At 62.0% G+C, this 44,219-nt stretch carries 42 protein-coding genes and 1 tRNA gene; 13 read left to right on the plus strand and 30 right to left on the minus strand.

Annotated elements, in window-relative coordinates; all coding sequences use genetic code 11:
- Positions 1-144: 144 nt before the first annotated feature.
- The 14 genes from ACQKI2_RS17065 to ACQKI2_RS17130 all read right to left on the minus strand — a co-directional run bounded on the left by ACQKI2_RS17065 (position 145) and on the right by ACQKI2_RS17130 (position 13,901).
- Entirely contained in the window at positions 145-918 is a 774-nt protein-coding gene (locus ACQKI2_RS17065; RefSeq protein WP_427380830.1) for a hypothetical protein, read from the minus strand.
- 10 nt (positions 919-928) lie between these two features.
- Positions 929-2,500: a hypothetical protein gene (locus tag ACQKI2_RS17070; RefSeq protein ID WP_427380831.1), complete on the minus strand. Its 1,572-nt coding sequence runs from the start codon at positions 2,498-2,500 to the stop codon at positions 929-931.
- 241 nt (positions 2,501-2,741) lie between these two features.
- Positions 2,742-3,677, minus strand: a complete 936-nt coding sequence (locus ACQKI2_RS17075) for an alpha/beta fold hydrolase (protein WP_427380832.1) — start codon at positions 3,675-3,677, stop codon at positions 2,742-2,744.
- A 178-nt stretch (positions 3,678-3,855) separates the two neighbouring features.
- Complete coding sequence (locus tag ACQKI2_RS17080) at positions 3,856-4,602, minus strand: DUF695 domain-containing protein (RefSeq protein WP_427380833.1); 747 nt, start codon at positions 4,600-4,602, stop codon at positions 3,856-3,858.
- Between the two features lie 65 nt (positions 4,603-4,667).
- On the minus strand, positions 4,668-6,740 hold the full coding sequence (locus ACQKI2_RS17085; RefSeq protein WP_427380834.1) for an amidohydrolase family protein: 2,073 nt from the start codon (positions 6,738-6,740) through the stop codon (positions 4,668-4,670).
- Positions 6,741-7,136: 396 nt separating this feature from the next.
- Complete coding sequence (locus ACQKI2_RS17090) at positions 7,137-8,669, minus strand: acyl-CoA carboxylase subunit beta (RefSeq protein WP_427380835.1); 1,533 nt, start codon at positions 8,667-8,669, stop codon at positions 7,137-7,139.
- 159 nt (positions 8,670-8,828) lie between these two features.
- Entirely contained in the window at positions 8,829-9,338 is a 510-nt protein-coding gene (locus tag ACQKI2_RS17095; protein ID WP_427380836.1) for a hypothetical protein, read from the minus strand.
- Between the two features lie 111 nt (positions 9,339-9,449).
- Positions 9,450-10,178, minus strand: coding sequence for an ATP12 family chaperone protein (locus tag ACQKI2_RS17100; protein ID WP_427380837.1), 729 nt, complete (start codon positions 10,176-10,178; stop codon positions 9,450-9,452).
- A 42-nt stretch (positions 10,179-10,220) separates the two neighbouring features.
- On the minus strand, positions 10,221-10,679 hold the full coding sequence (locus ACQKI2_RS17105; RefSeq protein WP_427380838.1) for a hypothetical protein: 459 nt from the start codon (positions 10,677-10,679) through the stop codon (positions 10,221-10,223).
- A gap of 258 nt (positions 10,680-10,937) precedes the next feature.
- On the minus strand, positions 10,938-11,618 hold the full coding sequence (locus ACQKI2_RS17110; RefSeq protein WP_427380839.1) for an HAD-IA family hydrolase: 681 nt from the start codon (positions 11,616-11,618) through the stop codon (positions 10,938-10,940).
- Positions 11,615-11,878: a hypothetical protein gene (locus ACQKI2_RS17115; RefSeq protein WP_427380840.1), complete on the minus strand. Its 264-nt coding sequence runs from the start codon at positions 11,876-11,878 to the stop codon at positions 11,615-11,617. The genes ACQKI2_RS17110 and ACQKI2_RS17115 overlap by 4 nt, the downstream gene beginning before the upstream one ends.
- A 1-nt stretch (position 11,879) precedes the next feature.
- Positions 11,880-12,929: an RluA family pseudouridine synthase gene (locus ACQKI2_RS17120; protein ID WP_427380841.1), complete on the minus strand. Its 1,050-nt coding sequence runs from the start codon at positions 12,927-12,929 to the stop codon at positions 11,880-11,882.
- Positions 12,926-13,309, minus strand: coding sequence for a fluoride efflux transporter CrcB (crcB, locus tag ACQKI2_RS17125; protein WP_427380842.1), 384 nt, complete (start codon positions 13,307-13,309; stop codon positions 12,926-12,928). The genes ACQKI2_RS17120 and crcB overlap by 4 nt, the downstream gene beginning before the upstream one ends.
- A gap of 142 nt (positions 13,310-13,451) precedes the next feature.
- Positions 13,452-13,901 (minus strand): RrF2 family transcriptional regulator, encoded by a 450-nt coding sequence (locus ACQKI2_RS17130; protein ID WP_427380871.1) that lies wholly within the window; start codon positions 13,899-13,901, stop codon positions 13,452-13,454.
- A gap of 163 nt (positions 13,902-14,064) precedes the next feature.
- Between ACQKI2_RS17130 and ACQKI2_RS17135 the strand changes: the two genes are divergently transcribed.
- Positions 14,065-16,419 carry a TonB-dependent receptor gene (locus ACQKI2_RS17135; protein ID WP_427380843.1) on the plus strand — a complete coding sequence of 785 codons (2,355 nt, stop codon included), beginning with the start codon at positions 14,065-14,067 and terminating at the stop codon, positions 16,417-16,419.
- 33 nt (positions 16,420-16,452) lie between these two features.
- Here the strand turns inward: ACQKI2_RS17135 and ACQKI2_RS17140 are convergent.
- A tRNA-Gly gene (locus ACQKI2_RS17140) sits at positions 16,453-16,526 on the minus strand.
- A 74-nt stretch (positions 16,527-16,600) separates the two neighbouring features.
- Positions 16,601-17,053 (minus strand): PaaI family thioesterase, encoded by a 453-nt coding sequence (locus tag ACQKI2_RS17145; protein ID WP_427380844.1) that lies wholly within the window; start codon positions 17,051-17,053, stop codon positions 16,601-16,603.
- A 200-nt stretch (positions 17,054-17,253) separates the two neighbouring features.
- Between ACQKI2_RS17145 and ACQKI2_RS17150 the strand changes: the two genes are divergently transcribed.
- The 4 genes from ACQKI2_RS17150 to ACQKI2_RS17165 are packed head-to-tail and all read left to right on the plus strand — an operon-like array spanning position 17,254 to position 19,258.
- Entirely contained in the window at positions 17,254-17,634 is a 381-nt protein-coding gene (locus ACQKI2_RS17150) for a YybH family protein (protein ID WP_427380845.1), read from the plus strand.
- A 22-nt stretch (positions 17,635-17,656) separates the two neighbouring features.
- Positions 17,657-17,947 (plus strand): DUF1330 domain-containing protein, encoded by a 291-nt coding sequence (locus tag ACQKI2_RS17155; RefSeq protein WP_427380846.1) that lies wholly within the window; start codon positions 17,657-17,659, stop codon positions 17,945-17,947.
- 7 nt (positions 17,948-17,954) lie between these two features.
- A complete protein-coding gene (locus ACQKI2_RS17160) occupies positions 17,955-18,563 on the plus strand; it encodes a 2-hydroxychromene-2-carboxylate isomerase (protein WP_427380847.1) in 609 nt (202 codons plus the stop codon).
- Between the two features lie 47 nt (positions 18,564-18,610).
- The gene (locus ACQKI2_RS17165; protein ID WP_427380848.1) at positions 18,611-19,258 is read left to right on the plus strand and encodes a LysE family translocator; all 648 of its coding nucleotides are present in this window, start codon (positions 18,611-18,613) and stop codon (positions 19,256-19,258) included.
- On the opposite strand, the gene ACQKI2_RS17170 is transcribed toward ACQKI2_RS17165, so the two are convergent.
- From ACQKI2_RS17170 to ACQKI2_RS17180, 3 genes are read right to left on the minus strand one after another with little or no spacing between them, the layout of a single operon-like run.
- Positions 19,255-20,166 carry a LysR substrate-binding domain-containing protein gene (locus tag ACQKI2_RS17170; protein ID WP_427380849.1) on the minus strand — a complete coding sequence of 304 codons (912 nt, stop codon included), beginning with the start codon at positions 20,164-20,166 and terminating at the stop codon, positions 19,255-19,257. The genes ACQKI2_RS17165 and ACQKI2_RS17170 overlap by 4 nt on opposite strands.
- Before the next feature lie 56 nt (positions 20,167-20,222).
- The gene (pdxY, locus tag ACQKI2_RS17175) at positions 20,223-21,071 is read right to left on the minus strand and encodes a pyridoxal kinase (protein WP_427380850.1); all 849 of its coding nucleotides are present in this window, start codon (positions 21,069-21,071) and stop codon (positions 20,223-20,225) included.
- Complete coding sequence (locus ACQKI2_RS17180; protein WP_427380851.1) at positions 21,068-21,838, minus strand: YggS family pyridoxal phosphate-dependent enzyme; 771 nt, start codon at positions 21,836-21,838, stop codon at positions 21,068-21,070. The genes pdxY and ACQKI2_RS17180 overlap by 4 nt, the downstream gene beginning before the upstream one ends.
- A 192-nt stretch (positions 21,839-22,030) precedes the next feature.
- On the opposite strand from ACQKI2_RS17180, the gene ACQKI2_RS17185 reads away from it, so the two are divergent.
- The 3 genes from ACQKI2_RS17185 to ACQKI2_RS17195 all read left to right on the plus strand — a co-directional run bounded on the left by ACQKI2_RS17185 (position 22,031) and on the right by ACQKI2_RS17195 (position 25,886).
- Positions 22,031-23,029, plus strand: a complete 999-nt coding sequence (locus tag ACQKI2_RS17185) for a haloalkane dehalogenase (protein ID WP_427380852.1) — start codon at positions 22,031-22,033, stop codon at positions 23,027-23,029.
- 103 nt (positions 23,030-23,132) lie between these two features.
- Positions 23,133-24,650: an acetyl-CoA acetyltransferase gene (locus ACQKI2_RS17190; RefSeq protein ID WP_427380853.1), complete on the plus strand. Its 1,518-nt coding sequence runs from the start codon at positions 23,133-23,135 to the stop codon at positions 24,648-24,650.
- A gap of 225 nt (positions 24,651-24,875) precedes the next feature.
- Positions 24,876-25,886: an NAD(P)H-dependent glycerol-3-phosphate dehydrogenase gene (locus tag ACQKI2_RS17195; RefSeq protein WP_427380854.1), complete on the plus strand. Its 1,011-nt coding sequence runs from the start codon at positions 24,876-24,878 to the stop codon at positions 25,884-25,886.
- 10 nt (positions 25,887-25,896) lie between these two features.
- Here ACQKI2_RS17195 and ACQKI2_RS17200 read toward each other — a convergent pair whose 3' ends face one another.
- The 7 genes from ACQKI2_RS17200 to ACQKI2_RS17230 form a co-directional block, all read right to left on the minus strand.
- Complete coding sequence (locus ACQKI2_RS17200; protein WP_427380855.1) at positions 25,897-27,294, minus strand: alanine/glycine:cation symporter family protein; 1,398 nt, start codon at positions 27,292-27,294, stop codon at positions 25,897-25,899.
- Between the two features lie 113 nt (positions 27,295-27,407).
- Positions 27,408-28,676 (minus strand): amidohydrolase family protein, encoded by a 1,269-nt coding sequence (locus tag ACQKI2_RS17205; RefSeq protein WP_427380856.1) that lies wholly within the window; start codon positions 28,674-28,676, stop codon positions 27,408-27,410.
- Positions 28,673-30,013 carry an amidohydrolase gene (locus tag ACQKI2_RS17210; protein ID WP_427380857.1) on the minus strand — a complete coding sequence of 447 codons (1,341 nt, stop codon included), beginning with the start codon at positions 30,011-30,013 and terminating at the stop codon, positions 28,673-28,675. Before ACQKI2_RS17210 ends, ACQKI2_RS17205 begins: the two co-directional genes overlap by 4 nt.
- Before the next feature lie 88 nt (positions 30,014-30,101).
- Positions 30,102-33,491 carry a TonB-dependent receptor gene (locus ACQKI2_RS17215; RefSeq protein ID WP_427380858.1) on the minus strand — a complete coding sequence of 1,130 codons (3,390 nt, stop codon included), beginning with the start codon at positions 33,489-33,491 and terminating at the stop codon, positions 30,102-30,104.
- Between the two features lie 227 nt (positions 33,492-33,718).
- Positions 33,719-34,807: a FecR family protein gene (locus ACQKI2_RS17220; protein WP_427380859.1), complete on the minus strand. Its 1,089-nt coding sequence runs from the start codon at positions 34,805-34,807 to the stop codon at positions 33,719-33,721.
- 37 nt (positions 34,808-34,844) lie between these two features.
- Positions 34,845-35,429, minus strand: a complete 585-nt coding sequence (locus tag ACQKI2_RS17225; protein ID WP_427380860.1) for an RNA polymerase sigma factor — start codon at positions 35,427-35,429, stop codon at positions 34,845-34,847.
- Between the two features lie 210 nt (positions 35,430-35,639).
- Positions 35,640-36,371: an aspartate/glutamate racemase family protein gene (locus ACQKI2_RS17230; protein WP_427380861.1), complete on the minus strand. Its 732-nt coding sequence runs from the start codon at positions 36,369-36,371 to the stop codon at positions 35,640-35,642.
- 168 nt (positions 36,372-36,539) lie between these two features.
- Here ACQKI2_RS17230 and ACQKI2_RS17235 point away from each other — a divergent pair, with 168 nt between their 5' ends.
- Entirely contained in the window at positions 36,540-37,001 is a 462-nt protein-coding gene (locus ACQKI2_RS17235; protein WP_427380862.1) for an Lrp/AsnC family transcriptional regulator, read from the plus strand.
- Between the two features lie 43 nt (positions 37,002-37,044).
- Here the strand turns inward: ACQKI2_RS17235 and ACQKI2_RS17240 are convergent, their stop codons facing one another.
- Complete coding sequence (locus tag ACQKI2_RS17240; RefSeq protein WP_427380863.1) at positions 37,045-37,443, minus strand: helix-turn-helix domain-containing protein; 399 nt, start codon at positions 37,441-37,443, stop codon at positions 37,045-37,047.
- A 935-nt stretch (positions 37,444-38,378) separates the two neighbouring features.
- Between ACQKI2_RS17240 and ACQKI2_RS17245 the strand changes: the two genes are divergently transcribed.
- A complete protein-coding gene (locus ACQKI2_RS17245) occupies positions 38,379-39,008 on the plus strand; it encodes a response regulator (RefSeq protein ID WP_427380864.1) in 630 nt (209 codons plus the stop codon).
- Between the two features lie 8 nt (positions 39,009-39,016).
- Here the strand turns inward: ACQKI2_RS17245 and ACQKI2_RS17250 are convergent, their stop codons facing one another.
- Genes ACQKI2_RS17250 through ACQKI2_RS17260 form a run of 3 tightly spaced genes read right to left on the minus strand, consistent with a single transcriptional unit; the run spans position 39,017 to position 41,479 of the window.
- The gene (locus ACQKI2_RS17250) at positions 39,017-40,084 is read right to left on the minus strand and encodes a hypothetical protein (protein ID WP_427380865.1); all 1,068 of its coding nucleotides are present in this window, start codon (positions 40,082-40,084) and stop codon (positions 39,017-39,019) included.
- Between the two features lie 38 nt (positions 40,085-40,122).
- Positions 40,123-40,572 (minus strand): hypothetical protein, encoded by a 450-nt coding sequence (locus ACQKI2_RS17255; RefSeq protein ID WP_427380866.1) that lies wholly within the window; start codon positions 40,570-40,572, stop codon positions 40,123-40,125.
- A 49-nt stretch (positions 40,573-40,621) separates the two neighbouring features.
- Positions 40,622-41,479, minus strand: a complete 858-nt coding sequence (locus ACQKI2_RS17260; protein ID WP_427380867.1) for a metallophosphoesterase family protein — start codon at positions 41,477-41,479, stop codon at positions 40,622-40,624.
- A 274-nt stretch (positions 41,480-41,753) separates the two neighbouring features.
- Here ACQKI2_RS17260 and nusG point away from each other — a divergent pair, with 274 nt between their 5' ends.
- From nusG to ACQKI2_RS17275, 3 genes are all read left to right on the plus strand, one after another.
- A complete protein-coding gene (gene nusG, locus ACQKI2_RS17265) occupies positions 41,754-42,290 on the plus strand; it encodes a transcription termination/antitermination protein NusG (protein ID WP_427380868.1) in 537 nt (178 codons plus the stop codon).
- On the plus strand, positions 42,287-43,642 hold the full coding sequence (locus ACQKI2_RS17270) for a sugar transferase (protein WP_427380869.1): 1,356 nt from the start codon (positions 42,287-42,289) through the stop codon (positions 43,640-43,642). The genes nusG and ACQKI2_RS17270 overlap by 4 nt, the downstream gene beginning before the upstream one ends.
- Positions 43,643-43,965: 323 nt before the next feature.
- Positions 43,966-44,219 (plus strand): 3-hydroxyacyl-CoA dehydrogenase NAD-binding domain-containing protein (locus ACQKI2_RS17275; protein WP_427380870.1); only part of this gene is annotated, 254 nt, incomplete at its 3' end.

Here is a 44,219-nt window from a genome sequence, read left to right on the forward strand (position 1 = left end):
GGGCGAGGTGCCCACACCGCAAACATCTTTTCTATCCGGGCGCCGCGGCGCCCGCCGCGCAGGCTCCACCTTGAGGGCCACCCGAACCACCCCAAACCCGGATGGCGCCGCCAGTCCGGATACAGACATATGGAAACATGTCCCTCACGTCACCGAGCCATATTCCGCCCCGGTATCCTGGAACCAGCGTTGCCAGAAGGCTTTCACTTCGCCGAGTGGCAGGGCGTATTCCTGGCGGGGCACCACGCGGGCGGCCACCGCCACGCCCTCAAGGCCAGGCCGCAGGTCCATCAGGGGCGAGCCTTCGAAGGCTTCCCAGGCGGTGCCGGCCTTGTACATCGAGAAATCCTTCGAATGCTGCATCAGGTCTGACACCAGGATCAGCCGCCGCGCAGGAACCGCGGCCTGGAAATCCGGACGGTCGCCAAGCGTGAACATCGCCTCCATCAACGGGGAGCTGGGCGCGACCGTATCCACCAGCACCTCATCGGCGCGCGCCATCAGCGGCTTGTGGAACTTCGCCTGCCAGGCCTGCTCGATCATGCGTGGGTTCTGGAAAATCGGATTGGCGCCCGCCGCGCTGCCCGGCGAGCAGCCGGACCAGACCGTGAGCGGATCATAAGGGGAGGCCGCATTGGGCACGCTCAGCGTCAGGCGGCCATATTTGGGCAATGCCCGCGCCTCGTCCTCCAGCAGGGCGCGCACCCAGGCAAGGTCGGTCGAGTTGAAGGGGTCAGACTGGTCCACCAGAACGATGGTGTGCGAGGGATCCTGCCGGTCCATCCGGCAATTGGTCTCACTGTCGGTCGCCGGGGCCTGGTTCATCGCCGCTGCTGCGAACAGTCCGAATACGGATGTCAGCATCAGCGCAATCGCGCCGCGCCAGAACCAGGGGCCTCTTTCCTTGCGTCTTGGCATGGCGGCCTCCTCAGCCGGCTTTCTTGGCGTCACCGCCCTTGGCGTCGCGCACCCTGGCAATCTCCTCGACCACCTTCTTCTCGACCGAAGACAGCCCCTGCTGCACATGCTGGATATGCGTCTCCAGCCATTCCCGCGTCAGGTTCAGCGCCATGATGTTCTGCTCGATCGTCTTGATGGCGGCGTTGGCCTGCGTGCGCTCCTTAGTCAGATCGAAGGGCGGCAGTTGCGGCGTCAGGATTTCGTCGAAATAGGCCGGACAGGCTGCCTGCTCGCCCAGCTTGTCGCGCAGCTGGTTTCGCTGGCGCCGGTGGGCCTGCCGGTAGGCAACCTTCAGGCCGCGCTCCTGATCGGCCGCCTTTGCGGCCACGGCCACGGCAATATCCCGCCGGGCCTCGATGACATTCATTGCCTTCTCGATCTCGCGCTTGGCCTGGGCATGGCGGGAAAGCTGGGTTTCAAACCACAATCGGCTGGCGGAAAAATAGTCGGAAAGATCACTTCGCAAATCCTCCCGCAGCTGCTGCCGGCGCTCATAAGCCTTGCGTTCCTTGCGCCAGACGCGGCCATAGCCGGGGTATTTGTCCGAGATCCGGTCATAGCCCTCATAAACGGCAATGGAGAAAACCGTCAGCCCAAGGATCAGCAGCGCCAGCGCCACGAAACTGTCGAGGCTGAAGATGTTCGGGAACATCTCCCGCATGACGGCGCCGGGCGGGATTTCAAACATGGAGAATTCCGCCAGCCGGCCAGCGGCCTCAGCCGCGGCCAGCGCGTGTTCCACCGCGTCCCGGTAATGCGCCACGAAGAAATTGAGGAAGATGCCGATCAGGATGCAGATGCCGGCAATTGTGCCCCCGGCGATCTTCGCCGGCAGGGCCGGATGGTTGAGATAGCGCAACCCGAAAAAGCCCGCCACAACGCCGAAAAGCACGTTCACGGCCGATACGCCAAACGCGATCATCAGCCCGCCGAGAAGCCCGGAAGACTGGGCATCCTTGAACAGCAGCGCATTGAACGCGCCCTCCACCAGCATCACGAACATCAGGATGGCGATGGCCTGTTCGACATTCTTCTTGATGTCGGGCGTGCGCTGGCCGATCTGCTCTCCATGGCGCTCGCGGAAGCTTTGCAGCTCAATGATCGCGGCAGAATGGCTGGACTTTGCGTCTTCCGTATCGTCCACCTCATAGTGGCGGAATTCATGCTCCTCTGCCTTGATTGCCTCGCGCAGCTGGTCGGGATGAATGTCCGAAGGCGTCTGATCCTGAATATAGTTGCGTACGCTGGCGGCGGTGGAGGACATCCATGTGGTCAAGCCCCGGCGCACCTCTTCGGCACGCTCGGCGATCAGCTGCTCGCGCTCGCTCCATTGATCCTGCGTGATCGCCTCGGAAACGGGAATGGCATCGGCCGCGTCGCGGCGCGCTTCCTTGCGGGTGATGCCCCGGCTCAAACCAAGATCGCCCTTCGACCGCTTTCCCCTCAATCCGTGAGCGGAAAGTTCATTGCGATCCTCGAAGGTTTTTACCTTCTTCTCGAAGCCCGTATCCGTGCCCCAGCGCACAGTTTTCCTGTTCATCGCGAACCTCTCGCCTGCGAAAGTTTCCATTATTCAGCCCGCGATGAGGGTCTGGCCGGAGGCTTAACAAGGTTCTAATCCTGCGCCCACCTCGCTAAAACGTAATGTTTGTTAACGGACAAATTTTTCAGGACTGACTTGCCATGTTCTCAAGGCCTTGGAGGCGTAAGCTCAAACAGCTGTGTCCGGAGCGCCACAGGGCGGCGCTAATATCCTGCTAACACTTGTGGCCAAATCGCCTTCAGGCGGCAACCTTCGCCTTGAGCAGCGTCAGAAGCTCCGTGCCCGACTGATACGGCACCAGGATGTCTCCGCTGGTCAGATACGAGACCGGAACACCCAGGCGCGCCGCCTCGCTTTCAAAGCCCCGCTTCCAGCTGTCGGTCGTTTCCATGCCGGAGATGGCCAATGCCGGCACGGAGGAAAACAGGCCATCCCGCAGGAAGGGGTCTCCCTTCAAGGAGGGCTGCAATTCCTGTTGCCAGGTTTCCGGGGTGATGGCGCTGGCAATTTCCCAGGCTTCGGCCATCTCCCGCGGATAGGTTTTCACATAGGCGACATCGCCGGGGCTTTTCTGGAAGCAGGTCTGATAGAACCACTGGCTGCCGAACTGTTTGCCCGCCTGCCGGATGGCGCCCAGCGAGATGCGGGCGCCCGCCCCGCTTTCGGTGGTCTGCGACAGGAGGCGGCCAAACCAGGCCGGCCGGAATTCGCCCATGACATCCCGGTTGAAGACGCAATTGGCGAACACGCTGAACGTTACCCGGCGGGATTTCAGCGCCAGGCGCGCGCCCACGGGATTGGCCGAGCCGACCGACACGAGAACGATGTTCTCAAGGCCAGCCTCTTCAAAGAAGGCCTCGATAATGGCCGCCTGCTGATCGATACTCGCGACAGGATTTGACGCGCCGAAGCCCGGACGGCGGATACTGAAGACCCCGAAACCGGAATTGGCCGCATCAATACAGAAGCCCCAGGGCGGGCTGGTGGGGTATTCGATCGAGGTGAGGAAGATCAGCGGACGCAGATGATCGCCGCCGAACTGCATGTATTCCAGGCGATCGTCTGAATTGCCGATCGCTGCCGTCTGCCAGAAACGCAGAACGCGCTTCTTGTCCCCGATCTGGTCGAGGAGGTTGCCCCGCGAAGGCTGTTTCTGATTCCGACCCAAATCCATCGTGCGGTTACATACCGGAAGCACGTTTGGGATGAAATGCTAGAGTTGTTTCTTGGGCGCAATATTTTCGCGAATAATTGTTAGCTTCTGCATTGATTGTAATCAGGCGCCACTATTCCGGGTACAAACATGCAGCAGCACCCGTTATGGGTGGAGAAGGGTGATCCTGTAGTATCTACTACACAGTGACCGGAGATTCCCATCCGTCATACTGGCCCCCGCCCTCCCGCGCGCGCCGGGCGATGGTCAAAGAATGACCAGATACGTCGTTGAGCTGCAATGTGCCGTGATGGGCCATCCGGACGAGCCAGAGCGGCCCGGCGTCCGGCGCGGGCGCAATCGAATCAACGCGGTAACCGGTGTCCCGGGCCCAGTGTGCGAATCCCTGTGCGGCGGCCTCTTCCCGGAAATAAATCCAGTGGCCGATTTCGCGCGGCTTGGCCGGGTCATCGCCCTGCTGCTGCAGCGCGCCCTGCACCTCCATGTCGACCATCACCTGGCGGTCGTCCTCGGTGGGGTAAAGATCCTGCCAGTAGACGGACTTCTCCGGGTCCGGCTCGACATGGATTTCCGGCGCGTAACCTGCCGCAGCGGCGACCGCATTCAGCGCCGCTTCCAGCTCGCGCGGGCCTGCCGGGATCAGCGCCAGAACCCAGCGCGCGCCATTATTGGTTACCCGTCCAAGATATTCCCCGCCATGCGCGGTGATGATCTTGTCGAAGGCTTCATCAAGTTGGTTGACGGGCCCGGATTCCTCGCGGGTCGTCATGCCGTCCCCGCGCGGCGATTTCAGCGGGATGCGGATTTTCATCGAATGCGTCAGCGGCAGATCGCCGAGGCGTTTGGCAATGCCGTCATTGAACACGATGGAGGCAGGCAGGCCGCCCATCTCCGCAAAATACATCCGCCATGCATCTTCGGCCATCGCCGCGCCTCCTCCCGCTTGCGGCCCCTCTTCAGGGTCCGCGATTTTCCATGATTGCCGCCAGCCTAATCGCGCGATGCGGGCGCCGTCACTGCAGGAATTTCAGTGAAAGGCCGGATGCCGAAATAGGGATAGATCTCGCTGGGGAAATAGACCGTGTCGCCCTTCGAAACGAGGCGGATGGTCTTGATGGCCTTCAGATCTTCCACCGGATTGCCCGGCACGAGGAAGAAGTCTGCCTGCTTGCCCGGCTCGATGGAGCCGAGCTCTGCGCTGAGCCCCATATAGTCAGCCGCTTCCAGCGTGGCGCGGGCGAGGATTTCCGCCGGGGTGAAGCCGACATTCTGGTAGAGTTCCAGCTCCCGGTGCAGCGTCAGCGCGCCGCCGAGGTCGGTGCCGAACACGATGAACACGCCGCGATCCTTCATCCGCTGGATGGTGCCGGTGATCTGGCCGAAGGCGCCGCGATAGGCCGCGTCTTCCTCCGGGCTGCCGATAGCAGACCAGGCCGCCCTTGCCGCGCGCTGCACGGCAATCGGCATATGGTCCACATAGTCCGCCATGCCGGCCTGCACCTCGCCATTGCGGGAGAGAAGCAGCGCCTCATGGATGGCATAGGTCGGATCGATGGCCACGCCGTTCTCGGCCATCAGGTCCAGCGTGCGGGAGGCGGCCGGGCCGTCGAGGTCCACCTTCGGCAGGCGCTGAAGCGCGGTGAGGCGCAGCAGGGTCCGGGTGTCTTCCTCCGGCGCGAGCACCCAGCCCAGCATCAGCTGGTTGATATGGGTCATCTCGTCATAGCCTGCTTCCAGCATCGCATCGGCATTGGTGAAGGCGGGCACATGGCCGCTGACGCGCAGGCCGCGTTCCTTGGCACGCGCGACGACGGCGGGCACCCAGGCGGGGTTCATCGAATTGTAGATCTTGATCTGCCAGAAATCGCCTGCATCGGCATACCAGTCGACGGCGGCGAGGGCTTCTTCCTCGCTGGTGACGAGGATGCCGTTATTGGAGTTGAACGGGCTCTTGCCCTCAATGAAACCGGAGCGGACGACGCGCGGCCCGGCGAGCGTGCCCGCCTCGATTTTGGCAATCAGCTCACTGAGCACCGGGTTGTCATTGCCCATGTCGCGCACCAGCGTGACGCCGGCGGCGATATTCTTCAGCGCGCCGTCCTGGCCCATATGGCCGTGCATTTCGGCAAGCCCCGGGATGAGCGAGCCGCCCTGCCCATCCACCACATAGGCGCCGGACGTAACGGCAGCCCCCACTGTGACCGATGCGATCACGCCATTTTCGACAAACACCGTGGACGGCGCAGACATCGCCTTGGTCCCAGGATCAAAGACGCGGACATTGGTGATCGCCAGCGGCGCATCGAATTTGTGAGCCGTCGCCGCCTGGGTGTCTTCCAGCCGCTCTGTCGAAAGGCGCGTGGCAAGCTCCTTGAGCTGATCATCGGCCTCTTCATAGCCCTGCCGCACGACCACAAATCGCGGCGAGATCATCGCGAACAGCCCGCCCTTTTCATCCGTGAGGAAATAGGTGGGGTCCACATCATCGCCGACGAGGGCATAGGCGGTGGCCGCCACAGGTCCGCCTTCGCCCTCGATCTGCAGCGTGTCCTGCGGGCTCATCGACAGGGTGCCCGCCGGCCAGGCCGGCAGTGTCCTGTCGTCATCGGCCAGAAGCGCCTTGGCATAGATGGCGAGGGTGTAGGGCGAAGCGTTCTGCGGAATGTAGATGGCCGGTTCTGTCTGCGCGGCGGAGGCAGACCCGGTCGTGTCGGTCCAGCTGGCAACGCCATCTGTCAGCGCGAAGGTTTCGTGGATTTCGTTGCCGAAGGTGGTTGCCCCGTCGATGGTCCAGCCGATGGGGAGGCCGTCTTCGCTGAGCGTGATCGTTTCGGCCAGCGTGGGGCCCCGGCCATTGTTGCGGTATTCGTAATCGACCTTGACGGTGTTGCCTTCGGTGATGGCGACGAGTTGGCCGAGGGTCTGGCCAAACAGGCGGACGGAGAAGGTCTCCGTCACCGGGACGGGCGCCGCCTCTGCGATGGCCGGGGCCTTTGCCTCATGCGCGCACGCGCCCACCACAAACAGCGCCGCCAGCGCCGTGCCCGCAAACCGGTTCATCATCTGAAACTTCCTCTCTGCCGCCGCTGCACCAGACGGGCGCGGCCTGTTTAGAGGCATTGGTGGCATATCGGGGCGGGGGTGGGAAGACGCGGGGGACAACCAGTAGGGTGGGTAGAGCGCAGCGAAACCCACCACTCATCGCTCTCAACAAAGCAGCCCCCCTCCGTCTGGCCGCTTCGCGTCCAGCCACCTCCCCCGCTTCGCAGGGGAGGATTGAGGGTTCGTCCAGGCGCTACATCATCCTCCCTTGCGAAGCGGGGGAGGTGTCCCGAAGGGACGGAGGGGGCTACCCGCTTGCGATCAGCCGCTTCGCAATCGGAAAAGTCTGGCCCCCGGACAAGCGCTTCGCACTTTCCGGGGTGACGGCAGACCGTAGAAGCTCAGACAAAGCCGCCCTTACAGCGGAATATTATCGTGCTTCTTCCACGGATTGCTGAGGGACTTGTTCTTCAGCGTGCGGAGGGAGTTGGCTACGCGCTTGCGGGTGTTGTGGGGCATGATGATGTCGTCGATATAGCCCCGCTTCGCGGCCACATAAGGGTTGGCGAAGTTGGTTTCGTATTCCTTGGTGCGCGCGGCGAGCTTTTCCGGGTCGCCGGCTTCCTTGCGGAAGATGATCTCCACCGCGCCCTTGGCGCCCATCACGGCGATTTCGGCCGTCGGCCAGGCATAGTTCACGTCGCCGCGCAGGTGTTTGGAGCTCATCACGTCATAAGCGCCGCCATAGGCTTTCCGTGTAATGACGGTGACCTTCGGCACGGTGGCTTCGGCATAGGCAAACAAGAGCTTGGCGCCGTGCTTGATGAGGCCGCCATATTCTTGCTTGGTGCCCGGCATGAAGCCCGGCACGTCCACGAACGTCACCAGCGGAATATTGAAACAGTCGCAGAAGCGCACAAAGCGGGCGGCCTTGCGGGAAGCGTCAATGTCCAGAACGCCGGCCAGCGTCATCGGCTGGTTGGCCACCACGCCGACGGTGGAGCCTTCGATGCGGCCAAAGCCGCAGATGATGTTGCCGCCAAACTGGGGCGAAATCTCGAAGAAGTCGCCCTCGTCCACCACCTTGGTGATCAGCTCTTTCATGTCATAGGGCGTGTTCGGATTGGGCGGCACGAGCGTATCAAGGCTCATTTCCTGCCGGTCGAAGCTGTCATGCACCGGGCGCACCGGCGGCTTGTCGCGGTTTGAGGCAGGCAGATAATCGATCAGGCGGCGGATCTGGACCAGCGCCTCGATGTCGTTCTCGAACGCGCCATCGACCACGCCGGATTTCTTGGCATGAACGGAGGCGCCGCCGAGGGTCTCGTGGGTGACTTCCTCATTGGTGACGGTCTTCACAACGTCCGGACCCGTCACATACATGTAGGAGGTGTCCTTCACCATGAAGATGAAGTCGGTCAGCGCGGGGGAATACACGTCGCCGCCGGCGCAGGGGCCCATGATGACGGAAATCTGCGGGATGACGCCGGAGGAGAGCACGTTCTCCATGAAGATGTCGGCATAGCCGGCCAGCGAATCAACGCCTTCCTGAATACGCGCGCCGCCCGCATCGAAGATGCCGATCACCGGCGCGCCATTCTTGACGCCCATCTGCTGCACCTTGACGATCTTCTCGGCATGGGCGCGGGAGAGCGAACCGCCGAACACGGTGAAGTCCTTGGAGAACACATAGACGAGGCGGCCATTGATCGTGCCATGGCCGGTGACGACGCCATCGCCGGGAATCTTCTGCTCTTCCATGCCGAAATCGGCGCAGCGATGCTCGACGAACATGTCGTATTCTTCAAAGCTGCCCTCATCGAGGAGGACGTGGATGCGCTCACGCGCGGTCAGCTTGCCCTTGGCATGCTGGCTGTCGATGCGGGCCTGGCCGCCACCGATGCGGGCATCTGCCCGTTTCTGCTCGAGAGCCTCGATGAGATCCTGCATGCCGCGCTGCTCCTTCAATCCGTCAGATTTTTGATGCTTCCGCGTGACTGAATAGCCACTCCGTGAGGCTTGGCAAGCTCGCGCAGGGTCAACAAAGCTATGCGCCCCAGGGCTCCAGGCCTGGGGCGCTTTCCGGTGATTAAGGGTTACGTTGCGTTATCAGCGGCGGCCGGGAGGCGGTCCCTTGCGGTAATCGCGGTTGTCGGGGATGCCCGAAACCGTGGTGACGCGGCCATTGCGCACCTCGCAATCAACCCGGGCCTCTATATCGCGCCGGCCGGTTTCAAACTCGACCTCCTGGAAAGTGACGAAGAAATTCCGGGGGCCGAGCTGGCGGGCCCACTGGTCCTTGTCGAAGTCCACCTCACGGAAACCGGCGCGGCGGCCTTCCGTACGGATCGCCGAGCGGCAGGCCTGAACGGCATCGCTGCGGAGGTCAGCCACCTGCCGGTCGGTCTGGCCCCATTCGTTGCGGCCATTATAGCGCGGGCTGCGGAAATCATCCCGGTGGCCGGCGCTTGCGCTGAGGGTCACCTGCGCGCCGAGCAGCGGCGTCTCGACCTTTGCAATCGTCCCGCGCGGGCCGTCTGCGGCTGCCGGGAGGGCGAAGAGCGCCGGCGCAGCAAGCGCAACGACGGCGGCTCCTAGAGTTCTGATGGGCTTCATCATGGGAACAGAAAACCACACCCCCGCCAAACCGGCCCTGAAGCGCGCGTTCATTCCCGGTTTCACCCCGGTTCATCTGGCTGTCAGGAAATGGCCCGCTTTCGCCAGGGCCGATCAGTCCTGCAGGCTCTCCAGCCAGCGGCCGAGGGCGTCGGATTCGATTTCCTTGGCGTCGGCGGCGGCGCGGGCTTCTTCGTCCTCGCCCCAGCGCTGCATCTGCCATTCTTCATCGATGCGCGAGAGATGGAAGGCGGACTCGGCGGTGAGCGCGCCCTCTGTCAGCGCCATCGCCAGCAGCGCCGAGCCATAGAGGCCGCAGCCATAGACCAGCGCCGTCAGCCGGAAATCATCGAGGCTGAGGGCATAGTCCCGCGCTGCCTGCAGCGAGGCGCCGGGCTGGGGCGCGGCTATGATGCCCTCGGTGGTGATCAGGATGACACCGAGATTTTCCGCTGCCCAGTCTCGCACCGGCGACCAGCGGGCTTCCTGCAGCGCGGCGAGTTCGAAGGGCTCCTCAGCCATGTGGCAGAGCAGATCGGTCTCGCAATAGCGCGCCACCTCTTCGGCCATTTCCTCGCGCAGCTCCGGCACGCGGTCGAGGGCGACATTGGCCAGCCGGGTGAGGTGCATGTGCAGCAGGTCGATATAGGTCTTCTGCTCGGCCCATTCCTCGGCGAGTTCCTCGGCCAGCGCTTCGGTGGGCAGGCGCAGCAGGGCGCGGGCCGGCGTCTTGATGCTGCGGCCATCCAGCAGGATCTGCCAACCGCCGCCCTCGGCGGGCTCGACGGTGACGTCCTTGTAAAAGCGTTTGGGGCGATCAGGGGAAGAAGGTGTGCCGGTCATGCCTGCCCTTACGACGAACAGCGCCCGCTTCCAAGCCCGGCGCTAGGGCGCGGTAGGGTAGACCGCAGCGGGGCGGGCCTTTTCGAAGGTGGGCGCGGAGAGGGCCATCACATCCTGCACATGCCGGGTGGCCGGATCGACCAACGCCAGCGACCGGCCAAAGCGGATGGTGCGCAGGCTTTCCGCTTTCAGCTCGGTCACCACGATCACGCGGAATTCGGCCCCCACCATCGGCACTTCCGGCGGCAGGGTCATGCCCGGCGCCAGAATATCCTCGACCGGGGAACGCCCGAAACAGAGCCGGTCGCGCCTCAGGCCCACCTTGCAGGTGGCCCCGTCCAGCTCGAAGTTGCGATCGAACGCGGCGAAATCGGACTTGGTAAACTGTGTCAGCGTCGACGCCTGGACGGCTTCGGCGGCCTGCGGCCGGGTTGCCACGAACGCGCCGAGAGCGAACAGCGCCGCCCCGGCAATTCCCAGCTCTATCATAAGGGTTTTCATGGTTCTATCGATTGCGCTTGGCCCAGCACGGCACACTCTTGGGAGAACATTTCCCGTTTAACGCGCCGATTGCGCCAGATGTTCCTAACAATCTGTAAAAATCCTGCCGGGCGCGCCCAGATGAAGTTGCGGCTGCAAGGGCGGATCTGACGTTCCCGCAGCAGGTGGGCCAGGAGCCGGTGATCGGGCCGGGAACCGCGTCATCGGGCACGGTGGGAGTGCCCGCAGCCCTGCCAGGCCTGACTGATTCTCGCCGCCTCAGGCGAAAGCGAACATTCTGAGGCTTTCCGTCAGCGTGGTGAACTCGTGATGGACCTCGTCAGCCCCGGCGGCGGTGAGTTCCTCCGCCTTGCCGAAGCCCCAGCTGACCCCCAGAGCGCGCACGCCGGCGGCCTTGCCCATGGCCATGTCGTGGATGGCGTCGCCGATCATCAGGCTTTCCTGCGGGGCGCAGCCCAGCGCGGCCATGGCCTGCTCCACCATGAAGGGATGCGGCTTGCCGGGGCCGTCATCGGCGCACCAGACTGTATCGAAGAAATGGCGCAGCTTGTGCTTTTCAAACAGAGCCTCCACCCCGCGATGGGATTTGCCCGTGGCCACTGCCATCAGCCAGCCTTCGGATTTCAACTGGTCCAGCAGCTCCAGCGCGCCGGCATAGAGCGGCTCATGATGGCCGGGCGCGGTACGGTGGAGGACGAAGGATTGTTTGTAGGCTTCTACCAGCGCCGCCAGCCGGTCTGCGCCGATATCGGGCGGGGCGAGCGTTGAGAGGGCTTCGGTGAGGCTAAGGCCAACAATGCGGCGGGTGGCGTCATAGTCCGGCGGCGGAAGACTTGCGCCGCGGAAGGCGGTTTCCATACAGGCCTGGATCACGTCGCGGCTGTCCACCAGTGTTCCATCCACGTCCCATATGGCGAGGCGCAGCTCTGTCAGTTTCACGTCTTCGTCTCCCTGCCTTTTCGCCCTGCCACCCGCATGCCCACAATGGCACCGACGCAGAGCGCAATGGGAAGGAAAAACAGCGCCGATTCCCAATTCAGCAGAAAAGCCTGCCAGCGGCTTTCCAGCGTGCAGGCCGAGGCAAATTCCAGCGCCGCCCGGCACATGCCGCGCGAGAAGAACATGTAGATCACGAACACCGAGCCGCTGAGCCCGGCGCCGATAGCCACATTGATCCAGAAACGCAGTGTCAGGAGCATATCAGATGAAGGGGGCGAGCGGGTCCTTGCCGGCTTCCTGTTCCAGGAAGCCGAGTGTTTCGAAGGTCTCTTTCATGTGTGGGGGCAGCGGCGCGATGATCTTGATCGGCTTGCCATGCTCACGTGGGATGATCAGCGCGCGGGCATGCAGGTGCAGCCCCTCGGCGAGGCCCTGGGGCACTTCGCGGCGCGACTTGTATTTATGGTCACCCAGAATGGACGTGTTCATTTCCAGCATGTGGAAACGCAGCTGGTGCATCCGGCCTGTTTCCGGGCGCAGCGCCACCCAGGCGGCCTTGGGGCCTGCTGTGGAAACGACGGCATAATCGGTAATCGAATGCTTGGCGCCCTCAACGCCCTGCGCGGAGCGGATCATCCGTTCACGGTCACCATCACGGCGGCGCGTGGCGTAAGGGTCCACCGGGCGATAGCCCGACGGCTCGTTGATGTCGGGCACGCCTTTGACCATCCAGCAGCGGATCTGCCCGGCCTGGGGGCTGGGCACGCCAACGGTCACGGCCCAATAGACCTTGTCCATCTCCCGCCCACGGAAGAGTTCGGTGAGCCGCGCGGCAGCGGCGGGATGTTTGGCCAGCAGCAGGACGCCGGAGGTATCCTTGTCCAGCCGGTGGACCAGCACGGGCCGGTGGCCGTCTTCTTCCATACCCGCCAGCAGACCGTCAACATGGCGCCCCTGGCCCGAGCCGCCCTGAACAGCAAGCCCGGCCGGCTTGTTGATGGCCAGCATGTCATCATCCTCATAGATGATGATGGAGCGGAGGAATTCGCGGTCTTCTTCGGAAATCCTGCGCGCAGTCGCCGCCTTGCGGGCGCCGGCATCTTCCGAAGCAAAGATCGGGAAGCGGACTTCGTCAGCCGTCTCAAGGCGGGTATTGGCCTTCGCCCGGCCGCCATTGACGCGGATCTGCCCGGTACGGAGCAGTTTCTCCACCTGGCCCTGGGTGACGTTCATGCGGCGCTTCAGCCAGCGGTCAAGCCGCGCGCCGGTTTCCTTTTCCGACACGGTTTCAGTAATGATCTGTCCGCTCATGCGAATATCCTGCGGGCCATCCAGAGGCCGATTAAGAGAGCCGACACACCGAGCGAAACGGAAAGCAGGACATAAAGCCCCGCCTTGAGCGTTTCGCCTGAGCGCAGCATGTTGGCGATCTCGAGTGAGAATGCGGAAAACGTGGTGAAGCCGCCGAGCAGGCCCGTGGCGAGGAAGAGGCGGGTTTCCTGCCCAACGCCTTCCGCCTTCAGGGCCAGCCAGCCGGCCAGCAGGCCCATCGCCAGGCTGCCGAGGATGTTCACAAATGCCGTGCCCCATGGCCAGCCGAGCGGCAGATGGCGCACAGCCATCATTCCCACGCCGTGGCGCAGGCTCGCGCCGAGGGCGCCGCCGAGGGCAACAAGAAGAAATCCGTTCATGGCGCGCCTTTTACGCTGAGGCAGCAGATTAAGCCAGCCTGCACCCCAGAGCGGGCGCACACGACCAAATCCAGCCCTGCGCAGAGCGCAAAACACACGGAAAAGTCTTTTTATAACAGGGATATAATCTCAGATTGAGCGCTCATCCGGCGATGGACTGGCGCACCTGGCCTGTCTTGTCCGAAGCGATGGCGTCGGCGATCGTGGTGCTGTCGAGCACCTTCCGGGTTGCTTCGGCCACATCCGCGAACACGCGCCGGATGCGGCAAGCCTTCTCATCGGTACAGTCATCGCAGCGCCGGTAGGCCATCTTGGAAAGACAGGGCAAGGGCGCCAGGGGCCCTTCCACGATGCGCAACACTTCTCCGAACGTGATCGCTTCGGGCCGGCGCAGCAGCAGATAGCCGCCCATCTTGCCCCGGCGGCTTACCACGATGCCGCTATGCTTCAATTCCAGCAGAATCTGCTCCAGGAACTTGCGCGGAATTGCCTGGCTTTCGGCAATGTCAGCGATGAAAACCGGGGCGCCTTCTTCGGCTTCCGCCAATGCGAGCAGCGCCCGGAGCGCGTATTTGGCCTTTTGAGAAATCATCATCCGCCGTCCTGTCCGGGCCTCTTTAGGCGTGCTGAGGACGGGAGGCAATGTTTAGGCTACCTGATTAGTCTATTAATTTGGTAGGGTTGATAGTGTAATGACTGTTCGCTCAGATGACCGGTGACGCCTGCGCCCTTTTCCACACGACTGGAGACCGAACATGGCCCTGAAATCCCGCTTCATCCTCGCCGTTGCTGTGGCAGCGCTTGCCCCTACGGCCTTCGCGCAGGAAACCACCCCTGCCGAAACCGGGCCCGCAGACCCCGAGCTTCGCCGCGAAACCATCACCGTTACGGCCCGGCGCGTCAGCGAAGACCTTCAGGATGTGCCGATTCCCGTCTCGGTACTGACTGAAGATTTCATTGCCGAGAGCGGTGCCTTCAATGTGGGCCGCCTGCGGGAAATCGTGCCGACGCTGCAATTCTATTCGACCAATCCGCGCAACACCTCGATCAATATCCGCGGCCTCGGGGCGCCCTATGGCCTGACAAATGACGGGCTTGATGCCGGCGTCGGCATGTATGTGGACGGTGTTTTCTACGCGCGGCCCGCCTCCACGACGCTGGACTTCATCGACGTGTCCCAGATCGAAGTGCTGCGCGGCCCGCAGGGCACCCTTTTCGGGAAGAACACCACCGCCGGCGCCATCAACATCACCACGAAGAAGCCCTCCTTCACACCGGAAACGGAAGTGGAGCTGACTTACGGAAATCTTGGTTATACACAGGCCAAGGGCGCAATATCCGGTCCGATCACGGACAAGATCGCCGGGCGGATTTCCTTCTCGGGAACACAGCGTGACGGCACGCTCTATAATGTGCGCGAGAATGACTATATCAACGATCTGAATAATCTGGGCGTACGCGGCCAGTTGCTGTTCAATGTTACCGACAGCCTCGAAATCATCCTGGCGGGCGACCATACCCGCCAGCGCCCCAATGGCTATGCGCTGGTTCCGGTGGGCGTTGCGCCGACGTTGCGCCCGGCCAATCGCCAATATCAGGCGCTGGCGGACTATTTCGGCTACGCCCCGCCGAGCTTCAATGCGTTTGACCGGCTGACGGATGCCGACACCTATCACCAGTCCAACCAGGATATTGGTGGGGTCTCGATGACCGCGAACTGGGATATCGGCCCGGGCACGCTGACCTCGATCACGGCGTGGCGTCTCTGGAACTGGGGGCCTTCGAATGACAGGGATTTCCTCGGCCTGCCGATCACCACCGTTTCGGCCAACCCCTCAGAGCAGACGCAATGGACACAGGAGTTGCGCTATGCCGGCGACCTGAATGAGCGGCTGGGATTTGTCGTCGGGGCGTTCTACTTTGCCCAAGAGATCGACTCCACAGGAAACCAGGAGCAGGGCAGCGCGGCGGCGCGCTGGCTGCTCAACCCGTCTTCCGCAGGGTGGGACACGCCCGGCCTGCTCGACGGATATGGTCAGAGCTCGGACATTCAGTCGAAGAATACCAGCGCGGCGCTGTTTGGCCAGTTGGAATGGCGGGTGACCGACAGGCTTCGCCTGCTGCCCGGCCTTCGCCTCAACTATGACGAAAAGAGTGTCGACTATGACGCGCAGGTCTATGGCGGTCTCCAGACGACCAATCCGGCGCTGATTGCCCTGCAACGCTCCGTTCTGGCGCCGCTGACCTATTCGGCGGACGCTGACGATACCAATGTCTCGGGCCAGATCACAGCCGCATATGAAGTCAGCCCGGCGCTCAACCTTTATGCGACCTATGCGACTGCGTTCAAACCTGTTGGCCTCAACCTCAGCGGCATTCCCAATGATGCGGCCGGTAATCCGGCCATCGAACTGGCGACGGTGAAACCCGAAGATGTGCGCCATATCGAAGTGGGCCTGAAATCCGAACCCAGGGATGGCTTTACCGCAAACCTCACCGCCTATGAAACCGAGATCCGGGATTATCAGGTCGGCGTTGTCAACGCCCAGATCGGGGTTCTGCGGGGGTATCTCGCCAATGCCGAAAAGGTCCGGGTGCGGGGCGTTGAATTTGATGGCCGCACGCAGTGGACGGACAATTTCGTCACCTATGCTGCGCTGGCCTGGACGGACGGCAAATATGTGTCCTTCCCGGACGCGCCTCCTGCGCTGGAGGATACCGGCGGCCCGCAGGTCGTGGATATCTCCGGCACACGTCTGCCCGGCATTTCTGAATGGTCTGGATCACTCGGCGGCGAATACACCTTCGGCAACAGCGCGCTGCTGGGGCGTGAGGGAAATTACTTCGCCGCGCTCGACGCCTTCTTCCGCTCGGACTTCTCCTCCAGCCCGACCGAGTCTCGCTACCTCACCGTCGATGGCTATACCACGCTCGCCGGGCGGATCGGCTTCCGGGCGGCCAATGGCTGGGATGTCTATCTCTGGGGCCGCAACCTGCTGGACGAAGACTATTTCGAACTGCTGGCGGCTCAGCCAGGCAATTCCGGCCTCTATGTCGGCCAGCCGGCTGACCCGCGCACTTATGGCATCACGCTGCGGGCGAGGTTCTGAGGCGGGGAAGGCCAGGTTTCCGGTGTAAGCGTCTGGAGCGGGTGAAGGGAATCGAACCCTCGTCGTCAGCTTGGGAAGCTGCTGCTCTACCATTGAGCTACACCCGCGCGCGAGGCGTATTTGATCCGGAACCGGTTCCAGATCAAGCCCTCGCTTCAGTGGCGCGTGGGGCAAGGGTGGCTCAGCGGTCCGGTTTCCCCTCCAGGCAGATCAGGGTCTGCTGGCCGATAGCGACGAGCTTGCGGGCCTCCCCTTTGCAGGCGAAGACTTCCAGCGTGCACACGGTCAGCGTCCGCCCGGATTTGACGACGGTGCCCACCGCTTCCAGCCGGTCGCCCTCCGCCGGGGCGATGAGGTTGATCTTGAACTCCACGGTCAGCACGGAGCTGCCCTCAGGGAAGAGGGTGAAGCCGGCATAGCCGCCCGCAGAATCGGCGATCGCCGAAGTGCCCCCGGCATGGAAAAAGCCGTGCTGCTGGGTGAGTTCCTCGCGGAAGGGCAGCACGATCACCACCCGCCCGCGCGACACCTGTGTCATCTCTGCGCCCAAATGCGCCATCAGCCCCTGCCGGGCAAAGCTCTCGCGCACACGCCGCTCGGCGGCGGCAGGAAGCGGAAGGGTATCGTCGGTCATGGGTCTTGCGCCTTGGGGCTGGAAGCGGATGGTCCCTGCCTCTCCCGGTTGCCTGCCCGTGAAAACTGAAAAATCCTGCATCGCGCGTGAGCTGAGCTTTGCTGCCCCTTGCTCTCAACAAGGCTTGAGATTTCTTCACTCGCCAGCATCTGCGGCGGCGGGCGAATGTCTGCGCACCAGCAGACAGGAATTGCGTTTCCATGACGACACTCTCCCGCGCCGATCTCATCGCCCATGCCGAAGCCTGGATCAGGGACTGGAACGCGCATGATGTGGACGCCGTGATTGCGCCGTGGGCGGAGGATGGTGTGTTCATCAGCCCGGTCGCCGCCGCTGTCACCGGCAACCCGGTCATCCAGGGCAAAGCGGCGCTGAAGGCCTATTGGCAGGGCGCACTCAAACGAGCCGGAGCCCTGCACTTCACGCCGCTATCGCTGCAGGTAGACCTGGAAACCCAGAGCCTGCTCGTTCATTACCACTCCCGCACCAGCGCCCGGCAGGTGCGGGCGGCCGAACTCATGGTATTCGAGAAGGGGAAACAGGTGCGCGGCGAAGCCTTCTATGGCGCCGAAATGCCGTAGCGCCAGAGGAAGGAGCCACGCCATGCCCGTCTATGTGATCGCCCAGTTGAAGATTGAGGATCGCGCCCGCTATCAGCGCTATGTGGAAGCGTTCATGCCGGTGCTCACCGCCCATGGCGGCCACCTCCTCGCCGCGGACGAAGCCCCCGCACGGGAAGAAGGCGAGTGGCCTTATGACAAGGTGATCCTTCTTTCCTTTGCCGATGAAGCAAGGTTCCGCGCCTGGGCAGACTCGCCGGAATATAAGCAGATTGCGCAGGACAGGCTGGCGGGCGCCGCCGGCCCGGTCATCCTGGCCCATGGTCTTGGATGACCCTCAGATGACAGACAAATCCCCCATCGAATTCTGGTTCGATTTTTCCTCTGGCTACGCCTATTTCGCCGCGCTGGAGATTGACGCCCTCGGCGCCCGCCTGGGCCGGACCATTCTCTGGCGGCCCTATATGCTGGGCACGGCCTTCAAGGTCACCGGTATGCGCGGGCTTTCCTCCACGCCGGTGAAAGGCGATTATGCCCGGCATGACTGGGCCCGCGCTGCCCGCCGCCTGGGCGTGCCTTTCGCTCCGCCGCCGGATCACCCAAAGATCGCCCTGCCCGCCACCCGCGCCTTCTACTGGATCGAGGCAAACCATCCCGGCCAGGAAGCCTCCTTCGCCCGCGACGTGTTTCGCCGTTACTATTCCGGCACGCTCGACACCAGCGATCCGGAGGCCGTCGCGGGCCTTGCCCTGGCCCTCGGCCTTGACCCTGCTGCCCTGCGGGCGGGCCTGGAAGCCCCCGCCATCAAGGAGCGCGCCCGCGCCCTGGGAGACGCCGCCGTTGCGCGCGGCATCTTTGGCTCGCCCTTCTTCATGATCGATGACGAACCCTTCTGGGGGTGGGACCGCCTGCCCATGCTGGAAGACTGGGCGCGCAGCGGCGGCTGGTAATTCCGCCCGCACCCGACTAAAGCCAGCCATCCTCTCCGGGGCGCCGCATGGATCCGATCACCGCCATCCTCTCCTTCTCGGTCGCCGCGCTGCTGGTGACGCTGACGCCTGGCCTTGATACCGCGCTCGTCCTGCGCACCGCGATGGTGGAAGGCCCGCGCCGGGGCATGATCGCGGGCGCGGGCATCACGCTCGGCGTTTTCATCTGGGGCATTGCGGCGGCCGCCGGGGTTGGGTCGCTGGCCGCCATCTCACCGCTTACCTATCAGGCATTGCGGATCGCGGGGGCACTCTATGTGCTCTGGCTGGGCGGGCAGATGCTCTGGTCTGCGGCGCAGATATGGCGGAAGCAACCGGCCGCGCCCAAGGTCAGCGCCGAGGCCGTGCGCAAGCCCAACTGGTTCATCAGGGGGCTGACGACCAATCTGCTCAATCCAAAAGCGGGCCTCTTCTATGCCGGCCTCATGCCGCAATTCCTGCCGCGCGATCATTTCGGCCCCGCCGGGCTGATCGCCTTCGGGGCGGGCCTTGCGCTGATCCACTGCGTCTTCGGCCTGATCTTCTTTGGCCTGATCGCCAGCGCCGCCGGCCGGGCCAGCGCGCTCCTGGCCCGCCCCGGCGTGCGCGCCAGCATTGAAGGGGTAACCGGTCTCGTCCTCTGCCTTGCCGCCGCCGCGTTGCTATTCCAGCACTAGCGGCCCGGCGCCTCCAACTGGTCCAGTAGCCAGCTGCGCAAATTGCGCACGCGCCGGTCGGTCGCCAGCGCCTCTGGATACACCAGCCAGTAAGCCCCGCCCGCCTCGATCCGGTGATCGAATACCGGTGCCAAGCGCCCGGCCTTCACATCTGCCTCGGCAATCTCCCAGCCCGCCAGCGTCAGGCCCGCCCCGTCGGCGGCTGCGCGCAGGGCAAGGCTGGTGGAGTCCACCATCGTCACCGCGCCGGGAGATACAGGCCCGCCCGGCAGGCCGGCATTCCAGTCTGCCCAGTTGCGTGGCCGGTATTGTGACAGGAACAGGTTTGAGGCCGCCACCACCTCACGCGGGGCCCGCCCGCGCAGCAGTGACGGCGCCGCCAGCAACGTTACCGTTTCCGGGAACAGACGATCCGCCCTCAGACCATGCCATTTGCCCGCGCCATGACGCACCGCCACATCGGCCGCGCCTGCAGACAGGTCCACCACCTCCTGGCTGGTGGAGATCAAGAGCTCAAACCCCGCTTTCTCGAACGGATACTGCGCCAGCCGGGGCGAAAGCCAATGCACGGCAAAGGTCGGCAGCATGGTGAGCCGCAGCGGCCCCTTGCGCCGCTCCTCTGTTACATCGGCCACGGCCGCGCCGATCCGGGCAAAGCCTTCGGTCAGTGGCGGGGCCAGCCGCGCCCCAGCGGGCGTCAGCTCCAGCCGCGATCCCACCCGGCGCATCAGATCCACGCCGAGCGCCTCTTCCAGCGCTTTGAGCTGGTGGGAGACCGCCGATGGCGTCACATTCAGCTCGCTCGCCGCGTCCTTGATCGATAAAAGCCGCGCCGCCGCTTCAAACGCCCGGAGGGCATTCAGCGGCACATTCAGGCGCGGCAGGGAGGCAAAACTCTGGTCAGGCATGGCAAAATCCTAGCGCCCGGCGGCGCGGAGCGGAAGCCGCCTTCAGGCGCGGCCCGTCAGAGCAGCTCTGCCTTAAAGGGACGCCCCTGCCAGCGCAGCGCCGCCACTTCAGCCGCCAGCGGCATTTCTGCCGGCACTCCGGGCGCCATGGCCGAGAGGACCGCAAACACGGTTCCCACCGCCTGCTCGGCGGCCTCTACCAGGGTCATCCCCCCATCCAGCGCCGCTGTCAGCGCGCCGGTGAAGAGGTCGCCGGTGCCATTGGGGCGCACATCCACCTTCGGTGTGCGGATGCGCCAGACGGCACCCCCGTCACCAATCATCGTATCGATGAAGCCGGGCGCTGCCTCCGGGATCGCCCCGGTCACGGCCAGCCGCCGCGGCAGGCCCGGTGGCAGGCCCTGTTTCAGCGCAGCCGCCACCGCTTCCGTGCCATGGTCTGCCAGCCCGGCCAGCAGGCCAAACTCGAACGCGTTCGGCGTCAGGATGTCGGCCAGCGGCGCCAGCTCCGCCCGGAAGAATTCCGGCAGGCCGGCGGCCACGAATACACCAAGGTCACTATCCCCGATCACCGGGTCACAAATGTAGGTCAGCTGAGGGTTGGCCGCCTTCGCGCGCTTCACAAAATCGCGCACCACCTCACCATTGCCCACAGAGCCGAGATAGCCCGTCACCATGAGGCGCGAGGCCGCCACCAGTCCGCGCTCCTCGATGCCGGTCAGCAGGCCGGCCACAAAATCCGGCGCCAGGATTTTCCCGCGCAGGGTCGGATAATGCGGCGTGTTGGAGAGCAGCGTGGTGGGCACAGCATAGACGTCCACGCCGTTCGCCATCATCGGATGGATCGCCGCGCTGTTGCCCACATGGCCGAATACCACCTGGCTCTGGATCGAAATGACGCTCATGGCGTCTCCTTTTCACGTTTGCCGCCCAGGCCCGGCCAGTAATGTTCATCCGGCAAGGGGCGCGGCCCGAAGATCGCCTGGCCGACGCGCACCAGCGTTGCACCTTCTTCAATGGCCCATTCGAAATCGCCCGACATACCCATCGACAACTCGTCCACCTGCGCGTCTGGCACGCCATCCCGTATCTCTGCCTGCACTGCGCGCAGCCGCCGGAAACAGGCGCGCACGGCAGCCTCCTCCGCCGAGAAGATCGCCAGCGTCATCAGCCCACGGACCTTCAGCCGCTCGAAGGGTGCCAGCGCCCGCGCAAAGGCTGGCGCCGCAGATGGCTCCAGTCCGAATTTGCTTTCCTCGCCCGATGTGTTCACCTGAATGAACACGTCCAGCGTCCGCCCCTCAACCTCCAGCCGCCGCTCCAGCGCCTCGGCCAGTTTCAGGCTGTCGAGCGCATGGAAGGCATCGGCAAAGCGCGCCACATATTTTGCCTTGTTGGTCTGCAAGTGCCCGATCACGGACCAGCTCAGCCCTAGATCCGCCAGCGCCTCGGCTTTCTCCCTGGCTTCCTGCACCTTGTTCTCGCCGCACCGGCGCAGGCCCCCCGCCGCATAGGCCGCCCGCAGCCGTTCTGCCGGTACGGTTTTCGTTACCGGCAGCAGCGTCACGCTCTCCGGCGCCCGGCCCACCCGCGCGCAGGCCGCCGCCATCCGCTGCTTCACGGTTTCAATATTGGCGGCAATCAGCGCGCCGTCCGCAGAAAGGTCGCTCATGGTCAAACCCCGCGCAGGCCTGCGTGAGGCCGCCCGGCTGGCCTATGAACCGGCTTGGCCAGCGTCAAATGAAAATTCCTCGCTCGCCCTGAGACATCTTTGCAGGACTTTTCAAATTGCTATTGCGAAGCGCAAAAAGTAATGGCACGAGTCATGCCAATATATGCTTTGACCAGCCTGGGAGGGAACAGAATGAAAGTCTTGCGCACACCGGATGCCCGGTTTGAGAACCTCGCCGGCTATGCCTTCGCGCCGCATTATCTGGAGGTGAAGGCCGCTGATGGCACGCCGCTGCGGATGCATTACCTTGATGAAGGCCCAAAGGAGGGCGCGATCATCCTCTGCCTGCATGGCCAGCCTTCCTGGAGCTATCTCTACCGCAAGATGATCCCCCTGCTGACGGCTGCGGGATACCGCGTGCTGGCGCCGGATCTGATCGGCTTCGGCAAGTCCGACAAGCCGGGCGCGATCGAAGACTATTCCTATTCCGGCCATGTCGGCTGGCTGGAGCAGTGGATGCTAGCGCTGGACCTGAAAGACATGACGCTGGTGTGCCAGGATTGGGGCGGCCTGCTCGGCCTGCGGCTTACGGGCATGCATCCAGACCGGTTCGCCCGCCTTGTCGTTGCCAATACCGGCCTGCCGGATTCCAGACAGGTCGCCCCGCAATTCTCCGAGATGCTGGGGATGCTCTATCCGCAGGTGCCCGTACCCAGCGCGAAGGATGTGGGCGACGCTTTCCGCTCCGGCGCGCCCGGCGCTTTCCTCTTCTGGGTAAAATATGCCGCCGAGGCACCCGACTTCTCCATCCGCGATGTCTTCGGCCTTCTCTCGGACATTTCCGATGACGAGATTCTTGACGGCTACGAAGCTCCGTTCCCGGATGAGACCTACATCGCCGGGGCCCGCCGTTTTCCCTCGCTTGTGCCGCTCCTCCCCGGCGCCGCCGAGGAGCGCGCAAAGAATGACGCCGCCTGGGCTGTGCTGGAGAAATTCGAGAAGCCCGTCCTCACTGCTTTTGCCGATAACGATCCCGTCACCAAGGGCGGCGAGGCTGCTTTCCAGACGCGCGTTCCCGGCGCGAAGGGGCAGAAACATGTCACCATCAGTGGCGGCGGCCATTTCCTCCAGGAACACCGCCCGGAAGCCTTCAGCGAGGCGATCATCACCTTCATGCGCGCCAATCCCTGACGTTCACCGCATTTTTGCCCTTCCCCTGCGTCGGGGCTCCCAAGACCGCTTACCGCGCGTTAAACGGGGCGCCAGACCTGTTTGAATATGAGGAGCGCGGGCTATGGCAAAAGGTGATTTTCCGGTCCTGATCGGTGTGGGCCAGGCAATGAGCCAGTGGGATGGCAAGCAGGGCGCAGAGGGCGCCCCTTCGCCGCTCTCCCTGATGGCCGACGCCTCCAACGCCGCCATCGTCGACACCGGCGTCTCCGGCATGGCCGCCGCCATTGATGCCCTCGCCGTCGTGCGTATCTTCGAAGACTCCGTCCCCGGCGACCGCCACCCCCACGGCCACAACACAAACCTGCCCGGCACCCTCGCCCGCGAAACCGGCACCAATCCCGGCTACCTCCTTTACGAAACCGTTGGCGGCCAGAGCCCCCAGGCCCTCGTCAACGAGTTCGCCCGCCGCATCCATGAGGGCGAGTTCGAAGCCGTCCTCATCTCCGGCTCCGAGGCCAACCGCGCCTCCAAGGGCGCCCGCAAGCATGGCGTCGAGATCAACTGGGCGGACCGCGACGCGCGCGACTATGAAGACCGGGGCCTCGGCCCGATGATGCTCTCACGCGGCGAGATCAAGCACGGCCTCGTTACGCCCGCTTACTTCTACGGCATGTTCGAAAACGCCATCGCCGCCCGCGAAGGCCGCAGCCGTTCCGGTCAACGCAAGGCCATGGCGGAACTCTTCCAGCCCTTCTCCGCCGTCGCCGCGAAAAACCCCTGGTCGCAATTCCCGCAGGAACATTCGGTGGAATTCCTCTCCACCCCCTCGCGCGAAAACTATGAGTATGCCGACCCCTTCCTGAAATGGTTCATCGCTCAGGACGCCGTCAACCAGGGCGCCGCAGCAATCATCGTCTCCTCCTCGAAGGCGGATGAACTCGGCGTGCCGGAAGCCAAACGGGTTTACCTGCATGGCGGCGGCGAGGCGGGCGATGATCACATCTCCGTCCGCCCGGCGCTGGACCGGTCCTGGGCCATGGACACTGCCGTATCCCGCGCGCTCGCGCAGGCCGGCAAGACGGCTGCGGACATCCATCACCTCGACCTCTACTCCTGCTTCCCCTGCGCCGTCTTCTCCGGCGCGGCCGCTCTGGGGATCGACTGGAAGACCGACAAGCGCCCGCTGACGCTGACCGGCGGCCTGCCCTTCTTCGGCGGACCGGGGAACAACTACTCCCTGCACGGAATAGCCGAGATGGTTCAGCTTCTCCGCAAGAACCCCGGCAATACCGGTCTCGTCCTCGCCAATGGCGGCTGGATGACCAAGGAAGCCGCCGGCGTCTATTCCACCACCAAACCAGCGAAATTCACCCCCGCCGAAAAAGGCGCCAAGCCATCTGAGCAGGTGGAGATCGCGACCGAAAGCTGCGAAGCCACGCTGGAAACCTTCACTGTCACCCATGGCAAGGACGGCCCCGAGCGCGGCATCATCTTCGCCCGCCTCGCCGACGGCCGCCGCGCCCTCGCCAACAATGCCGACGCGGCAACGCTGGCCGTGCTGCGCGAGGACGCCAGCCCCGTCGGCCGCAAGGTGTCCATCACCACAGACGGCGAAAAAGGAACGTTCGTCTTCGTCTGATAGCGTCGCCCCTCACCTCCCATTGCTGCGCAATGGGCCCCTCCTCTCCCGGAGGGAGAGGGGTTAGGACCTGGCCGCAAGCACAACGCCGAACCCCTCTCCCTCTGGGAGAGGAGGGGCCCGCGCTCGAAGAGCGTGGGAGGTGAGGGCTCGGCCGCTGGCCGCAAGAAAACCCAACCGCCCTCCCCGCTTGCCCCCCGCCCCGGCTTCGGCCAAAACCGGCCCATGACACAGCATTTCAAGACATTCGGGGTCATCGGCGCAGGCGCCTGGGGCACGGCCATTGCGCAGATGCTGGCCCGCGAAGGCCAGACGGTCCATCTCTGGGCGCTGGAGCCTGAGGTCGCCGCCGCCATCAACACCGCGCGCGAAAACACCCTCTTCCTCAAGGGCGTGCCCCTGAAACCGGAAATCCGCGCCACCAACAAGCTGGAAGACCTCGGCCCCGCCGACGCCATTTTCGCCGTCGCCCCGGCCCAGCATACCCGAACAACGCTCCGCGCCCTCCGCGCCAGCCTGCGCCCCGGCACGCCCGTCGTCCTCTGCTCCAAGGGCATCGAACTCGCCACCGGCGAATTCATGACGCAGGTTCTCAAAGATGAACTGCCCGAGGCTGTTCCCGCCGTGATGTCCGGCCCCAGCTTTGCCATCGATGTTGCGCGCGGCCTGCCCACCGCCGTCACTCTCGCCATGGAAGACGCGGCGCTGGGCACAGAGCTGATCCAGGCCATCTCCACACCCACCTTCCGCCCCTATCTGGGGACAGATCTTCTCGGGGCGGAGATTGGCGGCGCGGTGAAAAACGTCCTGGCCATCGCTTGCGGCATTGCCCTTGGCAAAGGCCTCGGCCGCTCGGCCCATGCCGCCCTCATTGCGCGCGGCTATGCGGAGATGACACGCCTTGCCCTCGCCCTGGGCGCCGAGGCTGAAACCCTTACCGGCCTCTCCGGGCTCGGCGATCTCGTGCTCACCTGCTCGTCGGAAACCAGCCGCAACATGTCCCTCGGCCTGGCGCTGGGCAAGGGCGAGGCGCTGGGGGATATCCTCGCCGCCCGCAACGCCGTCACTGAAGGCGTCGCCACCGCCCCGGTCCTGCGCCGCCTTGCCCGCGCGCGCGGCATCGAGATGCCGATCAGCGAAGCCGTCGCCGCCGTTATCGAAGGCGAAATCAGCGTGGACGAAGCCATCACCGCCCTTCTCATGCGCCCGGTGAAGGCCGAAGCGGTGAAAACCTAGAACGCCGCCCTTAGTGGACCGATTTTGTCAGTCCACGCTCATATTGCGCCAGATCCCGCTTCAGTTCCGGAAGGAGGATGAAGACGGCCAGCAGGTTGGGGATCGCCATGGCAAAAAGCGTGGCGTCGATGAAGTCCACGATATGGACCAGTTGCACCAGCGCGCCGGTGGAAAGCACAGCGCATAAGGCAAGCTTGTAGATCACGTCCGCCCGGGCACTGTCATTGAAAAGATACCCCACCGCCTTCGAACCATAATAGGCCCAGCTCACCGCCGTGGAAAAGGCAAACAAAATTACGGACGCGCACAGGATGTAGGCAAACCAGGGGAAAACGGATTCAAAGGCATAGGATGTCATCCCGATACCCATGGGGATGTCCGACTGCCAGGCGCCGGTGACAAGGATGATGAGCCCGGTCGTCAGGCAAACCACAATCGTGTCGATGAACGGCTCGACAAGCGCCACATATCCCTCCGTTAGCGGATTATTTGTCCGCACAGCCGAATGGGCGATAGCCGACGATCCGGTGCCTGCCTCGCTGGAATAGGTGGCGCGCTTCAGCCCGTTTATCAGCGCGCCCACGGCGCCGCCGGCGGCCGCGTCCAGCCCGAAGGCGCCTTCGAAAATCTGCTGCAACACCATCGGGATATGCCCGGCATTGACCGCGAGGATGACAAAGCCCGCCCCGAGATAGAGCGCGCACATGGCCGGGACCAGCCGCGAGGTAACCCGGGCGATAGACCGGATGCCGCCCAGCACGATTAGGGCGATCAGAACGGCCAGAACCCCGCCAAAGAGGAACGGGGCCTTGATGCTGCTTACCCGCTCGAATTGCACATATGCCTGATTGATCTGGAAGATGCTGACCGATGCGCCAACCGCCATGAGCGCGAACGTCACGGCCAGCACCTTGCCGAGCTTCGGCCGCCGCAGCCGGGCAAAGGCCTCCTCGATGTAATACATTGGCCCGCCGGAAACCCGGCCATCGGCGGAGATCTTTCTGTATTTTACCGCCAGAGCGCATTCGGCAAACTTGGTGGACATGGCAAAGAAGCCCGCCACCAGCATCCAGAAGATGGCGCCCGGCCCGCCAAGCACGATGGCAATGGGAACGCTGGCAATGTTGCCGAGGCCGATCGTGCCGGACAGGGCGGCGGAAAGGGCCTCGAAATGGGAAATCTCGCCCCGGGTATTATGATCCTTCGGAGCGCCCTTGATCAGGATCTTCCAGGCATGGGCAAAGCCTCTAATGTTCAGGAAGCGGAGCGCAAGCGTGATCGCAACCGACCCGCACCCCAGCCACAGAACGACCAGAGGGACTTCCACATTCCCTGCCTTCAGGGAGTAGAAAATGATGCCGTTGAAGAAAGACGCAACCGGCGCGAACACCTCATCAAGAGAGACCATGTTTCCTCCGGTCAGAATGCAACGAGGGCCGGACGCCTTGTCCGATCCGTACAGTGCCGAAAATTGAAAGGCGGGGAGCCGGCTTTCACAGAAGGCCTGCTCCCCGGCGGCTCCTAATCTCCGCCCGTGCTGGCAGCCGATCGCCGCGCAGCCGGGATGTAGCGGACTTCCAGAGCCTCCTGGCGGGAGAGGAGCGATTGCGCCTGACCGCCGATATAAAGCTCCCGGAGCTCGGTTGCCGGCTCGAACGGATCGCCCGCCCAGACAGCGACATCCGCGCGCTTGCCAGCGGCGATGGACCCGAGGTCGGACGCGCCCCAGACCATCGCCGGCGTTGCCGTAATTGCTTTCAGCGCCTCTTCCACCGGAACGCCCCGCGCGGCCGCCATTCCCGCAAAGAAACGCACCTTGCCTGCGTCATGCGCCGCAGCTCCGCCCCGGATGATCAGCGGCACGCCCGCCGCATGAAGCTTCGCAGCATTGTCGGACGTCGCGCCGATCTCATCGAAATCGCCAGGCAGATTGTCGCTGGGGTCAATGGCCACCGGAATACCGGCGCGGGCGATCTGCGTGGCAACCACCCATCCTTCGGCCGCGCCAACGAGCACCAGCTTGATCTTTTCGGCCGCTGCGATGTCGATGAGCGCAAGAATGTCCGACGCGCGGTCCACACGCACGGCAAGCGGCTTTTCGCCCCTGACGACCGGGACAAGGGCATCAAGGTCGGGCTGCGACCATTGACGCGAAACAATCTCGCCCTTGGTAAAGGTCTTTGGATCTTTCGCATAGCGGCGCACATCGGCAAGGTCTGCGCGGAACTGGACGAAAGTTGCTCCCCGGCCATAGGCGCCCGTGCGCATATCCCAAACCACGCCGGCATGCGGAATGATCTCGGGCGGCCGGCCTTCCTGCAGGCTGAGGATTGCGGCCTGGCCGGAGAAGGTCGCATTGTCCGCTCCCGGATTTGGCATGACAATCGCGCGCGCGACGCCGCCCTTGCGGGCAACCGGGATCGTCGTAGACAGCGGGTTGATCGTGTACTGCACGTCATAGCCCGCACTGATACGGCCGGAACGGCTTGATGTTTCGGCGGCATCCGCTCCGCCTGAAATCTCGACCATTCCGATCACGGAGTCCGTCGCGATGAAGCCCGGCGTGATCGTCATGCCGGTCACGTCAACCACGCTGGCGCCCGCCGGAATCCGGACATCTGCACCGACGGAAACGATCCGCCCCTGATCCATCAGAACCGTACCGTTCTCGATCGTTCCGGCCTTGTCCGCCGTCATGATCCTCGCGCCGCGCAGCGCCACCGGTTCTGCCATGGCTGAAGCCGCGAGGCTCGCAATACCCACAACAAGCACTATCGCCCGATCAATCATTGTGCTGCCTCCAAAACCGGCTGCCCCAAGAGGAAATCGGAATCCGGCTGCGCGGCAGGTTCGTCCCTGTCCACAACCTTGACGCCATCGATGAACACCTTCTCCGCCACAGCATAGACGCTGAACGGATCGGCAGACCACAAAACGAGATCGGCCATCTTTCCGGGCGCGAGGCTCCCCGTTCTGTCGGCAATCCCGAGCGTGACCGCGGGATTGAGCGTGATCCATGAAATCGCCACTTCGGGGCTGATCTCTTCGCCCACGCGGCGGGCCGAGGCCATCGCCATTGCGGCCTCAAGATTGAGCCGCTGCACGAGAACAGCGCTGTCGGAATGCAGCATCGTGTGCACCCCTGCCCATTCCAGCGCGGCTACGTTCAGGGGTACGGCATCATAGGCTTCCAGCTTGAAGCCCCAGCGATCGGCCCAGGTGGCCACGGCAATGCCTTCTTCGGCCAGCGTATCGGCAATCTTGTAAGCTTCTGTCGCGTGGTGAAACGCACCGATCTTGAAACCGAACTCCTTTGAGAGGTCGATCATCTGCATCATTTCATCGGCGCGGTAGCAGTGGATATGCGTTGTAATATCTCCAGCCAGAACACCGGCCAGGGTCTCAAGACGCAGATCCGTTTTCTGGTTTTCGCCTTTTCTTTTCTTCTCGAGATAGGCCTGCGCATCGATGAAGGCCGAGCGGAATCCGGCCATGTTGCCCATGCGGGTGAACGGATCATTTCCCCGGGCGGCGTAGACAATCGGGTTCTCGCCACAGGCCATCTTAGCGCCATAGGGCGCGCCGGGAAATTTCATGCCCTGAACGCTGACCGAGGAAACGTTCTTGACCGTTACCGAGCGCCCCCCAAAAAGATTTGCCGAACCGGGAAGGATTGCCAGTGTGGTGACCCCGCCCCGGCGCGCCATTTCAAAGCCCGGATCCTGGGGCCAGATCGAATGCTCCGCCCAGACTTCTGCTGTGTTCTTGCCGGTCTTTTCATTGCCATTGCGCATCGAGGGCACGCCGGGGGAGGAAAAGACGCCCAGGTGGGAATGGATATCGATGATGCCCGGGGTCACCCACTTGCCTGCGCCCTCAATCACCTGAACGTCCGATGGCAGATCAAGATCCTTACCGATGGCGGCGATCTTTCCATCCCGGAACAGAATGGTTGCCCCCTGTATCGCGGGCCCTTCCGCTGTCAGAACCGTAGCGCCTACAATCGCGGTGGGCGGCGCAGGATCGGGAACATAGGTGGATGGGTAAGGACCTTCCGGCTGCGCCGCGGCGGGCAGCCACGCGCCAATCAGCAGTGAAGCCCCCAGCAGGCAGGCACGAACATTCATCGTCTCAGGATCCTGTTTTTCTGTAGGTTTGCGCAAAAAATACGAGTGCCCGGCGCTGTCCTCCAGCGCCGGGCATCCCGCCTTGAGATCAGAATTCCTTCTGGACGCTCACATAGAGATATCTGGGGGTTGGCGAATAGAGCGAGCCCATATACCCGTAGGTTTCATCCGCAAGCGGTGGATCATTGTCGAACAGGTTACGCGCGCCGATCCTAAGGCGGGTATTGCTGAAGGGGCCTTCCCCGTCGAAGCTGTACTGGCCGTAAAGATTGACCAGCGTGTGGTCATCGACCCGCATGAAGTTGCCGTCCCCATCGCGAATTGAGGTGTCATCCACACCGCCGACATAGGTGGTGTTCATGCCGACGCGGAACTGGTTGTAGCTCCAGGTAAGAGACGACGACAGGCGCCACTTCGGGTTGCCATTCTGCTCGATCAGGCTCTCGGTTTCTGGCAGTTCGGTAAGTTCATTGATCAGTCCGGCTTCGCGTGCCTCGAATAGCGCTGCAACGGCGGGCGAAACACCCCGCTCATAGGTGAGCAGGCGCGACGCATTCAAGCTGAAATCGAAATCCCCGATACGTGTGCCAGACAGGTTCCAGAGGAAGCCGAGATCAACGCCTTCGACTTTCTGCGGTTGAAGGTTCTGATAGATGTCATCGACATACAGAACCTGACCGACAGGATCGAGCCCCGTGCCTGCAAAGCGGGCAATATCATCTGCTGTCGGATCAAGCCGGATTACGTTCGGGTTGCTGCTGCCCTGGACCCGATTAAGATAGTCAACGATCAACGCATTGCCTTCTCCGAACACGCCGACGATGCCCGTCTGCTCGATCGACCAGTAATCCGCCGTGAACGTCATTCGTCCCAGGAAATCCGGCAGGGATTGCGGCTGGATAACAAATCCTGTCGTCCAGTTCGTCGATTCTTCAGGTTGGAGATCCGGGTTGCCGGCCCGGCGGCCGGTTGCAACCACGCTGGCATTGCACTCATTGAAGGACGAAATCCGGCCCGCCCGAAGGTCTGCCTCACACATCACATAGTCGACCCTGGTGTTACCGCGTGTGACCAGGGTTGCGTTCACCTGTTCGAGGTTGGGCGCGCGGAAGCCTTCCGAATAGGCGCCGCGGATGCGAAGCCCGTCTATGACATCCCAGGCCAACGCCAGCTTGGGTTTGGCGACACTCCCGAAATCACTGTAGTCTTCGTAGCGCCCAGCCAGCTGCAACCGTAGAGACTGCATCAGCGGGATATTCATCTCCGGAGAAACGAGCGGCACGGCAAATTCGACATAGGCAGAGGCCACATTGCGCGAGCCTTTATTGTCCGGGGTCGGACTTACGCCGAATAGATTGCTTTCCTGTGTAACGCCCAGAACCGTATCGTACCAGGTCACAGTGCCGTCGACGTTTTCGTCGCGGTCGTCGAGCTGGGTTTCGCGGCGGTATTCCACACCTGCCGCCACACCGACATCCCCTGCCCAGATGGAGAAGAGATCAGACCGCGAAATATTGGCATCCCACTGGAAGAGGGTCGTCTTGCTGACGCGGTTTGCCTCGATCATGATGGCGTCGATCGCTGCCTGGGAACTGAAGGTGTTGTCCTGCCCCGGATTGAGGGGATCCCCGCCATTGAAGGGATTGAAGGCGTCCGGCGTGGAAAGGGCAAGATTTGCCTGCAGGGCAGAAGCGCTCACGCCTTCTTGCCGGTCGTCCACTGTCGCTTCGCTGTAGAGGAGCGCGGTTTCCCAGTCCCACTCGGCAAAATCACCGCGCAGGCCCGTAAGGGCGCGATACTGCTCCGCCTTCACACGCACCGTCGTCGGCCCGAGATCCGAGAACCGCAGGCCGGTGAGAACGATCGGAAGACCTTCCGCAGGCGCATCAATTCCCGGCAGCCGATTGGGGTTAACGCTGCCATCCGCAAAGGTTACCGGACCAAAGGGGTTCCAGTAGTTGGACGCCGGGATCGTCATCCGTATGGAGCCGATTGTGAATACCGAATCCTGAACGCTTTCGGTCTCGGCCAGATAGTATCCCGCCTCTCCGAACAGTTCCATTCCATTCTCGAGCTCATACTTGCCCATCGAGAAGAGGTTCAGGCGCTGAAGCGAGGGATTGAGGGAGATGGGAAAGCTGTTTCGCGGTTCCCAGCGCAGATTGGCGTCCGCCCCGGTAGCGCCGGTGGCGGGTGCGGCATCGTCAATACAGATACCGTCAGACAAGGCAGCAAGACAGCCGGCATTGGTCGATGGCTGAACGTGAAAGGCGCCCGCCGCACTTGTCAGCGAGGTGCCGTTCTGGCGCACACGGACGCTGCCCACCGTCTGGAAAGAACCCCAGGGGATGGTCGTGCTGTCGTTGAGCAGGGAAGCGTTGCCTTCAAATGCGGTGCCAGCAAACAATGGCCGCAGGTCGCCGGCGGCACTGAATTCCTGATCCGTAGCAAGCAGATCCGTGCGATCCGTATAATTGGCGAAGAGAGTGATATTACCGCGGCCTTCGGCAAAGTTCTTGCCGAACAGTCCGTTTACGTTCCACTCTTCAAGGTTTGTACCGGGAGCGCCGCCATATTGGGCATCAACCCGTGCCCCATCATAATCATCCTGCAGCACCATATTGACGACGCCGGCCACAGCATCCGAGCCGTAAATGGCGCCCGCGCCATCGCGCAGGACTTCGACGCGCCGGACGCCGTTCACCGGAACGGTGTTGGAGTTGAATGTGAGGACTGGCGCAAGCGTGCCGCTTGCCTGACTGCTCGGATAGTTCACGCCGCGCCGGCCGTTGATCAGCACCAGCGTGCTGCCTACACCCAGATTGCGCAGATCAACCGACCCGACATCGCCCCGCGCGAAGTTACTGCTGACCTGACCGGACGTCTGGTTGAAACTCACATCGCCAAACTGCGGAATGGACCTGAAGAGATCTTCACCGGAAACGGCCGCAATTGCCTCGATTTCCTGCGTTCCAACGACGGTCACCGGAAGCGCGCCGCCCACATCGGCGCCGGCAATCCGGCTACCGACGACTACGATGACCTGCTCTCGTTTTGTCTCATCAGCGGCATCCACCGCCTGCGCCTGAGCACCCGCGGCGCCGAACACAATGGCCGACACTGTCGCCATAAGGGTACGCTTAGAAATTGAATTGGTCACATCGCTCTCCAGACCATATCGGTTTCGACCTACGGCCGGCGAGATCGTAATGATCCCGCTGTCCGTGAGACCGCCTGAGAGAGTCGTCCCTTCGAAAAGCGCATTCATGGCTTCCCGAAGGGTCATCTGCCCCTTGATCGCGTTGGTGGTAACAGCACCGACATCTTCTGTCTGAAAGAGAACCGAATGCCCCGTCTGAAAGGAAAGGGAACGGATCGCATCGGCAGCCGAAACTGCCGGAATATTGATCTCGTACTCTTCCTGCGCAAAGGCGGGGCCCGCGGCAACAACCGCGAGCGTCGCGAGACCGAACGCCAAGCGAACAGCCTCATTTGGCATCGAATGGTTCCCTTTCCTCCTGATTACCCCGAACGTCGAACGCCCCTGTTGGCCGTCTCAAGGGTAAGACGGCGGAGCTTTGAAAAACCCCCATGAAGTTTTGTTCTTTTATGATGTTTTTTGTCATGGCGTAACGGGATGTTGAATCTGGATCACTCTTTGCAAGTCCCGGATACCGCCGATCCTGCGCAAAAGGATCCAGATCATCAGTCTGCGGATCTCAGGATCAGCTTGTTGTCTTCGGCCTGCTCGACATCCACCCCGAAGGACAGCTCAAGCGCCTCAAAGAAAGCTTCCGTCTGCCCGATACGGAACACCCCGCCGAAACGGAGTTCGGCGAGTTCCTCGTCATCGATCACAATCTCCTGCGATGTGTATCGCTGCATCTCGCTCACCACCTCTCGCAGCGGCGCATCCTGAAAGTCAAGGAAGCCGGATCGCCAGGCGAGTTCACGCGACAGGACGTTTTCGGGAAGGCGCTCTATCAGCTCGGCGCGGCTGAGCGGAGAAACCTCCAGCCGCTGACCGGCGCCCAGCATCTTCCGGGCCGCAGGCTGCGACGGGGCCGCTGCGGGGAGTGTCTCCACAACCCCCGGCGCAGAAGGCTTCGCTGCCCGTACGGGAGCCTCGCCATAGGCCACCCTGCCTTCAGAGACCGTGACGACAAGCTCCTCATCCGTCCAGCGTACGGAAAATGCGGTGCCGACCGCCGTGACAGAGCGGTCTCCGGCATAAACCGTGAAAGGCCGCGCCGTGTCATGCGCAACTTCGAAGAAGGCCTCTCCCTTCTCGAGATAAACGTTGCGCCGCCCTTTCGCGAACGCCACCTCAACACGGCTATCTGTATTCAACTTGACCTTTGAGCCGTCTTCCAGCGCGACCTCGCGGGTTTCCCCCACAGGCGTCACCAGATAAACCGGTTCAGGCTCTACAGGCTGGGAACCCGGCGTTCCGGTAAATATGGCGAAGGCCAGCGCGCATGTGGCAACCATCCCAAGCGCGCCCCAGCCCAGCATGGGAGCGGCGCGGCGCGAAGGGGTAGCCCGGCGGACAATCCGTTGGCGTTTGGCTGCCTCCCGCAGGGGGGCTGCCATACCGGCCAGCACGTTGACCTCGCGGGAGAGTTCGGCGAGCCGGCGGATTTCCACATAATGCCGCGGGCTGCGCTGGACCCATTCCCGGAACGCGGCCAGATCTTCCTTTGAGAGCTTCCCAGTCTCAAGCTGCGCCAGCCAGGCCGTCGCTTCCGACACCAGGTCCGGCGCATCGGGCGAGAGCACATCTTTTTTTGTCATCTCACACCGTTTCTATCGCTGCCATTTTCAGGCCGGCTTAATCTCCCGTACCGGCCCACCAGCGCCGCGCTTCACCCGGACCGCTTTCTTCAAGCCGGCGATCCAGGAAATCGCAGCAACGTCTCAAACCCGCCGCCACATGCTTCTCGGTGGTGCTGACCGAGATTCCCAGCTTCCTGGAAATTTCCGCATGAGAATAGCCGTAGACCTTCTTTAACACAAACACCTGCTGGCATTGTTCCGGCAACGTCGCCACTGCCTCCCAGAACAACAGCATGCGTTGGCGTCCCTCAACCTGATCCTCGATCAGAGGCTCATGGGATGAGACGGACTCCGGGGCAAAATCCTCAATGAAATCTATCACGGAGCGTGATTTTTTTTCGAGAGCATCGCGCACCACATTGCGGGCGATGGTGTAAAGATAGGCTTTGGGTTGCAGGATATCGCGCTCCCGCTCGGCCTGCAGCGCCCTCAGAATGGTCTCCTGGGCAATATCGTCGATGTCCGAGTTGGAAGGAGAGATACGGCGCACGAAGCGGCGTATGGCCGCTTCCTGTTCGCGAAATACCGAAAAAATGCCACCCTGGGCATCCCTTCTCGGGTGGTTCGCATCTGACACCATTCAAACCGTTCCAATCTTCAGATTTGACCACCGCAATCGGCAAGGGATCCCTCCCTTCATTGCCGCCGCCAAATTCAACACTCCCTGCCCTGCCACCCGCCGGCTGCGCGCCCCTGGAGGCGCAAACCGGCCAGCTTTGTGCGGGGTCTGCGTAGTTCTTGAGCAGTTCCCGCAAGTAACGCCCGGCGCAGCGGCTTACAATCAGCCCCGCTAAACACTTTCTGAAGCGGCCCGGCCGGACGCGGCCTGCCCGCCGGAAAGCGCAAAGCGCACGGCGGCGGCGGCATGAATGGCGGTAGAGTCGTATCCCGGCAGCGCAAGCCCGCCGGCATCAATCAGCAGCTGGATCTCGGTACATCCGAGAATGACCGAATCTGCGCCCCGTTTCGCTGCGGCCGCGATAATCTCGTGCAGCAGGCGGCGGGACTGCTCCTGGATGATGCCCTGACAAAGTTCATCGAAAATGATCCCATGAACCTTGGCCCGGTCCTCTGCCTCGGGAATGATGACCTCGATGCCATGGGCTGCCATCCGCTGGGTGTAGAAGCCCTGCTCCATCGTATAGCGCGTCGCCAGCAGCAGCGGCCGGCTCCGGCCATCAGTCTTCAGAGCGGCAGCTGTTTCATCAATGATATCTATCAGAGGCACCCCCGACATGCGCGCCACCTTATCGGCAACCAGATGCATCGTATTGGTGCAGATCAGGACACAGTCGGCCCCGGCCCGCGCCAGCCCGGCGCCCGCCCTCCCAAGCAACGCGCCGGCCTCATCCCAGCGATCTGCCGTCTGAAGGGCCACCACATTTGAAAAGTCGAGCGAGTTGAGGATGACATCCGCAGATGCGAGGCCGCCCCGCTGATCGCGAACCGCTTCATTGATGTAGCGATAGTAAGTCGCCGTGGACTCCCAGCTCATGCCGCCAATCAGTCCAATCGTTTTCATTCTGTCTGCTCCGGTTATACGACCACTCCATATGCATACCCCACCCCGCCGAGATCCCGCGCGCAATTCCGGAGCCATTTATCTATGAATGCGCAAGTTTGAAGCGCTGTTTTGGATCTATACGCATTTGGATTGCGCGCATCATGCGTATAGCGCTATGTGTTCTTCATGCTGGATGATCGCGACCGCAAACTTCTCGCCCTGCTTCAGGAAAACGCTGAGACGCATGTGGCCGATTTGGCCGAAGCCCTTTCGCTTTCCCCATCGGCCTGCTCACGCCGGATCGCCCGGCTGCGCGCCGAAGGCTACATCACCGGCGCGATGGCAATGCTCGACCGGAAGAAGATCAACCTGCCGACCACGATCTTTCTGCTGGTGCGTACCGGGCGGCACTCCAAGGACTGGCTCGACCAATTCCACAACGCTGTAAATGCGATCCCGGAAATCGTCGAGGTTCACCGCCTTACCGGGAATTTCGACTACATCCTGAAGCTCGTGCTGCCCAACGTCGAATATTACGACACGGTCTACAAACAGCTCCTGAAGCGGATGGAGATGTACGACATGTCCGCCTATATCTCGATGGAGACGGTAAAGCTCTCGCCGGGCCTGCCCACCCGGCATATCTGATCCCCCCGGACATCCGTTTCAGCGCATTGCGCGACATGCCCCCTCAGCATTTCCCGGAAAGCGCGCGCAAGACATCAACCATCAGCTTCAGAGACTCCTCTGTATGCATACGTTCAATGAGAAAAGCAGCCTCTCTCCGCAAGGCATCCATCCTTCCGGGGTGCTGGCTTGCGCGCCCCTCAAGCTTGGTTTCCGGTTTCTGGAACAGCACCGCCACCGGCACGCCGAATATATCGGACAAACGCGCAATCACCCCAGCGCTCAAGCGATTGGAGCCGGTTTCGTATTTCTGGAGCTGCTGATGACTGATGCCGAGCTCAACGGACAGCCCGGTCAGGGATTTCCCCCTCTGCGTTCGCAGGCGGCGCACATTGTCTCCGACAAGGCGGTCAACATCTGTTGGTAAGCGCGAGCCTGAGCCGTGCTTTCTCGGCGCCTTCATAGGGCTCTCTCCTGAGTTCGGCACACCCCCGCAAGGAAAGGATCCTTGGGGACTGAGCCTTGGCAATTTTTCCCCATCCCAATTTGCGCACGCCGGACTTTGTCCTCCGCGCGCCAGCTCTTGTCTCGTCAGACGCAGGAAGGCGTGAAACCTCCCCCTTCTGCCCCAAGCCGGCTCTGCGCCAGCCTTTCCCTTCTCTATCAAGCCGTTAAGCAGCGGCGCTCGATGCGTCCATTTACCCGAATGGATAGTGCGCTCCCGCTGCGGGAATCGAATATTCTGCCCAAGGAACAGTTTGATTTTTCACAGAATTACTTCTGGTGAGATCGCGGCTCCCTCTCGCCCTCCCACAACAAACAAGTCATAAGGGGTACCCGTTTGGATAGGTTGAGCAGGGGTCTGCGATCTGACTATGGATAGTTGCAGAGATCTGTGTGCCCCTTTCACATGCGTCTCTTACTGTTCAGGCTGCAGCTTGAGTGGTAGGCGACCGCTTCCAAGTCCCCCACCCACCGAAGTGGTCGCCGGCCGGGCAATTGCGCTCACATTTTGTTCAGTTAAACCTGAAGATGCAGCCCCTTTCCCTTATTCACGGGAGAAGGCTTTTAATCTGCCGTATGCGGTAAGATCAGCCGAAATTGTTACGCATCAAAAACGCTGCCTTGGGCGCGTCAGTGTCGTTCAAAAAAGTCGAAACCGCGTCGCTAATTCGAACTTATTGTCACACCGGAGGATAGTATAATTTACCCTCCCCATTTGGGTTACCGATATAACACACCCTTTCTATCTAGTCTTCTCCGGTAACCTACACCTATACTCGCGGGGGTTGCGAAATAGCGCCCGGAAAACTTGGCAATATTTACGAAACCTACACCAGAAGTTGGAGGTTTCGCAAAACCATAGTGAGAGGCCGTTCCTGTAACGTGCTGGGAAAAATGAATATTCTTGTCGCCGACGACCACAACCTGTTTGCAGATGCTCTTTCGTGCCTTCTGGGGGCACATCCGGAAATTTCTGTCATCCACAAATCATCTGACTATGCGAGCACAATACGTATGCTTTCGGCTACCGAGGGCGTAGATCTGCTCCTGCTGGACCTGCGCATGCCCGGCATGGAAATCCCCAACGGCATTAGCCGGATCAAGGAATGGTTTCCGGCGCTCTGCGTCATTGCGCTGTCCGGCTCCGCTTCGCGCCAGGAAATCGAATCCTGCATTGCCAGCGGTGCCCAGGGATTCATTTCAAAGACAGTTCTCGGGCACGAAATCGTCAGGGCCGTCAAATTGATCTACAATAGCTCCTCATCGTCTCTGGAAGACGTAACCTTTGGCATAAAAGAACACAGCGACCGGACGAAACTGCGCCTTACCGAGAGAGAGCACAATGTTCTCAGCCTGCTCCACCGGGGAATGACAAACAAGGAAATGGCCAAGGAGATTGGCATCTCTCCTGAAACGGTGAAGATTTATGTCAAATCCATTGGTGACAAGCTGAGCGCGCGCAACCGGACGGACCTGATTGTGCGCGCTTTGGAAACCGGCTTGATTCAGAACCTCGACAGCTGATCCAGCTGTCAGGCGATCCCTTGCTCGGGGCTGGACTCACCATGCTCCTGCGGCCGCTTCCGCCGGAGCCAGCGTTCAGGGGACCGCTCAAAGAGGCTCATATCCCGAGGCCGCCAGAAATGTTGGCCGGACCTCGGGTGCCGGGCTCCATCGATGGCGGGCATACCGCCCTCCTGATTGAACTGCATGGACGAGAATCCAAGCGGCAGTTCCAAATCCGGCGAAAGATACATCCGCGCGCCGCCGCCCTCGTCGAGATGGCGCGCGGAAGGGAGTATTCCAAAGTCCATGATCGGTGTGAAATTGCAGCCATCTGGCTGATCGCTGCCCATCGGCTCGTAAAACCGCGCATCAATATCTGGGTCGATACCGATCTGGCGGATGAGCGAAATACGGTTCCGGAAAAGGCTCTGCGTCTCAGGCGAAGCATTTGCCCACCAGTCCATCAGCAGCCGCCCGCCCACCGGCGCGCCCAAGTGATCAAAATGACAGGCACGCCGCCCCTCCCTGACCCTGTTGAGGAAGGAGACACGCAGGTGCAGATCGGGCCTCGAGAAGGCAATCGTCCGCCGGAAACGCGCCCACGCCCGGCACCAGGACAGATGCGCCGGGGCGCGGTGTCCACCGCCCCAGGAGTAATGCGATCGGGCAAGAAAGATCAGCACGCCTTCGGCTGCTGGGTTAATGCGGCTTACATAGATAAGCGCCTGCTCAAGCCGGCGATTGAATACGGCTTCCACAACCTGATCTGACGCATCATGCCCCAGTGCGGCATCCGCCATAAGAAGAAGATAGGGGCGCCGCTCTCCCGGAGTGGCGCCCGGAAGAACCGTCCAGTTATGCAGTCCATATACGCCAGGGGCTTGCTGCAACCCGGCTTCACCCGCCTGCACGACAGTGTTCAGGATATCCTCGGCCTTGTTTGCATCACCGTGCCATTGCCGAACGCTTCCCCGGATTCCTGCATGATCCATTCTTCTGTCCCCTGCGTAATGTTGTTTTACTGCTCCGCGCGCACAACCAGCATGGGCCGCACACCTATATTTTCTGCGTCTATCCCGAACAGCGCCTGCCATGCTTCCAGATGATTTGGACGCCGAGCCAAGCGCACCGATCAGCGGCTGACAGGGTCCTCGCCACCATCATCATTGTCGCGCGTGGCGACATATAACCCCAGTGCGCCCGCACCGGTAGCGACAACTGCGGACGTTGATATTGTCCCACCACTGAGTATTCCCGGCGAGTCGATCTGTGTGATGGGCACCACACATAAATCCCCCGTCAGGACTATCGTGCTCATCGGCTCAACAACACGCCGGCAGTCCGTCACATTAAGAACAACGCGGCCAACCCCGCTCGTTGAAATCCTGTCTCCCAGGAAGACGGGATCACCCGATCCGAGGGAATAAGTCGCCCCGTCGCGCTGGACGATCACGGAACCGACTTCACCTTCCACAAGTGATGCCTGTCCGACACGGACGGCACCGCCGGACGGGGTGTCTGGCGTCTGCTCCGCCCCGGCAGGAAACGGTCCTGACAGGATAACCGCAAGCATTGCAGTCATGGTGCTTCTGTATTTCAGCATAATTCACTTTCCTGTTCTTGCGGGCTGCTCACGCAGCGCCTCTATACCAGGCACCGAACCTGGATCTGCCAAAACGGCCACCGGAAGAGGCGGCCTCATCCCGGCCGGGACCAGCTGCCCCGGCACCTACTGCCTGAAGGGTCGCCCGGTTCGCGCCGTCTATCATCAAAGCGCTCAACACCCCGCTACGATAAGCACCGGTATCCACGCAGATCCTGTTCCTGCGGATGACGGGCTCAGCACATACAGAGTGACCATGCACCACGACATGACCGAAACGTTCCGGGCTGCTCAGGAACGGCTCCCGGATCCATCGCAAGTCGCGTGGTGTCTGATCGCTTAGGGATCGCCCCGGCCGGACGCCCGCATGCACGAACAGGTAATCTCCGAACACCACATAGTCATGAAACGATGCAAGGAAGCTGAGATCTTCAGGCGGAATGTGTTCCTGCAGCACCCGGAGCATCTGGGCATCAGACTTTCCAGCAAGATCCTTTGGGCGAACACCATAGCTGGCAGCACATTCTTCGCCGCCGTGCAGAAGCCAGGCCCTGAGCTGGGACACATCTTCCCGCATCCCTCTCAGAAGGCTCTCTTCATGATTTCCCATCACGAAGTAGGGCCAGACAAAGGGGGGAAGTCCATGCCTGAGAAAATCAATAACACCGCGGGAATCCGGACCGCGATCAATGACGTCTCCCAGAAAGACGAGAACCACCTCCTTTGTGGGCTGCGTATGGTTATGCGCTGAAATCTGCTCGATCATCTGCTCAAGCAGGTCCAGGCAACCATGGACATCACCGATGACATAAGCCCGTTTGCCCGGGGGGCCAGATGGCCGCTCCCGCTCCCCACGCAGCCGGCGGAAGATCCTTTCAGCCATCATGGGCCGCCCGTCCGCAAGATGAACCAAGGACACCGATCTAATCCGATCCCACACCGCATGTCAGACACACCTTTATCCCATGATGCCCCCTGATCGGCGCCGGGTAACCCTCCCCATTTGGGGGCCCCGTGAAGATGCCAATGAGGGGAGTGCCCGCCACCTCTAGTTCCTGCGATCCTGAGCGTCATCAAGATGAGGGGCTAGGATCTGTCACGGGCCGCTTGCGCCGCAAGCGGAACCTTAGGCGGCGCCGGCTTGGGAATAAGGGGGCACAATGAGCCAGATAAATCCGCCATCGGATCATACCGATTCTGTGGCTGAACGTGGCTATTGGTATGCCGTTCAGACACTTTCTGCGCAGGAAAGCGTGGCCATCACCCATCTGAACCGGCAGAAATACCGCACATTCTGCCCCATGATCTCACGCAAGGTTCGTCATGCCCGGAAGACTTCCATCCGGCACAAACCTCTCTTTCCCGGATATGTATTCGTACAGCTGGACCCTTCGCGGGATAACTGGCACTCCGTAAACGGAACCTATGGTGTGTCCCGGCTGATTGCCTTTGATGGGCGCCCCAGTCCTGTGCCGGCTGCCGTCATGAACGCGCTACTGGCATTTTCCGACGCCCCCTTGCCGCCTGATGATATCCCCTGTGGCGCAAGGGTGCGGATCGACTCCGGCGCCTTTGATACCTGGGTCGGTGAAATCTGCCAGCTTCCGGACCGGGATCGCGCTGTGATTCTCCTCGACCTGCTGTCCCGCAAGGTCCCCGTCACCGTTTTCCGCCACCAGATTTCAAGAGTTGCATGACCCAGCCCCATCCGAACCTGCCTCATTCCCTGGGCTTTTCCCACGCGGATACCCGAAGCCTCACCCAGACGCATGGAGGCCGTCTCCTCCAGACTGCAGCCGCAGTTCTGGAACGTATGCGCGTTCAGCTGTCGGGGGGGCTCATAGTCGCCATAGCGCTGCCAGCAGTCATCCTTCGCCTCCTGTTTCCCGATGGCGTATATGCCATCGATGTGCTGATCTCTTTCGGTGCTGCGCTTGCCGGCCTGACAGCGGGCTTCACGATATTCCGTAAACTGTCTTCGTATGGCACCTCGTGCCACGGCCTGATCAGCATCGCCAGCTTCACCGCGAGCTTTGCAAGCGTGGCGTCGGCATTGTGGCTGTTGGATATTCCCCCCTCCCCGATTTTTCTCAGCATCAGCTGGGCACTGACAGTCGTGTGGTTCTGGTTCGTTTCAGCCGCCATCGCTTACCGGCGGCCGGGCATTTATATTGTGCCCCCTGGAACTGATCTGAGAAAGCTTGACGCCGTTCCGAATGCCACCTGGATCAACGTCAAGGAAGTTTCCGAAGCGGCGGGTTTCGGGAACATTCCCGTCATATCAGACGCGAGCGCAATCACTGCGGATACGGACTGGCCCAGCTTCCTGTGTGAGGCAGCCATCAATGGCAGGACCGTTCTCACCCCCGATCAGCTCATGGAAGCAAGCGCCGGCCGTCTGAGAATATCGGGTGGATACGCCCAGGACATCGCCCGGTCGCCCGGTCATGACGCCATCTACCCGAGGGCGAAGCGTTATGTCGATGTTTTGACATCGCTCATTGCCCTCGTGTTGCTCTGCCCCGTCATGCTGCTTCTTGCGGTGATCATCCGGATGGAAAGTCCGGGTCCCGCGATCTTCCGGCAGAAGCGGATGGGGTATCGGGGGCGAGAGTTTACGGTCTACAAGTTCCGATCCATGCGGGCTGCCAGGGAAACGGGTGACGCACTGTCACGCGATATGACGCAGACAGATGATGATCGCATAACGCCCATCGGCCGGATTATCCGGAAGGTCCGGGTCGATGAACTGCCGCAGATAATCAACATCCTGAAAGGTGAGATGAGCTGGATCGGCCCAAGACCCGAAACCGTGAATCTTTCGCGCCACTATGAACGCAACATCCCTCATTACCGCTACCGGCATATGGTTCGCCCCGGCATCACAGGCTGGGCCCAGGTTCGCCAGGGGCACGTGGTCAGCGTTGAGGACGTGTCAACCAAACTGGAATACGATTTCTTTTATGTGAAACACCTCTCGCTCTGGCTTGATATTCTAATTGCGGTGCTGACTGTGCGCGTGGTTCTCACCGGACACGGCGCAAAATAGCCTGCCAGCAAGCCCTGAGTTCATGATAAATTAATCCGTATGCTTATTAACTAAGCCGTCTGGACGATTCAGAATTCCTGCATGATATCATGCACTTTGGATTCAAATTTGTGCAGCAGGCTGATTTTTTTCAGTTTTCATCCGGCAAATGTTGACCAGCTGGAATCTGAAATATAACACTGCCGACGCTCCGGAATACTGCCCCGCGCACCAGGGAGTGCGGTAGCTTTGGAGCCCCCTCTTACGCCAGTCCTCCTTCCGATTTTGTCCTGCGGCAGACGCAAGGCAACAGCGAACGAGATCTGGCCTGATTATGGTTTCCCATGCGTGTTGCGATTATTGGTACGGGCTATGTAGGGCTTGTGTCTGGGGCCTGTTTTGCTGATTTCGGGCATACGGTGACCTGCGTGGACAAGGATGCCGGCAAGATCGAGAAGCTGAAGGCGGGCGTCATGCCGATCTATGAGCCCGGCCTCGACGCCCTGGTGGCGAGCAATGTCAAGGAAGAGCGGTTGTTCTTCACGACCGATGCCCGCGAAGCGATCAAGGGCGCCGATGCGGTGTTCATCGCGGTGGG

Source organism: Hyphomonas sp. NPDC076881 (genome assembly GCF_050269995.1).
Lineage (GTDB): Bacteria > Pseudomonadota > Alphaproteobacteria > Caulobacterales > Hyphomonadaceae > Hyphomonas.

Bases quoted from the DNA above. Each gene is read 5' to 3' on its own strand.
- ACQKI2_RS17220 (WP_427380859.1), bottom strand. From the start codon at position 34,807: ATGACAAAAAAAGATGTGCTCTCGCCCGATGCGCCGGACCTGGTGTCG.
- ACQKI2_RS17165 (WP_427380848.1), top strand. From the start codon at position 18,611: ATGGATCCGATCACCGCCATCCTCTCCTTCTCGGTCGCCGCGCTGCTG.
- ACQKI2_RS17230 (WP_427380861.1), bottom strand. From the start codon at position 36,371: ATGAAAACGATTGGACTGATTGGCGGCATGAGCTGGGAGTCCACGGCG.
- ACQKI2_RS17090 (WP_427380835.1), bottom strand. From the start codon at position 8,669: ATGCAGGATCTCATCGAGGCTCTCGAGCAGAAACGGGCAGATGCCCGC.
- ACQKI2_RS17150 (WP_427380845.1), top strand. From the start codon at position 17,254: ATGACGACACTCTCCCGCGCCGATCTCATCGCCCATGCCGAAGCCTGG.
- ACQKI2_RS17200 (WP_427380855.1), bottom strand. From the start codon at position 27,294: ATGGTCTCTCTTGATGAGGTGTTCGCGCCGGTTGCGTCTTTCTTCAAC.
- ACQKI2_RS17135 (WP_427380843.1), top strand. From the start codon at position 14,065: ATGGCCCTGAAATCCCGCTTCATCCTCGCCGTTGCTGTGGCAGCGCTT.
- ACQKI2_RS17270 (WP_427380869.1), top strand. From the start codon at position 42,287: ATGACCCAGCCCCATCCGAACCTGCCTCATTCCCTGGGCTTTTCCCAC.
- ACQKI2_RS17105 (WP_427380838.1), bottom strand. From the start codon at position 10,679: ATGAAAACCCTTATGATAGAGCTGGGAATTGCCGGGGCGGCGCTGTTC.
- ACQKI2_RS17240 (WP_427380863.1), bottom strand. From the start codon at position 37,443: ATGAAGGCGCCGAGAAAGCACGGCTCAGGCTCGCGCTTACCAACAGAT.
- ACQKI2_RS17160 (WP_427380847.1), top strand. From the start codon at position 17,955: ATGACAGACAAATCCCCCATCGAATTCTGGTTCGATTTTTCCTCTGGC.
- ACQKI2_RS17170 (WP_427380849.1), bottom strand. From the start codon at position 20,166: ATGCCTGACCAGAGTTTTGCCTCCCTGCCGCGCCTGAATGTGCCGCTG.
- ACQKI2_RS17210 (WP_427380857.1), bottom strand. From the start codon at position 30,013: ATGAATGTTCGTGCCTGCCTGCTGGGGGCTTCACTGCTGATTGGCGCG.
- ACQKI2_RS17120 (WP_427380841.1), bottom strand. From the start codon at position 12,929: ATGAGCGGACAGATCATTACTGAAACCGTGTCGGAAAAGGAAACCGGC.
- ACQKI2_RS17155 (WP_427380846.1), top strand. From the start codon at position 17,657: ATGCCCGTCTATGTGATCGCCCAGTTGAAGATTGAGGATCGCGCCCGC.
- ACQKI2_RS17255 (WP_427380866.1), bottom strand. From the start codon at position 40,572: ATGACTGCAATGCTTGCGGTTATCCTGTCAGGACCGTTTCCTGCCGGG.
- ACQKI2_RS17085 (WP_427380834.1), bottom strand. From the start codon at position 6,740: ATGATGAACCGGTTTGCGGGCACGGCGCTGGCGGCGCTGTTTGTGGTG.
- ACQKI2_RS17195 (WP_427380854.1), top strand. From the start codon at position 24,876: ATGACACAGCATTTCAAGACATTCGGGGTCATCGGCGCAGGCGCCTGG.
- ACQKI2_RS17130 (WP_427380871.1), bottom strand. From the start codon at position 13,901: ATGATTTCTCAAAAGGCCAAATACGCGCTCCGGGCGCTGCTCGCATTG.
- ACQKI2_RS17095 (WP_427380836.1), bottom strand. From the start codon at position 9,338: ATGATGAAGCCCATCAGAACTCTAGGAGCCGCCGTCGTTGCGCTTGCT.
- pdxY (WP_427380850.1), bottom strand. From the start codon at position 21,071: ATGAGCGTCATTTCGATCCAGAGCCAGGTGGTATTCGGCCATGTGGGC.
- nusG (WP_427380868.1), top strand. From the start codon at position 41,754: ATGAGCCAGATAAATCCGCCATCGGATCATACCGATTCTGTGGCTGAA.
- ACQKI2_RS17235 (WP_427380862.1), top strand. From the start codon at position 36,540: ATGCTGGATGATCGCGACCGCAAACTTCTCGCCCTGCTTCAGGAAAAC.
- ACQKI2_RS17185 (WP_427380852.1), top strand. From the start codon at position 22,031: ATGAAAGTCTTGCGCACACCGGATGCCCGGTTTGAGAACCTCGCCGGC.
- crcB (WP_427380842.1), bottom strand. From the start codon at position 13,309: ATGAACGGATTTCTTCTTGTTGCCCTCGGCGGCGCCCTCGGCGCGAGC.
- ACQKI2_RS17075 (WP_427380832.1), bottom strand. From the start codon at position 3,677: ATGGATTTGGGTCGGAATCAGAAACAGCCTTCGCGGGGCAACCTCCTC.
- ACQKI2_RS17225 (WP_427380860.1), bottom strand. From the start codon at position 35,429: ATGGTGTCAGATGCGAACCACCCGAGAAGGGATGCCCAGGGTGGCATT.
- ACQKI2_RS17145 (WP_427380844.1), bottom strand. From the start codon at position 17,053: ATGACCGACGATACCCTTCCGCTTCCTGCCGCCGCCGAGCGGCGTGTG.
- ACQKI2_RS17260 (WP_427380867.1), bottom strand. From the start codon at position 41,479: ATGATGGCTGAAAGGATCTTCCGCCGGCTGCGTGGGGAGCGGGAGCGG.
- ACQKI2_RS17070 (WP_427380831.1), bottom strand. From the start codon at position 2,500: ATGAACAGGAAAACTGTGCGCTGGGGCACGGATACGGGCTTCGAGAAG.
- ACQKI2_RS17080 (WP_427380833.1), bottom strand. From the start codon at position 4,602: ATGGCCGAAGATGCATGGCGGATGTATTTTGCGGAGATGGGCGGCCTG.
- ACQKI2_RS17100 (WP_427380837.1), bottom strand. From the start codon at position 10,178: ATGACCGGCACACCTTCTTCCCCTGATCGCCCCAAACGCTTTTACAAG.
- ACQKI2_RS17250 (WP_427380865.1), bottom strand. From the start codon at position 40,084: ATGGCAGGCGCTGTTCGGGATAGACGCAGAAAATATAGGTGTGCGGCC.
- ACQKI2_RS17245 (WP_427380864.1), top strand. From the start codon at position 38,379: ATGAATATTCTTGTCGCCGACGACCACAACCTGTTTGCAGATGCTCTT.
- ACQKI2_RS17180 (WP_427380851.1), bottom strand. From the start codon at position 21,838: ATGAGCGACCTTTCTGCGGACGGCGCGCTGATTGCCGCCAATATTGAA.
- ACQKI2_RS17190 (WP_427380853.1), top strand. From the start codon at position 23,133: ATGGCAAAAGGTGATTTTCCGGTCCTGATCGGTGTGGGCCAGGCAATG.
- ACQKI2_RS17065 (WP_427380830.1), bottom strand. From the start codon at position 918: ATGCCAAGACGCAAGGAAAGAGGCCCCTGGTTCTGGCGCGGCGCGATT.
- ACQKI2_RS17205 (WP_427380856.1), bottom strand. From the start codon at position 28,676: ATGATTGATCGGGCGATAGTGCTTGTTGTGGGTATTGCGAGCCTCGCG.
- ACQKI2_RS17115 (WP_427380840.1), bottom strand. From the start codon at position 11,878: ATGCTCCTGACACTGCGTTTCTGGATCAATGTGGCTATCGGCGCCGGG.